The sequence below is a fragment of the Stenotrophomonas sp. GW821-FHT02D01 genome, from assembly GCF_059421765.1.
On record NZ_JBWKVP010000016.1, the window covers coordinates 46,381 to 90,288 of the forward strand.

Annotated in this window: 38 protein-coding genes; 26 read left to right on the forward strand and 12 right to left on the reverse strand. The window is 65.1% G+C overall.

Translation table 11 applies throughout. The features are described from left to right. Nucleotides 1–126 precede the first annotated feature (126 nt). Nucleotides 127–1,368, reverse strand: a complete 1,242-nt coding sequence (locus tag AC07UW_RS19925) for a dipeptidase (protein WP_495212715.1) — start codon at nt 1,366–1,368, stop codon at nt 127–129. A 156-nt stretch (nt 1,369–1,524) separates the two neighbouring features. Here AC07UW_RS19925 and AC07UW_RS19930 point away from each other — a divergent pair, with 156 nt between their 5' ends. Next, nucleotides 1,525–2,343, forward strand: coding sequence for a protein klaA (locus AC07UW_RS19930; RefSeq protein ID WP_025875602.1), 819 nt, complete (start codon nt 1,525–1,527; stop codon nt 2,341–2,343). Then, entirely contained in the window at nt 2,340–3,206 is an 867-nt protein-coding gene (locus tag AC07UW_RS19935; RefSeq protein ID WP_495212716.1) for a hypothetical protein, read from the forward strand. The genes AC07UW_RS19930 and AC07UW_RS19935 overlap by 4 nt, the downstream gene beginning before the upstream one ends. Nucleotides 3,207–3,278: 72 nt before the next feature. On the opposite strand, the gene AC07UW_RS19940 is transcribed toward AC07UW_RS19935, so the two are convergent. Then, entirely contained in the window at nt 3,279–4,448 is a 1,170-nt protein-coding gene (locus AC07UW_RS19940) for a class I SAM-dependent rRNA methyltransferase (RefSeq protein ID WP_033832636.1), read from the reverse strand. Nucleotides 4,449–4,742: 294 nt separating this feature from the next. On the opposite strand from AC07UW_RS19940, the gene AC07UW_RS19945 reads away from it, so the two are divergent. Beyond that, nucleotides 4,743–5,699, forward strand: a complete 957-nt coding sequence (locus AC07UW_RS19945) for a TerC family protein (RefSeq protein ID WP_025875596.1) — start codon at nt 4,743–4,745, stop codon at nt 5,697–5,699. A 106-nt stretch (nt 5,700–5,805) separates the two neighbouring features. Further along, complete coding sequence (locus AC07UW_RS19950) at nt 5,806–6,576, forward strand: rhomboid family intramembrane serine protease (RefSeq protein WP_428704847.1); 771 nt, start codon at nt 5,806–5,808, stop codon at nt 6,574–6,576. Between the two features lie 196 nt (nt 6,577–6,772). On the opposite strand, the gene AC07UW_RS19955 is transcribed toward AC07UW_RS19950, so the two are convergent. The 6 genes from AC07UW_RS19955 to rpmH form a co-directional block, all read right to left on the reverse strand. After that, entirely contained in the window at nt 6,773–7,888 is a 1,116-nt protein-coding gene (locus AC07UW_RS19955; RefSeq protein ID WP_495212717.1) for a glycerophosphodiester phosphodiesterase, read from the reverse strand. A 110-nt stretch (nt 7,889–7,998) separates the two neighbouring features. Further along, the gene (gene mnmE, locus AC07UW_RS19960; protein ID WP_495212718.1) at nt 7,999–9,348 is read right to left on the reverse strand and encodes a tRNA uridine-5-carboxymethylaminomethyl(34) synthesis GTPase MnmE; all 1,350 of its coding nucleotides are present in this window, start codon (nt 9,346–9,348) and stop codon (nt 7,999–8,001) included. A gap of 3 nt (nt 9,349–9,351) precedes the next feature. Then, complete coding sequence (locus AC07UW_RS19965; RefSeq protein WP_495212719.1) at nt 9,352–12,021, reverse strand: polysaccharide deacetylase family protein; 2,670 nt, start codon at nt 12,019–12,021, stop codon at nt 9,352–9,354. Nucleotides 12,022–12,150: 129 nt separating this feature from the next. After that, nucleotides 12,151–13,866, reverse strand: coding sequence for a membrane protein insertase YidC (gene yidC / locus AC07UW_RS19970; RefSeq protein WP_025875582.1), 1,716 nt, complete (start codon nt 13,864–13,866; stop codon nt 12,151–12,153). After that, entirely contained in the window at nt 13,866–14,360 is a 495-nt protein-coding gene (gene rnpA / locus AC07UW_RS19975; protein ID WP_495212720.1) for a ribonuclease P protein component, read from the reverse strand. Before rnpA ends, yidC begins: the two co-directional genes overlap by 1 nt. Nucleotides 14,361–14,365: 5 nt before the next feature. Continuing rightward, a complete protein-coding gene (gene rpmH / locus AC07UW_RS19980) occupies nt 14,366–14,506 on the reverse strand; it encodes a 50S ribosomal protein L34 (protein ID WP_006404565.1) in 141 nt (46 codons plus the stop codon). Between the two features lie 254 nt (nt 14,507–14,760). Here rpmH and dnaA point away from each other — a divergent pair, with 254 nt between their 5' ends. From dnaA to AC07UW_RS20070, 18 genes are all read left to right on the forward strand, one after another. Beyond that, complete coding sequence (dnaA, locus tag AC07UW_RS19985) at nt 14,761–16,092, forward strand: chromosomal replication initiator protein DnaA (protein ID WP_025875573.1); 1,332 nt, start codon at nt 14,761–14,763, stop codon at nt 16,090–16,092. A gap of 276 nt (nt 16,093–16,368) precedes the next feature. After that, nucleotides 16,369–17,469: a DNA polymerase III subunit beta gene (dnaN, locus tag AC07UW_RS19990; protein ID WP_005411731.1), complete on the forward strand. Its 1,101-nt coding sequence runs from the start codon at nt 16,369–16,371 to the stop codon at nt 17,467–17,469. A 929-nt stretch (nt 17,470–18,398) separates the two neighbouring features. Further along, nucleotides 18,399–19,493, forward strand: coding sequence for a DNA replication/repair protein RecF (gene recF, locus AC07UW_RS19995; RefSeq protein ID WP_495212721.1), 1,095 nt, complete (start codon nt 18,399–18,401; stop codon nt 19,491–19,493). A gap of 112 nt (nt 19,494–19,605) precedes the next feature. Continuing rightward, on the forward strand, nt 19,606–22,065 hold the full coding sequence (gene gyrB, locus AC07UW_RS20000) for a DNA topoisomerase (ATP-hydrolyzing) subunit B (protein WP_032978484.1): 2,460 nt from the start codon (nt 19,606–19,608) through the stop codon (nt 22,063–22,065). A 67-nt stretch (nt 22,066–22,132) separates the two neighbouring features. Further along, a complete protein-coding gene (locus tag AC07UW_RS20005) occupies nt 22,133–22,978 on the forward strand; it encodes a CPBP family intramembrane glutamic endopeptidase (protein ID WP_032978482.1) in 846 nt (281 codons plus the stop codon). Nucleotides 22,979–23,049: 71 nt separating this feature from the next. Further along, on the forward strand, nt 23,050–23,856 hold the full coding sequence (locus tag AC07UW_RS20010) for a M48 family metallopeptidase (RefSeq protein ID WP_495212722.1): 807 nt from the start codon (nt 23,050–23,052) through the stop codon (nt 23,854–23,856). A gap of 131 nt (nt 23,857–23,987) precedes the next feature. Continuing rightward, nucleotides 23,988–25,175 carry a tetratricopeptide repeat protein gene (locus AC07UW_RS20015; RefSeq protein ID WP_025875554.1) on the forward strand — a complete coding sequence of 396 codons (1,188 nt, stop codon included), beginning with the start codon at nt 23,988–23,990 and terminating at the stop codon, nt 25,173–25,175. Between the two features lie 143 nt (nt 25,176–25,318). After that, complete coding sequence (locus AC07UW_RS20020; protein WP_032951834.1) at nt 25,319–25,987, forward strand: energy transducer TonB; 669 nt, start codon at nt 25,319–25,321, stop codon at nt 25,985–25,987. Between the two features lie 94 nt (nt 25,988–26,081). Then, entirely contained in the window at nt 26,082–26,843 is a 762-nt protein-coding gene (exbB, locus tag AC07UW_RS20025) for a TonB-system energizer ExbB (RefSeq protein ID WP_025875552.1), read from the forward strand. 56 nt (nt 26,844–26,899) lie between these two features. Then, nucleotides 26,900–27,325, forward strand: coding sequence for an ExbD/TolR family protein (locus AC07UW_RS20030; protein ID WP_025875550.1), 426 nt, complete (start codon nt 26,900–26,902; stop codon nt 27,323–27,325). Between the two features lie 3 nt (nt 27,326–27,328). Next, nucleotides 27,329–27,742: an ExbD/TolR family protein gene (locus AC07UW_RS20035; protein ID WP_025875547.1), complete on the forward strand. Its 414-nt coding sequence runs from the start codon at nt 27,329–27,331 to the stop codon at nt 27,740–27,742. A 390-nt stretch (nt 27,743–28,132) separates the two neighbouring features. Beyond that, complete coding sequence (gene cls / locus AC07UW_RS20040; protein ID WP_495212723.1) at nt 28,133–29,593, forward strand: cardiolipin synthase; 1,461 nt, start codon at nt 28,133–28,135, stop codon at nt 29,591–29,593. Nucleotides 29,594–29,633: 40 nt separating this feature from the next. Next, on the forward strand, nt 29,634–29,894 hold the full coding sequence (locus AC07UW_RS20045; protein ID WP_495212724.1) for a hypothetical protein: 261 nt from the start codon (nt 29,634–29,636) through the stop codon (nt 29,892–29,894). A 9-nt stretch (nt 29,895–29,903) separates the two neighbouring features. Beyond that, the gene (locus AC07UW_RS20050; protein ID WP_025875542.1) at nt 29,904–30,647 is read left to right on the forward strand and encodes a pyridoxine 5'-phosphate synthase; all 744 of its coding nucleotides are present in this window, start codon (nt 29,904–29,906) and stop codon (nt 30,645–30,647) included. Nucleotides 30,648–30,949: 302 nt separating this feature from the next. After that, nucleotides 30,950–32,062 carry a PA0069 family radical SAM protein gene (locus AC07UW_RS20055; RefSeq protein WP_218788223.1) on the forward strand — a complete coding sequence of 371 codons (1,113 nt, stop codon included), beginning with the start codon at nt 30,950–30,952 and terminating at the stop codon, nt 32,060–32,062. Nucleotides 32,063–32,201: 139 nt separating this feature from the next. Further along, complete coding sequence (locus tag AC07UW_RS20060; protein WP_495212725.1) at nt 32,202–32,810, forward strand: hypothetical protein; 609 nt, start codon at nt 32,202–32,204, stop codon at nt 32,808–32,810. Between the two features lie 24 nt (nt 32,811–32,834). Next, nucleotides 32,835–33,428: a hypothetical protein gene (locus AC07UW_RS20065; RefSeq protein ID WP_495212726.1), complete on the forward strand. Its 594-nt coding sequence runs from the start codon at nt 32,835–32,837 to the stop codon at nt 33,426–33,428. Nucleotides 33,429–33,585: 157 nt separating this feature from the next. After that, nucleotides 33,586–33,768 carry a hypothetical protein gene (locus AC07UW_RS20070; RefSeq protein ID WP_199776063.1) on the forward strand — a complete coding sequence of 61 codons (183 nt, stop codon included), beginning with the start codon at nt 33,586–33,588 and terminating at the stop codon, nt 33,766–33,768. A gap of 85 nt (nt 33,769–33,853) precedes the next feature. On the opposite strand, the gene AC07UW_RS20075 is transcribed toward AC07UW_RS20070, so the two are convergent. From AC07UW_RS20075 to AC07UW_RS20085, 3 genes are all read right to left on the reverse strand, one after another. Beyond that, nucleotides 33,854–34,561 (reverse strand): 2OG-Fe(II) oxygenase, encoded by a 708-nt coding sequence (locus AC07UW_RS20075; protein ID WP_495212727.1) that lies wholly within the window; start codon nt 34,559–34,561, stop codon nt 33,854–33,856. A 108-nt stretch (nt 34,562–34,669) separates the two neighbouring features. Continuing rightward, entirely contained in the window at nt 34,670–35,686 is a 1,017-nt protein-coding gene (locus tag AC07UW_RS20080; RefSeq protein ID WP_025875529.1) for a class 1 fructose-bisphosphatase, read from the reverse strand. A gap of 210 nt (nt 35,687–35,896) precedes the next feature. Further along, nucleotides 35,897–37,099, reverse strand: coding sequence for an amino acid aminotransferase (locus AC07UW_RS20085; protein ID WP_033832647.1), 1,203 nt, complete (start codon nt 37,097–37,099; stop codon nt 35,897–35,899). Between the two features lie 171 nt (nt 37,100–37,270). Between AC07UW_RS20085 and AC07UW_RS20090 the strand changes: the two genes are divergently transcribed. Further along, nucleotides 37,271–39,385 (forward strand): TonB-dependent receptor family protein, encoded by a 2,115-nt coding sequence (locus AC07UW_RS20090; RefSeq protein WP_495212728.1) that lies wholly within the window; start codon nt 37,271–37,273, stop codon nt 39,383–39,385. A 108-nt stretch (nt 39,386–39,493) separates the two neighbouring features. Here AC07UW_RS20090 and AC07UW_RS20095 read toward each other — a convergent pair whose 3' ends face one another. Next, the gene (locus AC07UW_RS20095) at nt 39,494–39,820 is read right to left on the reverse strand and encodes a hypothetical protein (protein ID WP_025875523.1); all 327 of its coding nucleotides are present in this window, start codon (nt 39,818–39,820) and stop codon (nt 39,494–39,496) included. Nucleotides 39,821–39,961: 141 nt separating this feature from the next. Here AC07UW_RS20095 and AC07UW_RS20100 point away from each other — a divergent pair, with 141 nt between their 5' ends. From AC07UW_RS20100 to ligD, 3 genes are all read left to right on the forward strand, one after another. Then, on the forward strand, nt 39,962–40,360 hold the full coding sequence (locus AC07UW_RS20100) for a hypothetical protein (protein WP_025875521.1): 399 nt from the start codon (nt 39,962–39,964) through the stop codon (nt 40,358–40,360). 145 nt (nt 40,361–40,505) lie between these two features. Beyond that, entirely contained in the window at nt 40,506–41,432 is a 927-nt protein-coding gene (gene ku, locus AC07UW_RS20105) for a non-homologous end joining protein Ku (protein WP_495212729.1), read from the forward strand. Between the two features lie 3 nt (nt 41,433–41,435). Then, nucleotides 41,436–43,908, forward strand: a 2,473-nt coding sequence (ligD, locus tag AC07UW_RS20110) for a DNA ligase D (protein ID WP_495212730.1), incomplete at its 3' end; no start/stop codon positions are given.

Consider the following 43,908-nt stretch of genomic DNA (forward strand, 5'->3'; position numbering starts at 1 on the left):
GGCGGGTAAAGGGAGCGCCGGGCCATGCCCGGCGGTCTTTGGGTCGTGCCGGCCGCTGGCCGGCAACCTTCGTATCAATTGGCTGCATGCAGTTGCCGGCCAGTGGCCGGCACTACCGCAGGGCGGCTAGCCGCCCTGCTTTGCCGCGTAGTCCTGCGCCTGGCGCATCACCCGCAGCAGGTTGCCGCCCCAGATGGCGGCAATCTGCTTCTCGGTGTACCCCTTGCGCAGCAGCCACGCAGTGATCTTCGGCAACTGGCTGACATCGGGCAGGTCGCTCAGGCCACCACCGCCATCCCAGTCCAGACCGATGCCGACGTGCTCGGGGCCGACCACCTTCAGGATGTGCTCGAAATGGGCGAAGAAGTCGTCCAGGCTGGCGTGGCGCACCGGGTGTTCGTGGTCCAGTGCCTGCTCGGCCTTCTGCAGCGCCACGCCCTGTTCGATGGTCATGCCTTCCCAGCCACCCAGCTGCTTGCTCAGGGCTTCTTCGGCCTGCTTGCGCTCGGGCGACTTGGCGGTGTCGATCAGGTAGCCGCCATACGCGTTCACCTGGATCACCCCACCAGCCTTGGCCAGCTTGCGCAGGCGCGCGTCATCAAGATTGCGTGGGTGGTCGTAGACCGCCTTGGCCGAGCTGTGCGACAGCACGAACGGCACCGGCATCATCGCCAGCAGGTCGTCGAACACGGCATCGGAGGCGTGGGACTGGTCGATGACGATGCCCAGCTTCACCGCCTCGCGCACCAGGTCCTTGCCAGCCGGGCTCAGGCCCTTCCATTCAGCCCCCTTGGGATCGGTGGCCGAATCGGCGAACTCGTTGTTGGCGAAGTGCACGGTGCTGAGCAGGCGCAGGCCCGCACGGTGATAGAACGACAGCAGGCTGGGGTCGGCCCCCAGCGGACTGGCGTTCTCCATGCTGATGTAGACCACGCGCTTGCCGGCGGCCTTGATCCGCGCCGCGTCATCGGCGGTCAGCGCCAATGCGAAGCGCTCGGGATTGGCGGCCAGCATCTGCCGGATCTCCAGCAACCGCTGCAGGCCGTGGTCGCGCTCGGCCAGATGCGCGGCGGCCGTGCGGTCGCCCTGGTCGGTATAGATCGCCCAGAAGCCGCCATCAAGCGCACCTTCCACCATTCGCGGGTAGTCCACCTGCGAAAGCGCGTTGTGGTCATGCCGCTGCTCGATGTCGAAACCGGTGCGGCCGAAGTTGGCCGGCGTATCCAGATGGCTGTCCAGGGTCAGCAGGCGTTGCTGCAGTGCCTTGGCACGGGCCAGCTCCTGCGCGCTGAAGTCGATGGCATGGGCGGACAGCGGCGCACTCAGCGCCAGGGCGAGCAGCAGGGACAGACGACGCAACGACGGCATGGGCATCCACCGGCAATGGGAAGGACACGACCATAGCGCCGCGACGGCCAACGCCGGTAGTGCCGTATTGACCCGCCAGCTCCATTACACTCGCCGGCAGCCGATAAGTCAGCGTGCAGCACCGCGTGCTGCGTCGACCATGGAATGGAAGCACCGATGTCGAACTCCCAGCCTCCGGCGCTGCCCGTGCAGGGCCAGGCGCCTGTCCCCGCCAACACGGTCACCGTCGAGCAGCTCAAGCGTGATGTGCTGCCAACGTTGTTTGCCGGTCGTACCGACATCGGCCGCTATGGCCCGGCCGACTTGGCCAGCGCCAGCGCCGAGCCGGCCTGGCAGGATGGCAGCGCCAACGCACTGGCCCAGGCGCTTGCCGAACTGGTCAGCCGGCTGTCCGAACACGATCCCAATGCGCTGCTGCAGCGCGCGGGATGGTGGGAGCGGTTCACCGGTGCCGATATCGAAGAACGCCTGCGCCGTCGCATTGCCATGGGCAGCAACGGCGATGTCCTGGCCAGGATCGAGCGCGAAGCCATTGCCGTGCGGGCCAGCGTCGATCGACTGGATGCGCAGCTGCTCGAGCATGACGTGCAGGGGGTGCGACTGCAGGTGTACATCGATGCAGGCGTGCAGTTCCTGCAGGAGCTGCCAGCGGCCGTGGACAGCGACGATGGCGCGCCGGTGCTCGACCGTCCGGTCGAGCGGCTGCAACGCCGCGTAGCCAACCTGACCGCGCTGCTGGCCAGCCACTCGATGAGCCGGATGCAGGTGCAGCTGGCACGCAGCCATGCCATCGACCTGCTGGACCGTTACAGCGAGACGGTGCAGATCCTGCTGCCGATCTGGCGCCAGACCATTCAGGCGCTGCACAACAGCGACAACGCCAGCCCACAGATGATCGCCAGTGCTGCCCAGGCGCAGGACCAGCTGAAACAGGCCCTGCAGCAGTTGCTGCGCACATCGGCGGTGCCGGCATGAGTCCGCCGGTGCGCGATCCGCTGCAGATTCCGCCGGATCTGCAGGCGCGGGTGGAAGCTGTTCCGGGCCTGCGCGCGTTCTACCGGCGGGCCTCGCTGCTGCGGGTCTTCGGCCTGGCCTGCCTTCCGCTGGCGGCAACGGCGCTGTCCTACATGGCGCTGGCATTTACCGGCACCGAGCTGGGCCCCCCTTCGTGGGCACAGGTGCCGGCCGGCTATGGAGCGAAGGACACAGGCAAGCAGTTGCTCATCCTGCTGGTCATGACCCCCTTGCTGCTGGTGTGGATGTTCTTCGGCGTGCGCGACCTGCTCAGCCGCCATCGCCTTCGCCGCTTCGCCTGGTCGTTTGCGCTGGGTTCGATGCTGCTGTGCGGTGCATGGGGAAGCACGGGCATCACCGCACCCGCCATCGGCCAGGGCGATCACCTCGACCATCGCCAGCTGGACGCGCTGATCGCCAGCCCGGACTTCAGCGGCTTCAACCCGCAGTGGCAGGCCTATCTGCGTGCACAGCAGGAGCTTCCCTACGGCGTGGCCTCGCCGGCCGTGGTCGCCACCGCCCGTGCGCTGGCCAAGGGCGAGGACATCGGTGTTCCGGTATCGCCGGCAATGCAGTCACGCTTCGAGAAAGCAGCCGGTCTGCCCCGCTCCGAACGGTCACAGCGATGGCATGACCAGCGTCTGCTGGGCTGGCTTCTGTTCGACGTCGGCTGGGTGCTGGCGCTGCTTGCGGTACCGGCGCTGCTTGCGCTGGGTACGGTGGCGATCGTGCTCGGCCGCCATCTGCGCCGCAGGTCCGAAGTGATCAACGGGTTGCTGCAGCAGCTGCAGCCGGTTCCTGCGCAACCGCGCGCGCAGCCCTGAGGCTGGCGCACGGGGGCAGTCTTCCGCGCTGTGTGCGGGAGCCGAGCAGCACTCGGCTCCACGCGCCGTGGGTCAGTCCACCACGCGGCAGAACACGGCCTTCAGGTAACGCGATTCCTGCACGTGGGCCATGAACGGATGGTCCGGACCGGCGCCGGCCACCTTCAGGATCTGGATGGTGCGGCCCGAGAAATACGCTGCACGACGCAGCATGTCGAGGAACTGGTCCTCGGCCACCAGGCCGGTGCAGGAGAACGTGGCGAACAGGCCACCGGGCTTGACCACGCCCAGCGCCAGCTTGTTCATGTCCAGGTACTTCTTCAGCGCGGTGATCACCTGGTCGCGGTCGCGGGTCATCTTCGCCGGGTCCAGGATCACCACGTCGTACTGCTCACCGCGGTTGGCCGCATCACGCAGCCACGGAAAGATGTCGGACTGGACGAACTTCGGGCGCACGTTGTTCAGACGCGAATTGCCCTTGGCGATCTGGATGACGTCTTCATCGATGTCGATGCCGACCACTTCCGATGCACCGCGCGCGGCCGCATACACGGCGAAACCGCCGGTGTTGCAGCACAGGTCGAGCACGCTCTTGCCTTCCACCTGCTGGCTCAGCCACTCACGGTTCTCGCGCTGGTCGGCGAAGAAACCGGTCTTGTGCGCACCGGCCGGGTCGGCGCGGAACTTGATGCCGTACTCGGTGATCACCGACGCTTCGGTGGTGGTGTTGCCGTGGAAGTCGAAGCTTTCCTGCTTCTGCACGTGCTCGTCGGCGAAGCTGTGGAAGCGGCAGCCCGGGAACTGTTCGCGCAGCGCTTCGTAGATCCACTCACGGTGGCGGAACATGCCGGCGGCGAAGAACTCGACCACCACCAGATCGTTGTAACGGTCCACCACCAGGCCGGACAGGCCGTCGCCTTCACTGTGCACCACGCGCCAGGCGTCGGACACCGCGTCCAGCTTCAGCACCTCGCGGCGCAGCGACACCGCCTGGGCGATCTTGCGCGAGAACCAGCCAGCATCCACCGGGATCTGCGGGTCGGTTTCGAGGATGCGTACGGCAATACGCGAATGCCCGTTGTAGAAGCCACGGCCGATGAACTCGCCGTCCACGCCGACGACATCGACGAGCGAGCCGGGCTTGGGGCGAACGGTCGGCTTTTCGACCAGTTTCTGGAAAATCCACGGGTGGCTGGAACGCCACGCGTTCTTGAGGCGGACAACGGGGAGGGCGGTATTCATCCGCCTATTGTAGCCGGGGGGCATGGGGCGCCGGAAATCCGGTGAAGGCCCGGCATTTGACGCCGGCCCGGCCAGGCCGCAGAATCGGCGGCAGAAGGGGAGTAGCTCCCAGACGTTGTCGCCGTCAATTCGAGCCCGCAGGCTCCGGTGCAACGGCAGTTCCGGCCCATCGGAACTGCGAGCGAGACCTTCGCCGTACTGGCGAAGCTCTGTCCCTGGATCCCCTCCCGATCCTCCGTTGCAGATCCTCGCCGTCCGGCTTGAGGCATTTTTCATTTCCCAACGGACAAACCCATGCAGACGATCGGTAATTTGTGGTTGTGGGGCGGCTTCGCAGCGGTGGTGGTCATCGCCCTGCTGGTCGACCTCGTATTGATGCGCCACGGTGGCCCGCACAAGGTCACTTTCAAGGAAGCCCTGTGGTGGTCCATCGGCTGGGTTGCGCTGGCGCTGGCCTTCAACGGCGGCCTCTGGTTCTACCTGAACGAGACCGCCGGCCAGGTCGTGGCCAACAAGGTCGGCCTGGAGTTCCTGACCGGTTATCTGGTCGAGAAGGCGCTGGCGGTGGACAACATCTTTGTCTTCCTGATGATCATGAGCTACTTCGCGGTGCCGGAGGAACAGCGCCAGAAGGTGCTGATCATCGGCATCCTGGGGGCGATCGTGCTGCGTACGATCATGATCTTCGCCGGTAGCGTGCTGATCACCCAGTTCCACTGGCTGCTCTATGTATTCGGCGCCTTCCTGCTCTTCACCGGCTGGAAGATGTGGTTCGCCGCGGGCCAGGAGCCTGACCTGGAAGCCAACCCGGCCCTACGCTGGATGCGCAAGCACCTGCGCCTGCTGCCGGACTACGAAGGCAATGCGATGAGCGTCAAGCGCGACGGCGTGCGCTGGTTCACCCCGCTGTTCGCGGTGCTGATCCTGATCGCGGTGACCGACGTGATCTTCGCGGTTGACAGCATCCCGGCGATCTTCGCGATCACCACCGACCCGTTCATCGTGCTGACCTCCAACGTGTTCGCGGTGCTCGGCCTGCGTGCGATGTTCTTCCTGCTGGCCGGCATGGCCGACCGCTTCCACCTGCTGCCGTACGGCTTGGCCCTGGTGCTGGCCTTCATCGGCATCAAGATGATGATCATCGACCTGTTCAAGATCCCGACCCCGATCTCGCTGGGCGTGGTCGCGGTGATCATCGCCGCCACGGTGGTGCTGAGCCTGAAGAACCCGCCGAAGGAAGGCGGCGCCTGATCCTGGCCGATTGAACGCTGCGGCCGGTGGATTGTCCCGCCGGTCGCAGCCACTCTCCCGCGGCGGTGGCCTTGGTTTCGCGCCGGCCACCGCCATTGCTGAGGGTATGAACACGAACGCGCCCCTGCCCGCCGGCGACGCGCCGGCCGTCCGCAACGACCGCACGCGCATCCTGCGCGCCTTCAATGCCAGCCTGGCCGCCGTGCTGGTGCTGGTGGCCGTGTTCGCCCTGCAGGACCATTTCGACTGGCGGCCCTGGGCGGTCGCACCGCTGGAAGCCAAGGGCCTGCTTGGCCTGATCGGCGGACCGCTGCTGCATGGCTCGGTCGAACACATCGCCGCCAACAGCTTCGCCATCCTGATCCTTGGCACCCTGGCCGGCAGCGTCTATCCAAAAGCCACGCTGCGCGCCCTGCCCCTGCTGTGGCTGGGCTCGGGCATCGGTGCGTGGATGCTCGGCAACCCCGGCAGCTTCCATCTCGGCGCCAGTGGCGTCACCCACGGCCTGATGTTCCTGCTGGCCAGCCTTGGCCTGCTGCGTCGCGACCGCGCGGCGATCGCCACCGGGCTGATCGGCATGCTGTTCTACGGCGGCATGCTGATGACCGTGCTGCCGCATGCCGACGGTGTGTCCTGGCAGTCGCACATGGGCGGAGCCTTCGCCGGCATCATCGCCGCGCTGCTGTTCCGCAACGCCGATCCGCTGCCGCCGCGCCCGCGTTACAGCTGGGAGGACGAGGAAGACGAGGTCGAGCCGCTGGCCGATGACGAACTCGAGCCGCCGTCGCCGCAGCGCGTGCCGGTGCTGTGGCAGCCACGCGAAGGTCAGGACTATGTGGTGATCCCGTTCCGCCGGCCGGAAGACCCGCGTTCGTGATGCAACGGTAGTGCCGGCCGATGGCCGGCAAGCTCCTAAGCGTGTCGAGGTTGGATCCCCGAAGGGGCTCTGACCCTGGGCGCCGCATTCTCGCGTTCCGGTAGTAGCCGACCTTGGTCGGCGCTCATGCGTCCGGCGTTCCTATGCTTCCTGCTGCGACCGCGTGCCAACCAAGGTTGGCATCTACCAGAGCGGGTCAGTTCGCCGCGTTCACCGCCGCGCCTGTTCCATCCACCGCCTGCCGGCCCAGGGCCGGGTCATCGGTGAAGAAGGCATCGATGCCGGTCGCCAGGTAGGCACGCATCTCCGCGATCGACCCCTCCGCGTTGCGCGCATTGTCCGCGCCCTTGCGCAGGTTGCTGGCCTGGAAGTGGTTCTCCGGGCGGAAGGTGTACGGAATCACCATCAGGCCCACCGCGTGCGCATCGCGCACCAGCGACGTCGGCGTGCCCAGCGCACCGTTGGCATCCAGCGGGATGATCGAGCGCAGCTCCGGGCCGATGCCGTCGGCATAGGCCGCGATGTCCTTCAGCCCCGCCGGGGTCATCATCTGCGCATAGGTCAGCGCGCCACCGGCCTTGGCGATGTCGGCCGGCTGGGTATCGCCCTTCCACAGCAGCTGCAGCAGGCGGATGTTGCTGCCACGCGGGATCTTGCCGCGCAGGTAACGCAGGTTGGCGGTCTCGAACGACTGGATGGTGACCGGGCCGACATTGGTATAGGCGTTGCCACGCAGCGCAGCCAGCACCTTGTCTTCCATCGGCAGGCCGATCGACTGGAAGTAGGTCGGGTGCTTGATCTCCGGCACCAGGCCGATGCCACGGTTGGCACGACCGGCCTGCTGGACCAGGAACGCCAGGATCTCGTCCAGGCTGGCAATGCGGAACTGGCCGTCGTAGGCGGTGCTGCGGAACTCCGGCAGGCGCTCACGGGCGTACAGCGTCTTCAGCTCGGCCAGGGTGAAGTCTTCGGTGAACCAGCCTTCGACCGTCTGCCCGTCGATGACCTTGCGGGTCTTCCGCTTCGCGAATTCCCCGTGCTCGGCCACATCGGTGGTGCCACCGATCTCGTTCTCATGGCGGGCCACCATCACCCCGTCCTTGGTCATCACCAGGTCCGGTTCGATGTAATCGGCACCGTCGGCGATGGCCTGCGCATAGGCCGCCAGCGTGTGCTCGGGCAGCAGCGCGCTTGCACCGCGATGGCCGTAGACCGACGCCTTGGGCGCGGCCGGAGGGGAGGATTCAGCACTCATGGCCACCGATGGTGCCACGGCCAGCGACAACAGCAACGCACGACCCCACGACTTCACTGCGACTTCCCCAAGCGGTTTGTGATGGGCGTCAGTATGCGGCGGGAATGTGACAGGTTGGGGGAGCTGACTTCCCTGGATTGCCGGCCAGCGGCCGGCACTACCAAGGCTTACTTGCCGATGCAGAAACTGGAGAAAATCCTTCCCAGCAGGTCATCGGCACTCATCTGCCCGGTGATTTCGCCCAGCGCGTCGTGCGCCAGCCGCAGCTCCTCGGCCGCCAGCTCCAGGTGCTCGTGCACCAGCTCGCCATCCGCCCGCTGCGCGTGTTCCTGTGCGCGTTCGATCGCATCGACGTGGCGGGTGCGTGCGGAGAATTCGCCCTCCACCTGCTCCCCTGCGCCGGCCGAAGCGATCGAACGCAGGCGCGCATGCAGCTCGTCCAGTCCCGCGCCGGTGGCAGCGGAGACGAACACGCGGTCCGGGTCGTCCCGCACCGGCATCGCATCCAGCAGATCCGACTTGTTGTGGATGTAGACCTTGTGCGGCAAAGCCAGTACCGCTTCGCCGATCGCGGCTTCTCCGGCTGCCGGATCGCGTGCATCCAGCACGATCAACGCCAGGTCGGTGCGCTCGATCTCCGCGCGCGCGCGACGCATGCCTTCGCGTTCGATGGCATCGCCGCCATCGCGCAGACCGGCGGTATCGACCAGGGTCAATTCCAGCCCATCCAGACGGATGGTCTCGCGCAGCGTGTCACGGGTCGTGCCGGCGATGTCGGTGACGATGGCACGCTCGCTACCGGCCAGCGCGTTCAGCAGCGAACTCTTACCAGCGTTCGGTGGGCCGATCAGCACCGCATGGAGGCCATCGCGCAGACGACGGCCACGCTCTGCGTCGCGACGCAGCAGGGCCAGATCGCTGCGCGCCTGCTCCAGGCCACGCCGCACCTGTGCGCCGCCGAGTGTGTCCAGCGGCTCATCGGCGAAATCGATGGCCGCTTCCACGTGGATGCGCAGCAGCACCAGCTGTTCGACCACCGCATCGATGCGGCGCGAAAACACACCATCCAGCGAACGGCGTGCAGCACGTGCCGCGCGGTTGTCACCGGCGGCGATCAGATCGGCGATGGCTTCGGCCTGAGCCAGGTCCAGCTTGCCGTTGAGGAAAGCCCGTTCGCTGAACTCGCCGGGCCGCGCCTGCCGCGCCCCCAATGCGATGCAGCGTGCGACCAGCTGCTGCAGCAGTACCGGGCTGCCATGGCCCTGCAGTTCCACCACTTCTTCGCCGGTGAAGCTGTTCGGCGCCGGGAACCACAGCACGATGCCATCATCGATCACCTCACCGTCTGCATCGCGCAGGCGCGCGTAATGCGCATGCCGCGGGCGCAACGTCGGTGCGCCGAGCGCGTTGGCAATCGCTGCGGCACGCGGGCCTGACAGGCGCAGCAGACCCACGCCACCCGCGCCGGGTGCGCTGGCAATGGCCACGATGGTCTCGGTACGCTTCATATCGTTCATCGCTCAGAGCTTCTCCAGCTGCGCGCGCGCCTGCGCCGCACCACTGCCTTGCGGTTGCAGGGCCAGGTAGGTGGTGTAGGCCTGCTTCGCTTTGGCCTTGTCGCCGGCGTTGAAGTAGGCATCGCCCAGGTTGAGATGGGCCACCGCGCGCGACGGATCGATCTTCAGGGTGTTCTCCAGCCAGCGCGCCGCTTCGGCGTAGCGTTGCTGGCGGTAGTAGACGAAGCCGAGATTGTTGGCCGCCTGGGCAAAATCCGGGCGCAGCTTCAGCGCCTCGGCGAACTGCACGGCGGCTTCGTCGTAGCGCTTCTCGCGGTACAGCTGCAGGCCACGGTCGTTGGCCTGCTGCGCGCGCTGGCGGTCCGAGGCCGGTCCGGCCGTCGGCACCACCAGCTTGGCCTTGCCGCCCTGCAGGTCGGCCACGGTCACTGGCGCTTCGCTGTTCTTGGCGTCCTGGGCAGCGTCGACCTTGTTGTTCAGGGCGATCGCATCGGCAGTCAGCTGGCGCGTATCGGCGTTGAGGTATTCCTGGCTGTCCGGCACCTGGAACACGAACTCGCCCCCCTGCGAGCCGGGCAGGCTGCCGAACGCCGGCGTCTGCTGCGAGACAGCCGACACCGCCGGCGCCACATAGGCAGCCAGTTCGGTACCGGTGATCAGGCCATCGCCATTGAGATCGCCCTTGCCGGCCAATGCCTGCAGCAGCACCCAGGTGAACACCGAGTGGCCGTTCGGGCCGGCATCGGCCACCTGCTGGTCGGCACCGCCAGCGGTCAGCATCTGCCGCGCGCTGCGGCGCGCGTTCTCGCGCAGGAACGACGACGACGACGGGCCGCCGCGGGTCAGGCCAAGGCCGCTGTAGCAGGCATCCATCACGAACATCACATGCTTGGCCTGCATGCTCTCGGCGATGTTCTGGATATCGGTCATCGCGATCGCGTCGGTGGCGAATTCCTTCGGGTCCGAATCGACCGGGATGATGTAGCCCAGGTCACGGCCAGAGGCGAGCTGGCGCGTCGCGCCATGGCCGGCGAAGAACACGAACACGCGATCATTCCTGCCGGTGCGGTCATCGGACAACCGGTCGTGGAAGGCGGCCAGGATGTTGTTGCGGGTGGCCTGCTCGTTCTTCAGCACGATCACCTGCGAGGACGGGAAGCCGAACTGCCCGGTCAGCGTATCGGCCACGGCCTGGGCATCGTGGCTGGCGTATTCCAGCTTCGGCCACTTGGCGTAGTTGTCGATGCCGACCACGATCGCCCACGATTTTTCATAGCCGGTGGTGACGGTGGCATCGCGGTCGCTGCCCTTGCGCGGCCGGGCGACGCTGAAGTCGCGGCCATTCCAGCCGGCGAACTGGTAGCCGTCGGCGATCAGCCGGTCCAGGATCTGCGGCAGTGCCTTCACCGCGCGGTCGTGGATATCGTGGAACAGGATGATGCCGCGCTGTTCCTTGTTCACCTGGTCGAGCACGCGCTGCACGATCGATTCGGGCACCGGGTCGGCCCAGTCCATCGAATCGATGTTCCACATGATCGACTTCAGGCCCGCCTCGTTGAGCAGCTGCAGGCCTTCGGCGTTGCGTGCGCCATACGGGAAGCGGAACAGCGGCGCGCGCTTGCTGTCCACGTCCTTCAGCAGGGTATCGGTGTCCAGCACCTGCTGGCGCAGCGCATCACCGGTGGTGCGCGACAGCTGCGCATGGGTCAGGCTGTGGTTGCCGACGGCGTAGCCCTCTTCCATCAGGTTGCGGCTGATCTTCGCCATCGGGCCGAGGCTGACCTTGCCGTCGGTGTCGACCTTGCCCAGGTTGCGACCGACCTCGAAGAACACGCCCGGTACGTCGTAGCGCTTGAGGATGGCCACCACTTCATCGGTATAAGCCTTGTGCGGGCCATCGTCGAAGGTCAGCACCACCGTCTTCGGCGGCAGATCGCGGCCGAAGATCTCGCGGTCGCTGTCCTTCATCGACATCGGGTACGGCTCGATCACGCCGTAGTCGCGCAGGATCGCTTCGCGGCTGTAGTCCTTGTGCAGGTGCGCGATGTAGTCGTCCCACTTCTCGCGCTTCAGTTCGATGGCACGGGTGCGCTCGAAGCGGCTGAAGATGCGGGTCAGTTCCTGGTTGTAGTTGCGCTCGATCTCGTCGAGCGCCTCCAGATCTTCGCCGATGCGCTGGTGCAGCTTCACCGCCGGCAACGAGGAGTCAGCGCCGATGCGTTCGTGCAGGTCACGCAGCACCTCGCGGAACGCCAGGCGATCGGCATCGAACAGTTCCGGTGCCGACTCGATGTAATCCAGCACCGTGCCCAGGGTTGCGAAGCGCTGCGGGCTGGTACCACGCAGCAGCGTGTCGAACTGCGCGGCAATGGCGCTGCGCTGTTCCAGGCCATCGTGGAACAGCTGCTGGCCGATGCGGGTGGAGGTGGTGCGATCGGCCGTGGACTGCTGTTCCTCATCGGCCAGCAGCACGATGATCCGTCGATAGCCGTCGAGCTGCTTCTGCAATGCGCCCAGCAACGGCGCGGCGGCCGGGTCGGCGGCGGCAGCGGCCTGTGCGCTCGGCTGGGTGACCGCCGCCGGTGCCTGCGCGTCCTTGTCGCCGCAGCCGGCCACGAGCAGGGTCAGCAGCAGGCTGGGCAGGAACAGGCAGAACGACGGCGCACGCGGCATGGCGGACTCGAACAAAGGGGAATGGTGTGCCGGCGATTCTAACGCCGCATGCGAAAAGCCCGCCTTGCGGCGGGCCTTTGCTGGGCCAGCCGGCCAGCGGCCGGCTCTACCCGTCGGCGCAGACGCGCCTTACTTTTTCTTGGCCGGAGCGGTAGCTGCCGTGGCCGGCACCGGATCGCTGCCGTGTCTCTTGGTCATCCACCACTGCTGAAGCAGGCCCAGTCCACCATTGACCACCCAGTACAGGACCAGGCCGGACGGCATGAAGGCCATCATGACGCCGAACACCAGCGGCATGAACTGCATCATCTTCTGCTGCATCGGGTCCATGCCCGGTGCTGGCGTCAGCTTCTGGGTGAACCACATCACCGCCACGTTGATCACCGGCAGGATGAAGTACGGGTCACGGGCGGTCAGGTCCTGGATCCAGCCGAACCAGGGCGCCTGGCGCAGTTCGACCGATTCCACCAGCACCCAGTACAGGGCGAAGAAGATCGGCATCTGGATGAGGATCGGCAGGCAGCCGCCCATCGGATTGATCTTTTCCTTCTTGTACAGCTCCATCATCGCGGTCTGGAACTTCTGGCGGTCATCGCCATAGCGTTCCTTCAGCTGTGCGATGCGCGGCTGGAAGCGACGCATTTTGGCGCCACTCTTGTACTGCGTCGCCGACAGCGGGTACAGCACGATCTTCAGCAGCACCACCAGGCCGACGATGGCCCAGCCCCAGTTGCCCACCAGCTTGTGCACCTGGTTGAGCACCCAGAACAGGCCCTGGCCGATCACCGCCATCATCGAGAAGCGGCTGTAGTCGACCACACGGTCCAGACCCGGCACGTCTTCCTTGGCGATCAGGTTGACCAGCTTCGGGCCGACCCACAGACGGGCCTCGGTGCTGGTGGACTGGCCCGGGGCCACGGTGAAGGCCGGGCCACGCGCTTCGATCAGGTCACGACCGGCCACCTGCGACAGCACGTAGTGTGCGGTCTGGTCCTTCTGCGGGATCCAGGCGGTGAAGAAGTGGTGCTGCAGCATCGCCAGCCAGCCGCCGGTGATGTTCTGGTTCAGCGCGCCATCGTCCAGGTAATCCTTGAACGCACGACGCTGGTACTTCTTGTCGTTGTCGTACCAGGTGGCACCGTTGAAGCTGAACGAGTCCGGGTTGGTCATGCTCCGCGACAGGATCGTCGGGCTGCGGTCCAGGGTGCGGTAGACGTAGCCGTTCCACGGTGCGGCGCCGGCATTGCTGACTTCATCCTTGAAGCGGATCGCATACTCGTTGCGGCCCACGATCAGGGTGCGCTTGATGGTCACGCCGTTGTCGGCGGTCCATACGAACGGAACCTGCAGTTCGTTCTGGCCCTTGGCCAGCACGAAGTCGCGGGTGTCACCGACCAGCTTGAAACCGTCGGCACCCGGCACCGGGGTGTTCTTGTCTTCGCTGGCCCAGCCGCTGATCGCGCTGTAGGGATGCGCGGGATCTTCGGTCAGCAGGCGCACCGGCGGGCTGCCTTCGTCCTTGCTCTGCGGGAACTGCAGCAGTTCGGCGTCGAGCACGCGGCCGCCATCGAGCTTCAGGCGCAGCACGTCGGTGGTGATGGTCACGGTCTGTGCGGACGGGGTGGCGCTGGCCTGGGCCTGTGCAGCGGCCTGACCCGGGGCACCGGGAACCTGCGCGCTGGGGATGCTGCCCGGGGACGCACCGGGGACGCTCTGGGCGGCGGCCGGGGCCGAGCTGGTCGTCGGCGCCGGGGTCGGGGCGGACTTCTCACGGCTCCACTCCATCCACAGCAGCACGGCCACCATCAGCCAGGCAAAGATCAGGAAAACACGGGTCTGGTTCATCAGCAGGCAGGCTCAGCGGGGCCGGGACGCGGTGCCGGCTCGGTGATGGAGGAAATGGCAATGCCATCAGGCGGCGGCATTGTGCCGTCCACGCCCGGCGCGGGCAATGCGCGCAGGCGCCGCAGCAGGCGCAGGAAGGCCTGGCGGATATCTTCGTTGCTGGCATGACGCGCAGCAGTACGAGCCACGACGACGAAGTCGCCTGGCTGTATGTCGGTTCGTGTCTGACGCAAGGCGTCGCGCAGGACGCGCTTGATCCGGTTACGCCCAACGGCGTGAGGATCGACCTTGCGGGAAACCGCCAGACCCAGCCTGGCCGGCCGGTCAGCCGGTAGCCAGTGCAGGGTCATCAGCGGATCGGACACACGGCGGGCGCCGTTGAAGACCGTTGAATATTCGGCACGCGTGCGAACCCGCGCAGAGCGAGGGAATCGCTTGCGCGGGTCTGCAGTATTCACTGTCGAATGGATTGCGTCTGCCGCTGGATGCGGCATGGCAATCAGGCGCTCAGGACTTTGCGGCCCTTGGCGCGGCGACGCGACAGGATCTTGCGGCCGTCAGCGGTCTTCATACGGGCACGGAAGCCGTGGTCGCGCTTACGCTTGAGGTTGCTGGGCTGGAAGGTGCGCTTGGTGGCCATGTGGGCCTCTCGTATGAATGGGACGGAAAGAACCGGAAATTTTAGAGAGGTGTCCCCCCTCCCGTCAACCCCTGTCTGCTACGCCAATTCACCGGGCTGTGCAATAGCTGTGGATCTTTTTGTGAATAAGTAGGGGACAAGCATTCCGAAGGCGGGCGCTCGGTGGTAGGCTGAGCCATCCATTTCCCCCCTTTCAGGCCTGTGTTTGGGCGCCTTTTCGCGCCTATGCATCGGCCACCGGACAATTATTGCTGATGGATGCCTGGTCACGTAGTCTCGAGCGACTCGAGGCGGAGTTCCCGCCCGAGGATGTTCACACCTGGTTGAAGCCGCTGCAGGCAGATCTGCGCGCTGACAGCCTGGTGCTGTATGCACCGAATGCCTTCATTGTCGATCAGGTGCGCGAACTGTACCTGCCGCGGATCCGCGAGCTGGTCACGCACTTTGCCGGTTTCGGCGACGTATTTCTTGAAATCGGCTCGCGTCCGCGGCCCGTGGACGCGCAGATCGCGCCGGTTTCCAGCCATTCGGCGCAGGCGCCGGTGCAGCCGCAGGTTCCCTTTGCCGGCAACCTGGACAACCACTACACCTTCGCCAACTTCGTGGAAGGGCGCAGCAACCAGCTGGGCCTGGCCGCAGCATTCCAGGCGGCGCAGAAGCCGGGCGACCGAGCGCACAATCCGCTGCTGCTGTACGGGGGCACCGGCCTGGGCAAGACCCACCTGATGTTCGCCGCCGGCAACGCGATGCGTCAGGCCAATCCGGCCGCCAAGGTGCTGTACCTGCGTTCGGAACAGTTCTTCAGCGCGATGATCCGGGCCTTGCAGGAAAAGACCATGGATCAGTTCAAGCGCCAGTTCCAACAGGTCGACGCGCTGCTGATCGATGACATCCAGTTCTTCGCGGGCAAGGACCGCACCCAGGAAGAGTTCTTCCACACCTTCAACGCGCTGTTCGATGGCAAGCAGCAGATCATCCTGACCTGCGACCGCTATCCGCGCGAAGTCGAAGGCCTGGAAGCGCGCCTGAAGTCGCGGCTTGCCTGGGGCCTGTCGGTCGCCATCGAGCCGCCGGACTTCGAGACCCGCGCTGCGATCGTGCTGGCCAAGGCCCGCGAGCGTGGTGCCGAGATTCCCGATGACGTTGCGTTCCTGATTGCCAAGAAGATGCGCTCCAATGTGCGCGACCTCGAGGGTGCGCTGAATACCCTGACCGCCCGCGCCAATTTCACCGGCCGTGCGATCACCACCGAATTCGCCCAGGAAACCCTGCGCGACCTGCTGCGCGCCCAGCAGCAGGCGATCAGCATTCCCAACATCCAGAAAACCGTTGCCGACTACTACGGGCTGCAGATCAAGGATCTGCTGTCCAAGCGTCGGACCCGGTCGCTGGCCCGTCCGCGTCAGGTTGCCATGGCGCTGACCAAGGAACTGACCGAACACAGCCTGCCCGAAATCGGCGACGCCTTTGCCGGTCGCGATCACACCACGGTGCTGCATGCCTGCCGACAGATCCGCACCCTGATGGAAGCCGACGGCAAGCTCCGCGAGGACTGGGACAAGCTGATCCGGAAGCTGAGCGAATGATGCACGTACGCCGATAAGGCGTCACCGCATAAAACGGTGCAGAATCCGGTAGTAAGCGCGGGACAGGGTGTGGATAAAAACGCCGTTGGATTTCCCGGAAGATTTATCCACAGCTTTCCCCACCCCTTGGGGGCTGGTAATGCAGAGGGTTTCGAAGCCTGAAACTCTTTTGTTTACAAAGACTTAGCTGTGTTTTCCAGCGATTCTGGCTCTACCAGCACCACCAAGCTTTTGATTTATTCCACATTTTTTTAAAGCATAGGGGCACGGAACCACATGCGTTTCACACTGCAGCGCGAAGCCTTTCTCAAGCCGTTGGCACAGGTCGTCAACGTGGTCGAACGCCGCCAGACCCTTCCGGTTCTGGCCAATTTCCTGGTGCAGGTGCAGAACGGCCAGCTGTCGCTGACCGGTACCGACCTGGAAGTGGAAATGGTGTCGCGGATCGCGGTTGAAGATGCCCAGGACGGCGAAACCACCATTCCCGCCCGCAAGCTGTTCGAGATCATCCGCGCCCTGCCCGATGGCAGCCGGATTACCGTCTCGCAGACCGGTGACAAGATCACCGTGCAGGCAGGACGCAGCCGCTTCACCTTGGCCACCCTGCCCTCCAACGACTTCCCGTCGGTGGACGAAGTGGAAGCCACCGAGCGTGTCGCGATCGGCGAAGCAACCCTGAAGGAGCTGATCGAGCGCACTGCGTTCGCGATGGCCCAGCAGGACGTGCGCTATTACCTCAACGGCCTGCTGTTCGACCTGCGCGGAGATGCGCTGCGCACTGTCGCCACCGACGGTCATCGGCTGGCCCTGTGCGAAACCGATCTGGCCAAGCCCAGCGGTTCCAAGCGCCAGATCATCGTGCCGCGCAAGGGCGTGACCGAGTTGCAGCGCCTGCTGGAAAGCGGTGATCGCGAGATCGAACTGGAAGTCGGCCGCAGCCACGTTCGCGTGAAGCGCGACGATGTGACCTTCACTTCGAAGCTGATCGACGGTCGCTTCCCGGATTACGAGGCAGTGATTCCGATTGGTGCCGACCGCGAGGTGAAGGTTGATCGCGAAGCACTGCGTGCCTCGCTGCAGCGTGCTGCGATCCTGTCCAACGAGAAGTACCGCGGCATCCGCGTGGAAGTTTCGCCGGGCAACCTGAAGATCAGCGCGCACAACCCGGAGCAGGAAGAAGCCCAGGAAGAGATCGAGGCCGACACCACGGTCAGCGACCTGGCCATCGGCTTCAACGTGAACTACCTGCTGGATGCCCTCTCCGCCCTGCGCGACGAAGAAGTGATCATCCAGCTGCGCGACTCCAACTCCTCGGCGCTGGTGCGTGAATCGAGCAGCGAGAAGTCGCGTCATGTGGTGATGCCGTTGCGTCTCTGACAGCTGCGCCGTTCCACGTGGAACACATGGACGCCTGGGATCTCCGGGCGTCTTTTTTTTTGTTCCACGTGGAGCATCGTTGCGAATGCTTACCGCGGCCCTTGGTGGCTCCTGCAGATGAGAGCATCCGCGTTGCCCTGATGGGTTGTCGGCGCATGGAACCCACGGTCCCGGGAATCCAGTTGTGGAATCCACGTGCTGAGATGACGAGACACGTTGGATATGAGCACGCAGCGGGATCCGATGCAGCAGTTTCCGCCTGAGTGCTTACCTCTCTGTCCACAGGCCTCATTCGTGGGAATTCGGAGCTTCCCTAGCTTCTAAATCTGGGTATAAATCAAAAGCTTGGTGGTGATGGTAGGGCCAGATTTTATGTAAAAGTAGGCTATGTTGATGATCTAGAAGGGTTTTATAGGGCTGAAACCCCCTGTATATAGGCCATCAAGCCTGGGTGGGAACCTGTGGATAGTTTTACAGCCGAGGGAAAGTGCCTTTTTTATCCACAGTTCGCCCACACCTTGTGTATAAGTCATACAGGCCCTCTGTGGATGGCGTGGAACTGCCGCTTTGAATTTCTTGAAATCTGTGGAACCTGGCAGGGGCGTTGATCGCAGATTTCAAGGAATTTGAGCAGCACTGGCTGCGATATCGGTGCGAAGTCAGTCCATGAGCCGGAGCGACGGTCTTCGGAATGGTGAAATCTGGACGCCTTGAGCTTTGGCTTCCTGCTGGATTTGAACGATTTCGGCCACTGTCTCCGGTAGCTTCCACACCGGCAGGCCGCCGCCACGTGGAACCGTGTTCTCCAAGGCTGCAACCAGCCGCTGATGTCGGTCCACATCCATCCACGCTGGCTGGCTTGACCAATGCAGTAAGCTGGGTGATTCCCCGCCCCTCTACCGCCATGTGCGGATGGTCTGTCGCATCCCATGCAGATTCGTCGTCTTGCCCTCCACCAGTTGCGTCGTTTCGATGCGGTGGAGCTGTCGCCCCAGCCAGGGGTGAATCTGCTGACCGGTGACAACGGCGCTGGCAAGACCAGCGTCCTTGAAGCGTTGCATCTGATGGCCTATGGGCGGAGTTTCCGCGGGCGGGTACGCGATGGCCTGGTGCGTCAGGGTCACGAAGCCCTGGAAGTCTTCGTGGAATGGGACGAGCAACGCGGTGATCTGCCCGTGCAGAGGCGAAAAGCCGGGTTGCGGCACAGCGGGCAGGAGTGGAAGGGGCGGCTGGATGGCGAAGACGTCGCCCAACTCGGAAACCTGTGTGCCGCCCTGGCTGTGGTGACCTTTGAACCGGGCAGTCACGCCTTGGTGAGTGGTGGTGGCGAGCCGCGTCGGCGCTTTCTGGATTGGGGCCTGTTCCACGTGGAACCAGACTTCCTATCCTTGTGGCGGCGCTACTCGCGCGCGTTGAAGCAGCGCAATGCCCTGCTCAAGCAGGGCGGGCCGTCGCGGATGCTCGATACCTGGGATCACGAGCTGGCCGAGGCGGGAGAACCGCTGACCGGTCGTCGGCAGCACTACCTGGAGCGGCTGCAGTCCCGAACCATCGCCCTGGCCGAGGCACTGGCTCCGCAACTGGGAATCGTGGGCCTGAATCTGAGTCCCGGCTGGCGCCGGCACGAGGTTCCGCTGGCAGATGCCCTTCTGCTGGCGCGCGATCGCGACCGTCAGGCGGGTTACACCTCGCTGGGCCCACACCGGGCGGACTGGAGCGTGGCGTTCCAGAGCATCCCGGGTCGCGATGCGCTGTCACGCGGCCAGGCCAAGCTCACCGCCCTCGCCTGTCTACTGGCCCAGGCGGAGGATTACGCCGAGCAGCGTGGCGAGTGGCCCGTCATCGCGCTCGACGATCTGGCCTCGGAGCTGGATCGCACACACCAAGCCCGGGTACTGCACCGCCTGTTGGCGGCACCGGCGCAGATATTCATCACTGCAACAGAAACGCCTGCAGCACTGGAGACTCTGAGCAACATCACCCGGTTCCACGTGGAACATGCACAGATCGTGGCTGTGCCATAGTGGGCACGGCAAGGCCGCTCAGCCCCGGCTGGTATAATTCAGGCTGCTATCCCTTCATTCTCGGCACATCGCTCAAAGCGGTGTCCGACCTGCGGAGCCTACGGCAAGCGCAATGACCGACGAACAGAACACCCCGGCAAACAACGGCAACTACGACGCCAACAGCATTACGGCCCTGGAAGGCCTGGAGGCTGTCCGCAAGCGCCCAGGTATGTACATCGGCGACGTCCATGACGGCACCGGCCTGCATCACATGGTGTTCGAGGTCGTCGACAACTCGATCGACGAAGCCCTCGCCGGCCATGCCGACCACGTGTCGGTGACGATCCATGCCGACGGCTCGGTCGGAGTGTCCGACAACGGTCGCGGCATTCCGACGGGCAAGCACGAGCAGATGAGCAAGAAGCTCGACCGCGACGTGTCTGCAGCCGAAGTCGTGATGACGGTCCTGCACGCAGGCGGCAAGTTCGACGACAACAGCTACAAGGTTTCCGGCGGCCTGCATGGCGTGGGCGTCAGCGTGGTCAACGCGCTGTCCCAGAAGCTGGTCCTGGATATCTACCAGGGCGGTTTCCACTACCAGCAGGAATACGCCGACGGCGCAGCACTGCATCCGCTCAAGCAGGTCGGTCCCAGCACCAAGCGCGGTACCACCCTGCGCTTCTGGCCGTCGGTAAAGGCTTTCCACGACAACGTGGAATTCCACTACGACATCCTGGCCCGTCGCCTGCGCGAACTGTCCTTCCTCAATTCCGGCGTCAAGATCGTGCTGGTGGACGAGCGTGGTGATGGCCGCCGCGACGACTTCCATTACGAGGGCGGCATCCGCAGCTTCGTGGAGCATCTGGCGCAGTTGAAGACGCCGTTGCACCCGAACGTGATCTCGGTAACCGGCGAATCCAACGGCATCACCGTGGAAGTGGCGCTGCAGTGGACCGACTCCTACCAGGAGACGATGTACTGCTTCACCAACAACATTCCGCAGAAAGACGGCGGTACCCACCTGGCCGGCTTCCGTGGCGCGTTGACCCGTGTGCTCAACAACTACATCGAGCAGAACGGCATCGCCAAGCAGGCCAAGATCAACCTGACCGGCGATGACATGCGCGAAGGCATGATCGCGGTGCTGTCGGTGAAGGTGCCGGACCCGAGCTTCTCCAGCCAGACCAAGGAAAAGCTGGTCAGCTCGGATGTGCGTCCGGCCGTGGAAAGTGCGTTCGGCCAGCGCCTGGAAGAGTTCCTGCAGGAAAACCCGAACGAAGCCAAGGCCATCGCCGGCAAGATCGTCGACGCTGCCCGTGCCCGCGAAGCCGCGCGCAAGGCCCGCGACCTGACCCGCCGCAAGGGTGCGCTGGATATCGCCGGCCTGCCGGGCAAGCTGGCCGACTGCCAGGAAAAGGATCCGGCGCTGTCCGAACTGTTCATCGTCGAGGGTGACTCGGCAGGTGGTTCGGCCAAGCAGGGCCGCAACCGCAAGAACCAGGCGGTGCTGCCGCTGCGCGGCAAGATCCTCAACGTGGAACGTGCACGCTTCGACCGCATGCTGGCGTCCGACCAGGTGGGTACGCTGATCACCGCGCTGGGCACCGGCATCGGTCGCGACGAGTACAACCCGGACAAGCTGCGTTACCACAAGATCATCATCATGACCGACGCCGACGTCGACGGCGCGCACATCCGCACCCTGCTGCTGACGTTCTTCTACCGTCAGATGCCGGAGCTGATCGAGCGTGGTTATGTCTATATCGGCCTGCCGCCGTTGTACAAGATCAAGCAGGGCAAGCAGGAGCTGTACCTGAAGGACGATCCGGCGCTGGACAGCTATCTGGCCAGCAGCGCAGTGGAGAACGCGGGACTGGTGCCGGCCAGCGGCGAGCCGCCGATCGATGGCGTGGCGCTGGAAAAGCTGCTGCTTGCCTACGCTGCCGCGCAGGACACGATCAACCGCAATACCCATCGTTACGACCGCAACCTGCTCGAAGCGCTGGTCGACTTCATGCCGTTGGAGCTGGAAAACCTGCGCAACGCAGGTCCCGGCGAAGGCCTGGACGCGCTGGCCAAGCACCTCAACCAGGGCAACCTCGGCAGCGCCCGTTTCACCCTGGAACTGCAGGAACCCAACGAGCAGCGTCCCGCTGCGGTGCTGGTCACGCGCAGCCACATGGGCGAACAGCACATCCAGGTGCTGCCGCTGTCCGCGCTTGAAAGCGGCGAGCTGCGTGGCATCCACCAGGCAGCGCAGCTGCTGCACGGTCTGGTCCGCGAAGGCGCGGTCATCACCCGTGGCGCCAAGTCGATCGAGATCGAGTCGTTCGCGCAGGCCCGCAACTGGCTGCTGGACGAAGCCAAGCGCGGCCGTCAGATCCAGCGATTCAAGGGTCTGGGCGAAATGAATCCGGAACAGCTGTGGGACACCACCGTCAATCCCGATACCCGTCGCCTGCTGCAGGTGCGTATCGAAGATGCGGTGGCCGCTGACCAGATCTTCAGCACCCTGATGGGTGATGTGGTCGAACCGCGCCGCGACTTCATCGAAGACAACGCGCTGAAGGTCGCCAACCTGGATATCTGACACAATCGGATGGTGGCCGGCGCGCGGGGAGGCGCGCCGGCTTTTGTCCCTTGATCGCAGGTAATCGATGTCCGCTTCCGCCCCGGTTTCCGCTCCGCCGCCGGTTCCACCGGCTACTGTCACGCCCCGCGCCTCCTCGCCGCTGGCGGGCTTCTTCATCGATCTGGGAATCGCTGCCGTCACCCTGTTCGGGCTGAGCCTGGTGGGCGGGCTGATCTGGGGACTCTATCGCGGCATCGTTGTGGGATACGCCAGCGCCAAATCCGGCGGTGGCACGCCTGACCCGGCAGCGGTCACCCAGCAGCTCGGCCAGCCCGGTGCTCTTGGGCAGATCCTGATGGCACTGGTCGCTACCGGCGGCGCAGCACTGCTGGTGTATTTCTGGCGCCGACCGGCCAACGCTGCCGAACGCCAGCGTTCGCGCGACGCGCTCCGTCGCCCCTCCACCTGGGGTTGGACCCTGCTGGTGGCCAGCGCGATCGTGATCGGCAGCAACGGTATCGCCTTCGTGGCCAAGCAGATGGGCATCGAGCCGGTGCCGACAAACCTCGAACTGATGCAGAACGCGGTTGCCCGCTTTCCGCTGTTCCTGACGTTGTTCGCCGTGGTACTGGCACCTGCCTACGAGGAACTGCTGTTCCGCCGGGTCCTGTTCGGGCGCCTGTGGCAGGCCGGACGGCCGTGGCTGGGGATGATCCTGAGCAGCCTGGCGTTCGCGCTCATCCATGAAATTCCCGGTACCAGCGCCAATGGCCCGGCCGAGATCGCCCAGCTATGGCTGGTCTATGGCGGCATGGGCGCCGCGTTCTGCTGGCTGTACCGCCGCACCGGCACCTTGTGGGCGGCGATCGCCGCACATGCACTGAACAATGCCGTGGCGCTTGCGGCCCTGGTGTTTTTCGGGGCAACGTAAGGCGCTGTCCGCTTGACGAAAGATTAAGCAGACCCGTTACACACTGGGCTTCTGAACACGGGGGTGGGTCCATGAAAAAACTGCTGCTGGCCATCGTCATCACCACTCTGGTCAGCGCCTGCGCGACCACCACTTCACCCACCGGCCGTCGGCAGATGGTGGGCGGTGTGTCGCAGGCACAGCTGGACCAGCTGGGTGCGCAGGCGTTCGCCGAAACCAAGCAGAAAGAGAAGATCAGCAGCGATGGCCGCCAGAACGGCTACGTGCAATGCGTGGTCAACGCGCTCGTTGCACAGCTGCCGCCTCAGTACCGTGGCGTACGGTGGGAAACGGCGGTTTTCGTCGACAAGGAACCCAATGCCTTCGCCCTGCCCGGCGGCAAGGTCGGGGTCAACACCGGCATCTTCAGCGTTGCCAAGAACCAGGATCAGCTGGCAGCGGTGATCGGCCATGAAATCGGCCACGTGATCGCCCGCCACCACGAAGAACGCATCACCCGGCAGATGGGCGCGCAGACCGGATTGGCGGTGCTGGGCGCGCTGGCCGGCGCCTATGGCGGCGAAGGCGCAGCCAGTACGGTCAACCAGCTGGGCGGGATGGGGGCGCAGACCGCGTTCCTGTTGCCCGGCTCACGCACCCAGGAAAGCGAGGCTGACGTGATCGGCCAGCGGTTGATGGCCGAGGCCGGATTCAACCCCGCCCAGGCCGTCGATCTGTGGCAGAACATGATGGCCGCCAGTGGCGGTCGCAGCCCGCAATGGTTGTCCACCCATCCCGATCCAGCCAACCGGATCAGGGAGTTGCAGCGTGATGTGCCGGCGCTCGGCCCCGTCTACCAGCAGGCGCAGGCGGCCGGACGCCGGCCAAAGTGTGGCTGAGTGCGCAGATTCATGCTGTATTGCAGCACATAAAACGATTTCTCACGCCATCTGTTTCTGATACGTTTGGCGGCTCAGATTTTTCTGACAGTCCGACTTTGCCGCTACCGGCGGTTCGATCGAGGTGAACGATGATTTTCCGTAACCACAAAGCTGTGCTTTCCGTCCTCATCGCCACTGCCCTGACCGGCGCCGTGGTCACCGACGCGTTCGCGCAGTCCTCGCGTTCGTCCGAGCGTGGCAACCGTGGCGGCAAGCAGGCCAAGGCCGAAGTGCTGTTCCCGAACGCGACCCGCCAGGAACCGGCAGCGAAGTCGTCGGCCAAGCTGGGCAGCAAGCTGCAGAAGATGATTGACAGCTACAACAAGGAAAAGTTCCCGGAGACCCGCACGCTGGCCGACGAGATCCTGGCCACCGACGGCGCCAACGAGTACGACAAGTCGCTGGCCGCGCAGCTGGCATCGCAGGCCGCCTACCAGACCGACGACACCGCCGCGGCCATCGCGTACCTGAAGCAGGTGCTGCAGTTCAACGGCCTGGACAACAACGGCCACTTCCAGTCGATGCTGATGCTGGGCCAGCTGCAGATCCAGGAAGACCAGACCGCTGAAGGCCTGGCGACCCTGGACAAGTACTTCGCCGAGAGCAAGTCGACCAAGCCGGAAGAGCTGATCATCAAGGGCCAGGCGCTGTACCAGCTGGAGCGCTACCAGGAAGCGATCCCGGTGCTGAAGCAGGCCATTGCCGGCGCTGCCGAGCCGAAGGACAACTGGAACCAGCTGCTGATGGCCGCACTGTCCGAAGCGGGCCAGACCGGTGAGGCCGTGCAGGCCGCCGAAGCGCTGGCGGCCAAGAACCCGAACGACAAGAAAGCGCAGCTGAACCTGGCCAACATGTACATGCAGGCCGACCAGATGCCGAAGGCCGCCGCGGTGATGGACAAGCTGCGCAGCAGCGGCCAGCTCACCGAAGAGCGCGAGTACAAGCAGCTGTACTCGATCTATGCCAACACCGAGAACAAGGAAAAGGACGTCATCGCGGTCATCAACGAGGGGTTGCAGAAGGGCATCCTGAAGCCGGATTACCAGGTCTACCTGGCACTGGCCCAGTCCTACTACTACTCCGACCAGGTGCCGCAGGCGATCGATGCGTGGCAGAAGGCCGCCCCGCTCTCCAAGGACGGTGAGACCTACCTGAATCTGGCACGCGTTTTGCACAGTGAAGGTCGTGTCCCGGAGGCCAAGCAGGCCGCCCAGCAGGCGCTGGCGAAGGGCGTGAAGAACCAGGCGGATGCCAAGAAAATCATCAACCTGAAGTAAGTAGGAATAACGCCTGAACGCCTGCCCAGTTGATGCGCAAGCGCTCAGGATTGGTATAAGCTTGGAGGTTCCTGCGGTGTCATGCACCGCTGATCAGGGATCCCGCCCCCGGGATTCCGGCCCCACTATTGAGCTCTTGGCGCATGACGGAACAACTAGTCGTTCACCGGTACGAACAACCCGATGACAAGGGGCTGAGCTGGCCTCGCATCGTCGGTATCGCGTTTGTAATCGCCCTGCATCTGGCCGCCTTCATGATGCTCCTGATTCCTGCCGTGGCTCCCAAGGCCGTGGCGGAGAAGGAGCGCAACGTCATGGTGACCATCGTCGACGCACCGCCGCCGCCGCCACCGCCGCCGCCGCCGCCGCCGCCGCAGGACACCCCGCCGCCGCCGGTGAAGAATCTGTCGCCGCCGAAGCCGTCGCCCGTCCCGCCGCCGCCGCAGGCGCCGGTCGTCGACGTGCCGGAACCGCGCCCGAACGATATCGTCACCCCGCCGTCGCCGCCGTCGCCGCCGGCACCGCCGACCTCGATCGAGGCCAGCGTGGACATCTCGTCGAAGGCCATGAATCCGCCGCGCTATCCGCCGGCCGCCTTCCGCGCTGGTATCCAGGGCGAAGTGATCCTGATCATTGATGTCGATGCCAGCGGCAACGTCACCAATGTCACGGTGGAAAAGTCCAGCCGTAACCGCGATCTGGACCGTGCTGCGATGGAAGCTGCCCGCAAGTGGCGTTTCAACGCCGCCGAAGCTGGCGGTAAGAAGGCTGCTGGCCGCGTCCGCGTCCCGGTCAACTTTGCGCTGAACTGATGCGCCCGGGTGGCCGCCTGGCCACCCTCGCCTCCAGTTCGATTGTTTAGCTTAGCTACACCCTTTATCACCACACACAACAAAGGTAAGCGTCATGCTGCAGGAAATTTTCATCGCCGCTGCTGCCGGGGGCAATCCGTCCAACGCCCTGTCGCAGATGGGCTTCGAGCATCTGATCCACGAAATGACCACCAAGCCGGGTGATTTCGCGGTTTCCTGGGTCGTGCTGCTGACCCTGGTCGTCATGTCCGCCATGTCCTGGTACTGGACCGTCATCAACATCTTCCGTGCTACCCGCCTGAAGAGCGCCGCTGATCGCGTCGTCAGCCTGTTCTGGGATACCCCGAACGCGCAGGACGCCATCCGTGCAATGGAAGAGCAGCCGGCTTCGGAGCCGTTCTCGAAGATCGCACTGGACGCTGCACAGGCTGCTGCGCACCACCAGCGTGCTGAAGGCGGCGCTGTCGGCGGCGTGGGTGAGAACCTGAGCCGTTCGGAGTTCGTCGACCGCGCTCTGCGCCAGGCCGTGACCCGCGAAAGCAACAAGCTGCAGTCGGGCATGACCCTGCTGGCCACCGTCGGTGCAACCGCTCCGTTCGTCGGTCTGCTGGGTACCGTGTGGGGCATCTACGGCGCGCTGATCAAGATCGGTGCCACCGGCTCCGCTTCGATCGACGCCGTTGCCGGCCCGGTGGGTGAAGCACTGATCATGACCGCCATCGGTCTGTTCGTCGCGATCCCGGCCGTGTTCGCCTTCAACTTCTTCAGCAAGATCAACAGCGCGACCATCAGCAAGTTCGATACCTTCGCGCACGACCTGCACGACTTCTTCGCCACCGGTTCGCGCGTCCGCTAATTGCGACGCGCTGTACCCGCGAGAACGTAGTCACCAAGATCTAGACGGAGCCCGTTATGGCTTTCAGTAGTGGTAACAGCGGCGGCCCCATGGCCGACATCAACGTTACGCCCCTCGTGGACGTGATGCTGGTGCTGCTGATCATCTTCATCATCACGGCGCCGCTGATGTCCCACAAGGTCAAGGTGGATCTGCCGGAGGCCAATCTGGTCCAGAAGCCGGACGACACCAACGACCGCAAGGGTCCCATCACCCTGGCAGTCAAGGAAGACGGTTCGATCTACTGGAACGACGAAGAGATCGACAAGCAGACCCTCGAGTCGCGCTTGGCGACCGCCGCCCAGCAGACCCCGCAGCCGCCGTTGAACCTGCGTGGTGACCGCACCACCAAGATGCGTGTCATCAACGAGATGACCAAGGTCGCGCAGGAACAGGGCATGCTGGACGTCGGCTTCGTGGCGACCAAAGAGAAGGGGCAATAAGCCATGGCATTCAGTAGTGGTGGTGGCAAAGGCCCCATGGCAGACATCAACGTCACGCCCCTCGTGGACGTGATGCTGGTGCTGCTGATCATCTTCATCGTGACCGCGCCGATCATGACGTACCCGATCGCCGTGGACCTGCCGCAGCGCGTGCTCAACCCACCGCCGCAGCTGGTCGAACCGCCGCCGCCGATCGAGCTGAAGATCGACGCCAGCAACCAGGTCTCGTGGAACAACAGCCCGATCGGTACGCACGAACTGCAGCAGCGGATGGAGCAGGAGGTCCAGCGTGACCCGACCAACCAGCCGGAACTGCGGATCGATGCCAGCCCGGATTCGGAGTACGACGTGATGGCCAAGGTTCTGGCCGCCGCGAAGAATGCTCAGATGAAGAAGATCGGCTTCGTGCAGCAGTAAATCGCTACACCGCAATACATCAGTCATGACGCGACTGCAGACGCCCCTGGAAACAGGGGCGTCTTTTTTTGTGCGCGGTGTTGGTAGTGCCGGCCGCTGACCGGCAACCTAAACAGCAACAGCTGGGCTACTGGGGGATGGCGGGGTGGCCCCGGTTGCGGGGGACGCTGCAAGTACGTCCCTGTAAGCTCGGTCGCGCCATCCATGGCGCTCACGCCCCCGCAACCGGACCCACCCCGCCTTCGACAGGTCTCCGCAATCTGTAGGAATGACATGCCTGCTCTTGGTGGGTGTCGACCTTGGTCGACACGTGGATCCACGCCATGCGTGGATGCGTCTTCCTGGGGATAAATGCCGCTGACCAGTGCCTGTCCCCGCTATGATCGGCGGATGCTCGCCCTCTTCGATTCCGTGCGCCATTGGCTTGATGGCATCGCCCACCTGGGAACGATCCTGGCGGTGGCCTATCTGCTGTATCTGCTGGCGTTGACGGGCTGGATCATGCTGCAGAAGCGCGAGCCGGTGGCCACGTTGAGCTGGATCCTGTCGCTGGCGCTGCTGCCCTACCTGGGCCTCTTCATCTACTACCTGCTGGGCCCACAGAAGGTGAAGCGGCAACGGCTGCGGCGCGGTCGCGCGCGCTCGGGCATGGAGCACTACAGCGATGTCTGCCCGCCCGATGCCGACTGCACCGAACTGGCCAAGATCGCGCAGGCGACCACCGGGCTGGCGCCAAGCACAGCCACCGAAGTGACCTGGCTGGTCGACGGCGCGGCCACCTACACCGCGCTGCTGGAAGCGGTGGCACAGGCGCAGGACCATGTGCACCTGGAGTACTACATCTTCAATCCCGACCACGCCGGCACCGCGTTGCGGGACGCGTTGGTGGAACGGGCCAGCGCCGGCGTGCAGGTGCGGCTGCTGCTGGATGCGGTAGGTTCTTCGGCCGTGCGCCAGCGCTTCCTGCAGCCTTTGCTGGATGCGGGAGCGGAGGTGATCTGGTTCCATCCGCGGCAGCTGTTGAAACCATTCAAGCGACCCTGGTTGAACCTGCGAACGCACCGCAAGCTGGTGATCGTCGATGGCCGGCTGGCGTTCACCGGCGGCATCAACATCACCGACGACGAAGACGAAAGCCGCAACCCGAATGCCTACCGCGATCTGCACATGCGCCTGCGTGGGCACGTGGTACGCAGCCTGCAGCTGGTGTTCGCCGAGGACTGGCTGTACGCCAGCGGCCAGGACCACTCGCGGTTCGATATCGCCCGGCTGTGGCCCAGCGACATGCCCCTGCGCGGCGACGGCGCGATCAACGCGCAGGTGCTGGTGTCCGGCCCGGATTCGGGATGGGAGACCATCCATCGCCTTCATGTGGCGGCCATCCAGGAAGCACGTGAGCGGGTCTGGCTGGTCACCCCCTACTTCGTACCCGGCGAGGCGGCGCGGATGGCGCTGACCTCGGCCGCACTCGGTGGCCTGGACGTGCGCATGCTGGTGCCGAAGATGAGCGACTCCTGGTTCGTGACCCAGGCCGCACGTTCCTATTTCGACGAACTGCTGCATGCGGGAGTGAAGATCTACGAGTACGGTCCACGCATGCTGCATACCAAGGCGTTCATCGCCGACGACGATGTCTGCATCGTCGGCAGCGCCAACTTCGATCACCGCAGCTTCCGCCTGAATTTCGAGCTGTCGATGATGATCAGCGATCGTGGCCGGGTGGCGGAACTGTCTACGTTGCTGCAGTCCGAATTCGAGCGTGCCACCCGCGTACACGACCAGGCAGGACGCTCGCTGTGGCTGCACCGGTTGCCCGAAGCCTTCGCGCGATTGGCCTCGCCGCTGCTGTGAGGCAGCGCTACACTGCGGCGGTGGCCCGGGGAGACTGACAATGTACTGGCTGTACCTGCTGCTGGCGCTGGGCTGCTTCGCCTTTGCGCTGAAAACACCGAACATGGGCCTGATGTCGCTGGCCCTGCTGGGTACCCTCGCCTTCCTGCTGGCATGGGTGCGCGGGAGATACGCCGCACGCTTCGGCGACCTTCAGCGTGATCCGGCGACACTGGTGGACAGCGATGAACTCAGGCGTCTGCGCGAGCAGCCCAAGGTTGCTCCGGCCGACGGCAGCGATCCTCCCTCTTACTCCCCGTAGTCCCGTTCCATGACCCAGCTCAGCGTCAACGTCAACAAGATCGCCGTCCTGCGCAACTCGCGTGGCGGTGCCGAACCGGACGTGGTGCGTGCCGCCCAGGCCTGCCTGGATGCCGGCGCGCATGGCATTACCGTGCACCCGCGGCCGGACCGCCGGCACATCACCGCCGAGGACGTGCTGGCGCTGTCGGCGCTGACCCGTGCCCGTGGTGTGGAGTTCAACATCGAAGGCAACCCGTTCGCGCCGCCGCGTGAGGGCTACCCCGGGCTGCTGCCGCTGTGCGCGCAGACGCGCCCGGCGCAGGCCACGCTGGTTCCCGATGGCGATGGCCAGATCACCTCCGACCATGGCTTCGACTTCGAACGCGATGCGCAGCGGTTGCGCCCGCTGGTGGCCGAGCTGAAAGCGATGGGATGCCGGGTGAGCCTGTTCGTGGATGCCGGCAACCCGCTGCTGGAGCAGGCCGCCGATGTCGGCGCCGACCGCGTCGAGCTGTACACCGGCCCGTATGCCGAGGCCCATGCCGCCGGCGACGCCCGCGCCATGCTGGAACTGTTCGCCACGGCCGCGCGCCGTGCACAGGCCGTCGGCCTCGGTGTGAATGCCGGGCACGATCTGTCGCAGGACAACCTGCGTGACTTCCTGGCCGCCGTGCCGGAGGTGCTGGAGGTGTCGATCGGCCACGCGCTGATCGGCGAGGCGCTGTACGACGGCCTGGATGCCACGGTGAAGGGCTACCTGGCACTGCTGTAGCAGTGCATGGGACTTCCCCGCCGGGTTGAAGCCCGAAGACGTGCGGCAGGTCCCCGTGATCCGGCCTGGCAAGCGCCCCTGTAGCCGATCTTCCCATCGCAGTTGCTGAGACACCCGTGGCCCATGCTGGCCTGCCGCGGCGATGGCGCGCGCCCGGGCCCAAGCCAGACGACCCTGTGGACAAGTCTGGGGTCAACGTGTCGCCCCATGCGCCTGCGCGCCTACAGCTACGTGAATCCTGGCCGCTTGCGCTGCCTGTGGTTAGCAATAATACTAATGGCCCGTAACGGCCGTAGGGCAATATGCAGCACCCCCCTCGCAACGCCCAGGCCGCCATCAAGGGCCGGGGTTCCACGTCCCATCTTGCGGGGCGTTTTGAAAGCACCGTCAGCGAAGCGGTGGACGACGGCTGGGCAGTGGACGACAGCGAGGAATTCCTCGCCCCGCGCCTGCGCACGGAAGTACGCGCGGAGACCGCTCGCAGCATCATCAGCCGCAACACCTCCCCGGATGTCGGCTTCAGCCAATCGGTGAATCCGTATCGCGGCTGTGAGCATGGCTGCTCCTACTGCTTCGCCCGCCCCTCGCATGCCTATCTGAACCTGTCGCCTGGCCTGGACTTCGAGACCAAGCTGTTTGCCAAGACCAACGCGCCACAGCTGCTGCGCAAGGAACTGTCGAAGCCGGGCTACGTGCCCCAGCCGATCGCGCTGGGCATCAACACCGACGCGTACCAGCCGATTGAACGCAAGTTCAAGCTGACCCGCCAGCTGATCGAAGTGATGCTGGAGACGAAGCATCCGTTCTCGCTGATCACCAAGAATGCGCTGGTCGAGCGCGACATCGATCTGCTCTCACCACTGGCGGCGGAGAACTTGGTCAGCGTGCATTTCTCGGTGACATCGCTGGATCCGCATCTGTCGGCGAAGCTGGAGCCGCGGGCCTCGGCTCCACATGCGCGGCTGCGTGCGATGAAACGCCTGCACGAAGCGGGCATTCCGGTGGGCGTGATGGTTGCGCCGGTGATTCCGTGGATCAACGACAGCGAACTGGAAGCCGTGCTGGAGGCTGCGCATGATGCCGGCGCCAGCACTGCAGGCTACGTGCTGCTGCGCTTGCCGCTGGAAGTGGCACCGCTGTTCCGCGACTGGCTCGATACCCATCATCCCGATCGCGCCGCGCATGTGATGAGCACCATCCAGCAGCTGCGCGGCGGCAAGGATTACGACAGTCAGTTCGGCACGCGCATGCGCGGCCAGGGTGTTTACGCAGAGCTGTTGAACAACCGCTTCAAGCTGGCGCGCAAGCGGCTGGGTTTCAATGCGCAGAACAGCCATTGGCCGAAGCTGGATTGCAGCCGGTTCGAGAAGCCGTTGCCGCCGAAGGTGGATACGCCGCAGGGTTCGCTGTTCTAGAGCACTGGACCGCTGTGCGATCTACCGGCAACAATCTGCACTTGGCCGGAGGGCCTGCAAACCAGGGAAGGGAGCAGATGGGTTACCTACGATCGGCGATGGCGCGATTCGGTCCGCATGGCGACGAATCGATTTGTCCATGAAGCGTCTACCTGCCCTCGGCTGTGGTGCGTTTCTGTTTGCCTGCAGCGCCGATGCAGAAGCTGCCCGTGCGTTTGTGGTTGAAGACGCTGCCATGCGTGACCTCGCCTGCCTCGGGGTGGAGCCCCGCCAGCTGCTCTTTTCCTGTCACCAGATCGTTGCCGGCAACAATCGTGTGGTCGGGCTTAGACGATTCCGGTCTTCGTGGCGGATCGACCATTCCACATTCAGCAAGCTCACGATCCAGCTCCCTGCTGATGCGAAGGCAGGAGACCGATTCGCTGCCGCAGGCGATCGAGTACGGATGTTCCATAGCAGCGGTTCCAGCGCATTCGCCGGAAAGTCCGGCTGCTACGGAGTACCCGTCGCAGGGCAGATCACCGTGGTTTCCACCGGAGATTTCGGCATCGAGATCCAGATCGACGCAACGTTCCGCGCCACAAGCCCACTGCAATGGCCGGGAGAGTGCGACGCACCGACGACGGTGTCAGAGCGTTTGAGAGCCTTGCCGCTGTCGCTGCAGCATCTTGATGCATGGACGGGAGCGCATGATCCGGACGCATCACCCTTCGATCAGGCACACCCCTCCAATCGCTTGCATGACTGAACTCAGATCAGCAGTTTCTACACGATGAAACGTACTTGCTGCCTTCCGGCCAGCGCTCTCATGCTCTGCCTTATGGCCCTGCAGGCGCAGGCCCGCGACATCCACGAATGCATCGTTGTTCCGCAGGCCGCGATCGTCACTGACATGCGGGGTGGACTGGACGAGTTCGAACAGCGACTGTGGATTGCGAATACCGGTCAGAGGGTGCGCAAGGGCACGGACACCCTCCTCCTGCTGCGCCTCTTCTCGGAGTCGCCGGGCGTGATCGATTCCCCGCAGTACATCAAGATCACGGGCAGCCTGAAGCGATACGCGCCTTCGTCGAAAGGGACGCCGGAGGTGGTGGATGCGCGCTTGACAAGTGGCGGCGCGGGCTTCGCGCACAAGGGAGACTACTGGCTGTCCGATTCAGCGGACGTCGAACTACATCAGCCGCACAGGGGCGATAGTCAGATCGAAGTCAAAGTGACGGCTGTTGGGTGGAACAGCTATCGAAAAGAAGACCGTTCCTTCTATCTCCAGTTCACCTGTCAACTGAAGGAAATCCCTGTCGAGAAGCTCAGCGCCTGGCAAGGAGGAAACGACGATCTCTGGGGATCCTTTGGACCCGCCAGATAGCTGAGCGTCATCAATCTGTACCCAGCAACCACTGCACGCTATGAAACAGACAAGCGCCAGCTACGGGGACTGGAGAGAGGGGAGTTCAGCATCGTGGATGCGGAACAGCTCCGCCTACTGGTTCAAGTCCATTTTTCCGGACCCATAAGCGCATGGCGTGAAGATCATCTACTGGCTCGGCATCGCGTTCCTGTGGATGCTTCCATTGAACGTTCTGCTGCTGACGGCCGGCACGTTGATGTCTGGCGACGCGATTGGAGAACAGGAATTCGTCGGCCTGGGTGTGGCCGTGTTCGGTGCCGTGGCGGGCGTGATTCTCTATTGCCACCGCCCGCGGTAGCGTCGAGTTGCTCCACCCCGCTCCAGATTCAGTCCAGCAAGCTCGACTTTACCGGGCAAGCGATATCGTCGGTCAGGCTCGACGATCACCCACCAAACAACTTCTGCGCGCTCTGGAACAGGATCCAGCTGGTGGCGATGAACTTGTCGCCGCCCTGCGGCCGGTTGCCGCGATGGGTATGGGTGAATGCAGTCGGCGCGATCAGCAGGCTGCCGGTGCGCGGGGCGATCTTCCGCCCCTGGAACAGGAACTCGGTTTCGCCTTCTTCGAAGTCGTCGTTGAGGTACAGCGTCCACAGCACATGCCGGTGCAGCGTCTCGGCCTGCGCGTCCTTGGGGTACAGCTCGCAATGCCAGTACGGGTAGCCGCCCTCGCCCGCCGCGTACCATTGGAGGTTGATTGCGCCCGGGCGCAGGCAGGTGCGCGCCAGATCCGCCAGCTGCTCCGGCGCCATGTCGGGGAAATCCTCGGCCGACAGGCGTCGCGGCTGGCCGTTGCTGTCCTGGATCTGCAACATCAACGGCGCGATCAACGCCTGTGGATAACGGCGTAGATAAGTCTGCAGACCCGCAAATACCGCCTTTTGCAGCTGCTGGTCCACATCCTGCCAGCCGTCCACACCGCTGATCCGCAGATCCTTGCTGTGCTTGAGTTCCGGGAACACACCGCTGCCCACCGCGCCGGGTTTCAGGCCCTGGCTTGCACGCATGCGCGCGACGATCGCAGCACACACGTCGCTGGGGACGGCGTTGTGGATGACCTCGATGAAATCGACAGGGCCCGGCTCGTGCATGCGTGCATTCCTTCGACGGCAAGGGCTTGATGGTGCCGTTTGCAGCTGCTGCTGTCACCCTGCGGTCATGTCATCAATCTGCCATGACCGCTGTAGGGATGGCCGCTGTCAGACGCTCTTCGCGTCATGTTCCTGGTGATAACGCACGGCCTCGGCGACCTCTTCGCGCGAACCGAGGAACACCGGCACGCGCTGGTGCAGCTGGTCGGGTTGCACATCGATGATGCGCTCGCGACCGGTCCAGGCAGCGCCGCCCGCCTGCTCCACCAGCAGGCCCATCGGGTTGGCTTCGTACATCAGGCGCAGCTTGCCGGCCTTGCCCGGTTCCTTCTTGTCCCACGGGTAGATGAAGATGCCGCCGCGGGTCAGGATGCGATGCACGTCGGCGACCATGCTGGCGATCCAGCGCATGTTGAAGTTCTTGCCGCGCGGGCCTTCCTTGCCGGCCAGCAGATCTTCCACGTAGGCCTGCATCGGCGCTTCCCAGTGCCGCTGGTTGGACATGTTGATGGCGAACTCCTGGGTGGCCGCCGGGATCTGCATGTTCTCGGTGGTCAGCAGGAACTCGCCGGTTTCGCGGTCGAGGGTGAAGGCGTGGGTACCGTGGCCGACGGTCAGCACCAGCTGCGTGCTGGGCCCGTAGATGCAGTAGCCGGCGGCGATCTGCTTGCTGCCCGGCTGCAGGAAGGCGTCATCGCCGGGCAGTTCGACGTTGGTCGGGCAACGCAGCACCGAGAAGATGGTGCCGACGGAGACGTTGACGTCGATGTTGGAGCTGCCATCGAGGGGATCGAACAGCAGCAGGAAGTCGCCGCGCGGGTAGATGTCCGGCACCGGCTGGCTGTGGTCCATCTCCTCCGATGCGCAGGCGGCGAGGTGGCCGCCCCAGGCGTTGGCTTCCAGCAGGATCTCGTTGCTGATGACATCCAGCTTCTTCTGCGCTTCGCCCTGCACGTTGCCGGTACCGGCCTCGCCGAGCACGCCACCGAGGGCGCCCTTGCTGACGGCGATGGAGATGCTGGTGCAGGCGCGGGCGACGACCGCGATCAGCTGGCGCAGGTCGGCGTTGATGCGGCCGGCGTGCTGCTGCTGGATCAGGAAGCGGGTCAACGAGGTACGGGACATGGGCGGGCAGGTCTCGGCAACGGGAAAACGCCTATTGTCGCTGGTCTGACTTGCGCGTGGGTGAGCGGGGGTAGGCGTAATCGTTTCCAGAGGCGTTGCGCTGTGCGGCGCCTTCCTTTCGTAGAGGCGCGCGGAGGGTGTGGCAAGGCAGGAGCAAAAACAAAGGCGCCTTTCGGCGCCTTTGTTTCCACAGCTTGCTGGAGCGGTCGATCAGCCCTTGGCGACGGTGGCCACGGCCTTGGCGACGTATTCCAGGTTGTTCTGGTTCAGCGCGGCCACGCAGATGCGGCCGGTGCCGACGGCGTAGATGCCGAACTCGTCGCGCAGGCGCTCGACCTGTTCGCGGCTCAGGCCGGAGTACGAGAACATGCCCGCCTGTTCGTTGATGAAGCCGAACTGCGGGGCGCCGGCGGCGGCCAGCTTCTCGACCAGGCCCTGGCGCAGGGCGTGGATGCGCTCGCGCATCTCGGTCAGCTCCTGCTCCCACATCGCGCGCAGTTCCGGATTGTTCAGTACACCGGCAACCAGTGCAGCACCGTGGGTGGACGGGCTGGAGTAGATCGTGCGGATCACGCGCTTGACCTGCGACTGCACGGCCTTGGCGTCAGCGGCGGTCGGCGCGACCATCGACAGCGCACCCACGCGCTCGCCATACAGCGAGAACGACTTGGAGTACGAGTTGGCGACGATGAAGCTGTCGATGCCAGCCTCGGCGATGATGCGTACCGCGGCGCCATCCTGCTCGATGCCCTTGTCGAAGCCCTGGTAGGCCATGTCGATGAAGGGGAACAGCTGGCGGTCCTTCAGCAGCTGTGCGACCTGCTTCCACTGGCTGACGGTGAGGTCGGCGCCGGTGGGGTTGTGGCAGCAGGCGTGCAGCAGTACCACGGTGCCCGCTTCCAGCTTGCCCAGGTCGGCCAGCAGGCCGTCGAAGTTGACGCCATGGGTGGTCGGGTCGAAGTAGGTGTAATCGACCACCTCGAAACCAGCGGCGCTGAACACGGCGCGGTGGTTTTCCCAGCTCGGGTTGCTGAGTGCGACGGTGGCGTGCGGCAGCAGCTTCTTCAGCACGTCCGCGCCGACGCGCAGCGCACCGCTGCCACCGACGGTCTGGGCGGTGGTGACACGGCCGGCGGCCAGCAGCGGCGAGTCCTTGCCGAACACCAGCTCACGGGTGGCCTGGGTGTACGCCGGCAGGCCATCGATCGGCAGGTAGCCGCGCGGTTTGGCTTCGTTGGCGAGCTGCTGCTCGATCTGCTTGACGGCGCGCAGCAGCGGAATGCGGCCGCTCTCGTCGTAGTAGATGCCTACACCCAGGTTGACCTTGGTCGGGCGGCTGTCGGCGTTGTACGCCTCGGTCAGGCCCAGGATCGGGTCGCCTGGGACCAGTTCCACGTTTGCAAAGAAGGACACGGCGGTACTCGTTCGGTAGACGGAAAGGGGGAGGAATTGCGCCACGCGGCTTGCGGCCTGTCGGCCGAAACCGACCCATCGTAACAAAGCCTGCCGGGGCTGGCCGCCGCCATCGTCATCCGCCTGCCCGTACCATGGCGTGCGTTGCCGCCCGATCCATCAACCTGAATCATGAATCCCAGCGCACGACGCCCATGCCTGCCGCTTTCCGCCCTGCTGCTGCTGCCTTTGGCGGTGACAGCCGAGCCATTGCCGACCGCCCTGCCGACGGTGCAGGTGCAGGCCGCGCGGGTGCCCGGCGTCGACCCCTTCGCCCTGCCCGCCAGCCTGGATACGGTGTGGATCGACGCCGACCGTACCGGCCCGGGCACGCAGCTGTCCGAGGCGCTGGGCGGGGTGCCGGGCCTGCTGGCCCGGGACCGGCAGAACTTCGCGCAGGACACCCAGCTGTCGATCCGTGGCTTCGGCGCCCGTTCGACCTTTGGCGTGCGCGGGGTGCGGGTGCTGATCGATGGGGTGCCGGCGACCATGCCCGATGGCCAGGGCCAGCTGTCGCACGCCAGCCTGCTCGGTGCCGAGCGCATCGAGGTGCTGCGCGGGCCGTTCTCGGCGCTGTACGGCAATTCGTCCGGCGGCGTGCTGCAGGTGTGGAGCGCGCAGAGCCAGGCCGGTGACCCCTGGCGGCTGCGGGTGAATGCCGGTGCCGACAACACGCTCAGCGTCGGCGCGCAGCTGCGCGGGGCGGGCAAGGGCATCGACTACAACGTGGCCGCCAACCATTTCAGTACCGACGGTTGGCGTGACCACAGCCGCGCGCGCCGCGAATCGTTGAACGCGCGGCTGGGCACCGAGCTCGCGGGCGGCCGCCTGGAACTGCTGCTCAACGCGCTGCACGCGCCGAACGCGCAGGACCCGCTGGGGCTGACCCGCGCGCAGGTGGCGGCCGACCCGCGCCAGGCCACGGCGGTGGCCCACCAGTACAACACCCGCAAATCAGTGCGCCAGCAGCAGGCCGGCCTGCGCTGGACCCGGGAAGCCGGTGCGCAGCGCTGGCAGCTGATGGGCTATGCCGGGCAGCGCGCGGTGACCCAGTACCTGCCGATTCCGCCGGGACCACAGGCCAACCCATTGCACGCCGGTGGCGTGATCGACCTGGATGGCGGTTATGGCGGGCTGGACGCGCGCTGGGGCTGGAACGGCGATCTGTGGGGGCGCCCGCTGGACCTGGTGGTGGGCGTGAATGCCGATCGCCAGCGCCAGCACCGCACCGGCTACGAGAACTTCGTCGGCACCACCGTGGGGGTACGCGGCCGCCTGCGTCGCGACCAGATCGACGTCGTGCAGAACGTGGACCAGTTCGCCCAGGCGTGGTGGCAATGGAGCCCGCGCTGGTCGCTGCTGGCCGGGTTGCGCCACAGCGCGGTGCGCTTCGAATCGGATGATCGCTACATCGTCGGGCGCAACCCGGACGACAGTGGTCGCCGTCGCTACCAGGCCACCACGCCAGTGGCGGGTGTCAGCTTCGAGGCAAGCCCGCAGTGGCGCCTGCACGCGGCGATCGGGCGTGGCTTTGAAACCCCGACGTTCAACGAGCTGGGCTACCGCGCCGACGGCCAGGCCGGGCTGGCGCTGGATCTGGCGGCCGCCCGCAGCCGCAGCCTGGAAGTGGGCAGCAAGTGGCACGCGCAGGATGGAAGACAGCTCGATGTGAGCCTGTTCCGTGCAGATACCGACGATGAACTGGCCGTTGCCAGCAACACCAATGGTCGCAGCACGTACCGCAACATCGGCCGTACCCGCCGCCAGGGTGTGGAGCTGCAGTACCGGCAGCCGTTGGCCGAGCAGCTGGAGCTGCAGCTGGCCTGGACCTGGCTGCAGGCGCAGGTGCGTTCGCCCTATCTGGCCTGTGCGGCCAGCAACTGCGCAGTGCCCGACACCGTGGTTGCCGCTGGCAGCCGCCTGCCCGGCGTGCCCCGGCAGCAGGCGTATGCCCGCCTGCAGTGGTCGCCGGGGCAGTGGCAGTGGGCGCTGGAAGCCGCCGCCAGCAGCGATGTGGTGGTGAACGACATCGCCACCGAGCGCGCAGCGGGATACGCGCTGCTGAACCTGGAGGCCGGCCACAGCTGGACGCTGCAGGCCGGTGACCTGCGCGCATTCGCACGTATCGACAACGTGCTGGACCAGCGCTACATCGGCTCGGTGATCGTCAATGACGGTAACGGCCGGTTCTTTGAACCGGGGCCGGACCGCCGCGCCAGCGTTGGCCTGCAGTGGTCATGGCGCTGAAGCGGTAGCGCCGGCCGTTGGCCGGCATCGCTCCGTGCAGGACGTCAGGAGGTTGCCGGCCAGCGGCCGGCACTACCCATCAATCGGCGGCTTTGGCCGGCATCGCGATCAATCCGGGGCCTTGGCGGGTACGAACGGCGAGGTTGGATCGCTGGCCGGGAAGGTCTCTTCCAGCGCCTCGTCCTGGTTGTCGCTGGCGTGCTGCTTGCGCTCGCGCCGCTTCAGCGGACTTTCCTGGCCACCGCGATTGCGGTCACCGCAGTCCTTGCGGTCCTGTGCGGCCTGTTCAGGCCGGCGCACGACGGGCAGTACGCCTTCGTCCGGTGTCGACATGCCGGCGCCACGGTCCTCGGCGTCGGCCAGATCGTGTTTGCCGCGCTGCTCGCCCGGCTCGGGGGTGTGGTTCTCACGCAGGGGGTCACGGGTGGTGGTCATGGGGCGTTCCTCCGGTAGGCCTCCACTAGAGCGCGGACGAAGTAAAGCCACTGCGAACCTGGCGTCATGAACATCTTTGTCACGACTGGATAACGGCGGCGCGCGTATTCCTGCCCACCCGCCCTGCTGCAGGAGCCGGCCATGCCCCGTCTTGAACGCCCCGCCCCGTCCGTGTTCAACGCCCTGCTGGATCCGCTTGGCCAGCGCAGCACGCAGCGCCGCACGCGCCGCCTGGAGGATCCGCAGGCGGTGGCGCAGGACTATCTGCAGTACATGCTGAGCGACTACGAGGAACGCCGCGGACAGGGGCATCGCAACTGGCGCGATCTGTGCCCGGTGTATGCCTTCGCGCTGACCACCCATGCCGCTGACTGGCCGCGTGGCGGTGAGGCCGATACCAGTGGCGAACTGGCCGAGCACTGGGACCAGATGCGCGGACAGTCGCGCCTGAACTGGGCACAGGCGCAGCCGGTGGTGGAAGATGCCTGGCGCGCGCTGGACCATATCCCCGCCGCTGCGGTGAGGCCGCTGCTGCAGTAGTGCCGGTCGCTGGCAGGCATCGCCTGGATTCAAGGAGCTGCCGGCCGGCGGCCGGCACTACCGCACGGTCTGCACGTGGCCGACACGGTTGTTTCACGGTAGCCGGCTGAAGCTGGCTACCCCTGCTGAAACACAGGTGCGCATCATGGCCCGCCCGATCTGGACCGGCACGCTTTCGTTCGGCCTGCTCAACGTACCGGTCTCGCTGATGTCCGGCGAGCGCAAGGTCGACCTGCACTTCCGCATGCTCGATTCGCGCGATCGCAAACCGATCCGCTTCGAACGGGTCAACGCCGACACCGGCGAGGAAGTGCCATGGAAGGACATCGTCAAAGCCTACGAGTACGACAAGGGCAGCTACGTCGTGCTGGAGGAAGACGATATCCGTTCGGCGGCGCCGGAAAGCCATGAAACGGTGGAGGTGGAAACCTTTGTCGACGCCAGCCAGATCGACCCGCGTTACTACGAGAAGCCCTATCTGCTGGTGCCGGGTAAAAAGGCCGAGAAAGGCTACGTGCTGCTGCGGGAAACGCTGCGCAGCACTGGCAAGGTCGGTATCGCCCGAGTGGTGGTGCGCACGCGCGAGTACCTGTGCGCGGTGATGCCCAACGATGACGCGCTGGTGCTGATGATCCTGCGCTATCCGCAGGAACTGGTCGAGCCTGACGACTACAAGCTGCCCAGTGGAAAGCCTGCCGATTACCGCATCACCAGCAAGGAAACGGCGATGGCCGAGCAGTTGATCGAGTCGATGGCCGGTGACTGGGATCCTTCCCAGTACCACGATGAGTTCCGCGAACGCCTGCAGCAGGTGTTGAACAAGCGCATCAAGTCCAAGGGCGGCACCACCCAGGTGGAGGACGAGCCGGCGCCGCGCGAGGATGCGACCACCAACGTGGTGGATTTCATGTCGTTGCTGCAGAAAAGCCTGGATGCCAACAAGCGCACGCCGGCGAAGAAGGTGGCCGCGCGCACGGCTCCAGCCAAGAAGGCAGCGGCGAAGAAGGCACCGGCAAAAAAGGCCGCCAAGAAGGCCGCCAGGAAGACCCCTGCGCGACGCAAGGCAGGTTGAGCCATGTCGTTGCATCAGTACCGCCGCAAGCGTCGGCTGGGCGGGGGGAGTGGACAGACCCCGGAGCCGGACGATGCACCGGCACGGGGCAATCCGAAGCGGCGGCCGATCTTCGTGGTCCAACTGCACCACGCCAGCAGCCGCCATTATGATTTCCGCCTGGAAATGGATGGCGTGCTGAAAAGCTGGGCGGTGCCGAAGGGGCCGTCGCTGCGGGTGGGTGAGAAGCGCCTGGCGGTGGAGGTGGAAGACCACCCTCTTTCCTATGCCGGCTTCGAAGGTGACATTCCGGAAGGACACTACGGCGCCGGTCACGTCGATGTGTTCGACCACGGCAGCTGGGCCTGCGAAGGTGATCCGCTGCAAGCACTGGCTGCGGGCAAGATCGACTTCGTGCTGCACGGGCAGCGCCTGGCCGGTGGCTGGAAACTGGTACGCACGGCGATGAAGGGCCGCCAGGTGCAGTGGCTGCTGATCAAGCGCGATGACGCGCAGGCACGGGATGCGGAGGCGGACGATCTGCTGGACACGCCAGCGCGAACATCCGCGAAGAGGTCCCGGGTTTCAGCGAAGAAGACGGCTCCAGCGCCACGTGGCGCACACCCACGCAAGGCCGATCCACGCTGGCATGCGCGCGCGTTGCAGCTGGACGGGGCGCGCGACAAAAGCTATCCGAGGCAGCTCAAGCCACAGCTCACCGATCACCGCGACACCGCGCCCGATGGCGAGCGTTGGCTGCATGAGATCAAGTGGGATGGTTACCGGTTGCTGGCCGATCTGCACGAAGGTGAGGTGACGCTGCGCTCCCGCAATGGCCTGGATTGGACGGCTGACTTTCCCGAAGTGGTGCAGGCGGTGCAGGCGTTGCCGGTGCGCGATGCGCGTCTGGACGGGGAGCTGGTGGTGCTGGACGACAACGGCCGCAGCGACTTCGCCGCGCTGCAGCGGGTGATCGACGGCAGCTCGAAACAACCGCTGCGCTACATCGTGTTCGACCTGCCGGGCGTGGCCGGGGTCGACATCAGCCGCGCGCCGTTGCTGCAACGCAAGGCACTGCTGAAGGAACTGATCGGCGATGCAGTTGGCACGCTGGCCTTCAGCGAGCACGTCATCGACCACGGCCCTGCCGTGTTCGAAGCCAGCGGCAAGGCGGGCTTCGAAGGCATCGTCAGCAAGCAGGTCGATGCGCCTTACGTGAACACCCGCGCACGCAGCTGGGTGAAAGTGAAGCACGAGGACACCGATGAATTCCTGATCATCGGCCACACCGCACCCAAAGGCTCGCGGGTGGGATTCGGTTCGCTGCTGCTGGCCACGCCGGACAAGGGCGGCCTGCGCTATGTCGGCCGCGTCGGTACTGGCTTCGACGATGAGGGGCTGCGCGCGCTGGCGGCCACGCTCGCGCCGCTGGCGGTGAAGGAGGCGGTGCTGGAGCTGCCGGCGCACGTCCCGTTCCGTGCGGCCAGCGTGCGCTGGGTCAAGCCGGTGACAGTGGCCGAGGTCGCGTTCCGCGGCTGGGGCAAGGAAGGGTTGCTGCGCCAGGCCAGCTTCAAGCGACTGCGCAGTGACAAGAAGAAGGAGAACCTAGCGATGAGTGCAACACCGGCCGATGACGGCGACGACGTTGCCATCACCCATCCTGAGCGCGTGGTGTTTGCGAAGAAGAAGCTCAGCAAGGGTGACGTCGCCGACTACTACCGGCAGATGGCACGCTGGATCCTGCCGGAAATCAGTGGACGGCCGCTGTCGCTGCTGCGCTGTCCCGACGGCGTCGGCAAGGCCTGTTTCTTCCAGAAGCACCATGGCCAGGGCCTGGGTGATGCGGTGCATGCGGTGCCGCTGCGGCAGAAGAGCGGGCGCGAGGACTACGTCTATATCGATGACGAACGCGGCCTGCTGCAGCTGGTGCAGATGAACACCCTGGAACTGCATCCGTGGGGCGCGACGGTGGCCGATCCCGAGCACCCCGACCGGCTGGTGTTCGATCTCGATCCGGGTGAGGGCGTGAGCTGGGCCGACGTGAAGCGGGGCGCGCGCGATGTGCGCGATCGACTGCAGCAAACCGGGCTGCAGAGCTTCGTGCGGCTGTCGGGCGGCAAGGGCGTGCATGTGGTGGTACCCCTGCAACCCGTGGCCGATTGGGACGAGGCCAAGGCGTTCTGCGAAGCGTTCGCGCAGGCGATGGCCGAACAGGCGCCGGATCGCTACGTGGCGACGATGAGCAAGGCCAAGCGCAGCGGAGTGATCTTCATCGACTGGCTGCGTAATACTCGGGGAGCGACCAGCGTGTGCTCGTGGTCGCTGCGCGCGCGGGAGAGCGCGGGAGTCGCGGTGCCGCTGCGCTGGGAAGAGCTGGCGCGCGTGAGCGCGGCCGATGCGTTTCCGATGGACAAGGCGTTGTCACGCGCATGCAATCGCCTCGTCGATGGCCGCCAGCGTGGTATGCGCCAGCAGCTCCAGTTGTTCGTCGTCCACG

Excerpts from the sequence above, each read along its gene's own strand:
- dnaN (WP_005411731.1), top strand. The coding sequence starts at position 16,369 with ATGCGTTTCACACTGCAGCGCGAAGCCTTTCTCAAGCCGTTGGCACAG.
- AC07UW_RS20010 (WP_495212722.1), top strand. The coding sequence starts at position 23,050 with ATGAAAAAACTGCTGCTGGCCATCGTCATCACCACTCTGGTCAGCGCC.
- AC07UW_RS20035 (WP_025875547.1), top strand. The coding sequence starts at position 27,329 with ATGGCATTCAGTAGTGGTGGTGGCAAAGGCCCCATGGCAGACATCAAC.
- AC07UW_RS20060 (WP_495212725.1), top strand. The coding sequence starts at position 32,202 with ATGAAGCGTCTACCTGCCCTCGGCTGTGGTGCGTTTCTGTTTGCCTGC.
- AC07UW_RS20075 (WP_495212727.1), bottom strand. The coding sequence starts at position 34,561 with ATGCACGAGCCGGGCCCTGTCGATTTCATCGAGGTCATCCACAACGCC.
- AC07UW_RS19950 (WP_428704847.1), top strand. The coding sequence starts at position 5,806 with ATGAACACGAACGCGCCCCTGCCCGCCGGCGACGCGCCGGCCGTCCGC.
- exbB (WP_025875552.1), top strand. The coding sequence starts at position 26,082 with ATGCTGCAGGAAATTTTCATCGCCGCTGCTGCCGGGGGCAATCCGTCC.
- AC07UW_RS19965 (WP_495212719.1), bottom strand. The coding sequence starts at position 12,021 with ATGCCGCGTGCGCCGTCGTTCTGCCTGTTCCTGCCCAGCCTGCTGCTG.
- rpmH (WP_006404565.1), bottom strand. The coding sequence starts at position 14,506 with ATGGCCACCAAGCGCACCTTCCAGCCCAGCAACCTCAAGCGTAAGCGC.
- cls (WP_495212723.1), top strand. The coding sequence starts at position 28,133 with ATGCTCGCCCTCTTCGATTCCGTGCGCCATTGGCTTGATGGCATCGCC.
- AC07UW_RS20030 (WP_025875550.1), top strand. The coding sequence starts at position 26,900 with ATGGCTTTCAGTAGTGGTAACAGCGGCGGCCCCATGGCCGACATCAAC.
- yidC (WP_025875582.1), bottom strand. The coding sequence starts at position 13,866 with ATGAACCAGACCCGTGTTTTCCTGATCTTTGCCTGGCTGATGGTGGCC.
- mnmE (WP_495212718.1), bottom strand. The coding sequence starts at position 9,348 with ATGAACGATATGAAGCGTACCGAGACCATCGTGGCCATTGCCAGCGCA.
- AC07UW_RS20100 (WP_025875521.1), top strand. The coding sequence starts at position 39,962 with ATGCCCCGTCTTGAACGCCCCGCCCCGTCCGTGTTCAACGCCCTGCTG.
- AC07UW_RS19925 (WP_495212715.1), bottom strand. The coding sequence starts at position 1,368 with ATGCCGTCGTTGCGTCGTCTGTCCCTGCTGCTCGCCCTGGCGCTGAGT.
- AC07UW_RS20090 (WP_495212728.1), top strand. The coding sequence starts at position 37,271 with ATGAATCCCAGCGCACGACGCCCATGCCTGCCGCTTTCCGCCCTGCTG.
- AC07UW_RS20080 (WP_025875529.1), bottom strand. The coding sequence starts at position 35,686 with ATGTCCCGTACCTCGTTGACCCGCTTCCTGATCCAGCAGCAGCACGCC.
- AC07UW_RS20050 (WP_025875542.1), top strand. The coding sequence starts at position 29,904 with ATGACCCAGCTCAGCGTCAACGTCAACAAGATCGCCGTCCTGCGCAAC.
- AC07UW_RS20065 (WP_495212726.1), top strand. The coding sequence starts at position 32,835 with ATGAAACGTACTTGCTGCCTTCCGGCCAGCGCTCTCATGCTCTGCCTT.
- gyrB (WP_032978484.1), top strand. The coding sequence starts at position 19,606 with ATGACCGACGAACAGAACACCCCGGCAAACAACGGCAACTACGACGCC.
- AC07UW_RS19940 (WP_033832636.1), bottom strand. The coding sequence starts at position 4,448 with ATGAATACCGCCCTCCCCGTTGTCCGCCTCAAGAACGCGTGGCGTTCC.
- AC07UW_RS20045 (WP_495212724.1), top strand. The coding sequence starts at position 29,634 with ATGTACTGGCTGTACCTGCTGCTGGCGCTGGGCTGCTTCGCCTTTGCG.
- ku (WP_495212729.1), top strand. The coding sequence starts at position 40,506 with ATGGCCCGCCCGATCTGGACCGGCACGCTTTCGTTCGGCCTGCTCAAC.
- AC07UW_RS19930 (WP_025875602.1), top strand. The coding sequence starts at position 1,525 with ATGTCGAACTCCCAGCCTCCGGCGCTGCCCGTGCAGGGCCAGGCGCCT.
- AC07UW_RS20005 (WP_032978482.1), top strand. The coding sequence starts at position 22,133 with ATGTCCGCTTCCGCCCCGGTTTCCGCTCCGCCGCCGGTTCCACCGGCT.
- AC07UW_RS20020 (WP_032951834.1), top strand. The coding sequence starts at position 25,319 with ATGACGGAACAACTAGTCGTTCACCGGTACGAACAACCCGATGACAAG.
- recF (WP_495212721.1), top strand. The coding sequence starts at position 18,399 with ATGCAGATTCGTCGTCTTGCCCTCCACCAGTTGCGTCGTTTCGATGCG.
- AC07UW_RS20015 (WP_025875554.1), top strand. The coding sequence starts at position 23,988 with ATGATTTTCCGTAACCACAAAGCTGTGCTTTCCGTCCTCATCGCCACT.
- rnpA (WP_495212720.1), bottom strand. The coding sequence starts at position 14,360 with ATGCCGCATCCAGCGGCAGACGCAATCCATTCGACAGTGAATACTGCA.
- dnaA (WP_025875573.1), top strand. The coding sequence starts at position 14,761 with ATGGATGCCTGGTCACGTAGTCTCGAGCGACTCGAGGCGGAGTTCCCG.
- AC07UW_RS20095 (WP_025875523.1), bottom strand. The coding sequence starts at position 39,820 with ATGACCACCACCCGTGACCCCCTGCGTGAGAACCACACCCCCGAGCCG.
- AC07UW_RS20055 (WP_218788223.1), top strand. The coding sequence starts at position 30,950 with ATGCAGCACCCCCCTCGCAACGCCCAGGCCGCCATCAAGGGCCGGGGT.
- AC07UW_RS19945 (WP_025875596.1), top strand. The coding sequence starts at position 4,743 with ATGCAGACGATCGGTAATTTGTGGTTGTGGGGCGGCTTCGCAGCGGTG.
- AC07UW_RS19935 (WP_495212716.1), top strand. The coding sequence starts at position 2,340 with ATGAGTCCGCCGGTGCGCGATCCGCTGCAGATTCCGCCGGATCTGCAG.